The sequence below is a fragment of the Pantoea sp. GL120224-02 genome, from assembly GCF_900215395.1.
Taxonomy (GTDB): Bacteria; Pseudomonadota; Gammaproteobacteria; order Enterobacterales; family Enterobacteriaceae; genus Pantoea; species Pantoea communis.
The window spans coordinates 1-57671 of record NZ_OBEC01000013.1; the positions used below are offsets into that span (position 1 = coordinate 1).

The following is a 57671-nucleotide window of genomic DNA, read 5'->3' on the forward strand; positions in this document are numbered from 1 at the left end:
GATCGTTCAACCGATCATTTTTGTCTTAACTGATCGGCATTAGGCGTATTCGCCGGCTTTTTTATTGCGTATTTGTCGTATTCAGTAGGTCAATCGACCCTGCTTCACCAGCCACTCACGCACCAGGAACAGCGCACTGACATTTCGGGCTTCACGGAAATCTGGCTCGTCCAGCAACGCCAGTAGGTTATTGAGCGGCCAGCGGTGCACAATCAGCGGTTCAGGTTCATCCCCTTCCAGCTTCTCTTCATACAACCCCTCAGCCACCACAATGTTCATTTTGCTGGAGAAGTAAGACGGAGCCATAGTGAGTTTACCCAGCGCTTCGAGTTTTCGGGCACCAAAGCCGGCTTCTTCTTTTAACTCACGGTCTGCGGCTTCAAACACGCTTTCGCCTGGGTCAATTAACCCCTTAGGAAAACCCAACTCATAGCTTTCCAACCCTACGGCATATTCCTGAATCAGGATCACATCATCACCCAGAATCGGCACAATCATCACCGCTTCCCGGTTGGAAGGTTTCATACGCTCATAGACACGGCGTGCACCGTTACTGAAAGCGAGATCAACCGCTTCAATAGTAAACAAGCGGGAGCGGGCCACCGCTTCCACGTTGAGGATGTCAGGTTTTTTCATTGGAGTTTTCATATCAGCCTCAAACTTAGCACAGCCTTGTGAATCGCGATGACGCCAGCATACCGAAGCCCGCAGCAATGTGCGACACGCAGCGCAGGGAAAGCATCGTGACACACATTTGCTTACGCCTGCTAACAACTTATTGTTATCTATACACTTAAATTTTCACAATAAGTCAATGGGGTTTTGTTAAATTCAGAAAATACCGATATTTAATTGAGTGTCCTGTGGTTAACATCCCATTAAGGAATAATCTAATAAATTATAATTCAATGATTTTGCGCGTTATTTTATCTGAGTTTTTTCTTGTAAGAATGACTTATGCTCGCCAAAATTGACTGGTAATAATGGTTCCATCGGGAGCACATCGTAAACGTGAAGGCAGTTTTTTGGCTGGATTGAGCAAAGCATGAGCACTTTTATCATCATTCTGGCTGTCATGCTGGCCTGCTCTCTGATAGCAGGAATAGGTTATTGGTACGCTATGCGGCATCGTCCGCCGTTGGCGAAACCGCTGCCGTTTATAAGCCCCCCCTGCCGCAAACTCACTGATGAAGAACGTCATGCTGTTGAAGCGTACATTGCGTCCCTGGCGAAACAGCAAAAACAGAGTACTGCCCGCTCCTCAAAGAAGTCGCGTGAAACCGAATCCCTGACGCTCACGGCGCAGAGCAGCAATGTTTATCCTGTCACACGTTCCATCACTCGCTATGGTCTCTCAACGGATGATGCGCATCAATGGCGCTACTACCTCGATGAAGTGGAAGTGCATCTGCCACCGCTGTGGGAGCAGTACATTGCGGAAGAGAATTATGTTGAGCTGATCCGCACTCAAACGCTGCCGCTGGTGATCTCACTCAACGGTCACTCGTTAGTAAACTATGCCGTAGAACAACCCGCCTTGCCGCCGCTGGTGCGCTCAATGTCGACCAACGCCTCTATTCGTAAAGAGGAGAGCGAAAATGTCGAGTTGCTGCAAGTGCGTAAAGAGTCGCCGGAAGAGTACCGTCTATCGCGGCCGGATGGCACGCGCGAGGCCATTGTTATCTGCTTTGCCTTCCTGCTGTTCTTCCTCAGCCTGGTGCTGCCCGGAAGCCTGATGCTGTGGATTGCCCTGTCAGCCTGCGCAATGATTGCGGTTAGCTTGTGGTTCCTTTACCGCTTCCCGGGTGAAAAAGGGCTGCGCGATGTGCACTGCTTGCGCGGAGCACCGAAACGCTGGGGCCTGTTTGGTGAATCCAATCAGGAGCAGAGCAATATCTCGCTGGGCATTATCGATTTAATTTATCCCGCCCACTGGCAACCCTATGTGGCGCACGATTTGGGCCAGGTGACGGATGTCGACATCTATCTGAATCGGCAAGTGGTGCGACAGGGGCGTTTCCTCTCCCTGCACGATGAAGTTCGCAACTTCCCAGTTCAGCGCTGGCGCAAAAATCTGGTGCTGGCATGTGGTTCGCTGGTGGTGCTGGTGATGCTGTTTACCTGGATTCCGCTCAGTATGCCAATCAAGCTCAGCCTCGCATGGGTAAAAGGCACCGAAAGCATTGAAGTGAATAGCGTGGATAAACTCAACGCCCTGCCGCTGCACATCGGTGACAACCTGAAGGTGAGCGGAACCGGCATGTGTTCCGTACCGGGCAACTATCAAAGCAATCGCAGCTATGCGTATATGCCGTTCGATTGCTCAGCCATTTACTGGAATAACGCAGCACCTCTGCCGCAGCCGCAGTCGGATATCATCGATAAAGCTGCCGCTCTGCTTGATACCACCACACGTCAGCTGCATCCGGAAACCAACACCGATCCGAAACTCAACCCACAGCTCGCCTCCGCGATACAGAAATCGGGCATGATTCTGCTGGATGATTTCTCTGATTTAGTGCTGAAAACACAGGATCTGTGCAGCCAGCAGCAAGATTGCGTCCGGCTGAAAAATGCCCTGGTGAATCTGGGCAATGCTAAGGATTGGGATTCACTGATCCACCGCGCAGATTCCGGCAAGCTTAACGGCATGAACGTGCTGTTACGCCCGGTCAGTGCGGAAGCGCTGGAGAACCTGGTGAATACCGCGACCTCGACCTTCTTCTCGCGTGAAACCCGTCGTGCAGCAGAAAATCTGAATAGCCCACCACCGGGCGGCTTCCTGATAGTGAGTGATGAGGGCCGTCAGATGGTGAATCAGCCACAGCCTTCCGTGTCGCTGTTTGATCTTGATGCACCGTCGCAATGGCGCGAATTGCAACGCATGTCCGGCATGCTGTTGCACACGCCGTTTGCTGCCAACGGCATCATTACCAGCATCACCACTGACGCTAACGGCACACGCCACATTGCGTTGCACAATGAACCGGATGCGATGGCGCAATGGCGATACCTCGGTACCGCATTATTGATGCTGGTGCTGATCCTCTGCGGCATCACCAATGGGCTACTGGCCCTGCGACGTGTGCATCGTAATCGCCTGCGCATGGTGGAAATTCAGCAGTATTACGACAAGTGCTTCAATCACAATCTGAGCACTATGCAGAGCGTGCGCTCACTGTTCTGAGCCCTTCCCTTCTGTGCTACCCTGTCGCCCTATTTTTTAGGGCGAGAGAGTATGACGATGACGCTAAACTGGTCCGGGATTGATACCGTGCTGCTGGATATGGATGGCACGCTGCTCGATCTCGCCTTCGACCGCCATTTCTGGTTGGAACACGTTCCTGAAACCCTGAGCCGCGAGCGTGATATCACGCTGGCCGAGGCACATCAGCTGATTCAGCAAAAGTATCAAGCCGTAGTGCATACGCTAAACTGGTATTGTCTTGATTACTGGTCGCAAGAACTGGCCTTAGATATCCGCGCCATGACATGGGAAAAACGTCACCGTGCCGCCATGCGCGAGGATACGTTGCCGCTACTCCAGGCACTACGTGCTGCGGGTAAACGCACCATTTTGCTGACCAATGCGCATCCGTACAATCTCGAGGTAAAGCTGGAGCAAACCGGTTTGGCTCCCCACCTTGATTTATTACTTTCTACCCATACCTTTGGGTATCCGAAAGAGGATCCACGTCTCTGGCAGGCCGTTCAGCAGCAAACTGCATTCGATAGCGAGCGCACGCTGTTCATAGATGACAGCGAAGCGATCCTCGATGCGGCGGCACGCTGGGGCATTCGCTGGTGTTTAGGCGTCAGCAATCCGGATTCCGGTCGGCCCGATCAATCTTTCCAGCGTCATGCTGCAGTGCGAGACTATCGCCAGTTGTGTGAAACGCTGCGTTAAAGCAGGAGCCGCAATGAAAGAAAAAACCAGCGAAGGTATCCGCCTCGATAAATGGCTGTGGGCTGCACGTTTTTATAAAACGCGCGCGCTGGCTCGCGAAATGATCGAAGGCGGTAAAGTGCATTACAACGGCCAGCGTAGCAAGCCGAGTAAAACCGTGGAATTGCATGCCGAGTTAACGCTGCGTCAGGGCAACGATGAGCGAACGGTAGTGATCACCGCCATTGGCGATCAACGTCGCCCTGCTACTGAGGCGCAAGAGATGTATGCGGAGACCGCCGCCAGCATTGAGAAGCGTGAAAAAACGGCGCTGGCACGCAAAATGAATGCTCTGACCATGCCGCACCCCGATCGCCGCCCGGATAAAAAAGAGCGCCGCGATCTGATGAAATTTAAATTGTCGGGCGATGAATAACCGTCGCCCCAACGAGAGAAACACTATGTCTGTTCAAGATCAACTGCACCGTTACCTGTTCGAAAATGTCGCCGTTCGCGGCGAGCTGGTCAACGTATCCGAAACCTGGCGTGAGATTGTCAAAAACCACGACTACGCCGAACCGGTGAAAAACCTGCTGGGTGAATTGCTGGTCGCGACCAGCTTGTTGACCGCAACGCTGAAATTTGATGGCGACATCACCGTTCAGTTACAGGGCGATGGTCCACTGACATTGGCGGTGATCAATGGCAACAACAAGCAGGAATTGCGTGGCGTTGCACGCGTGAAGGAAGATGCCGTCATCGCGCCGGGTAGCAGCCTAAAAGAGATGGTGGGTAACGGTTATCTGGTGATTACCATTTCACCAGAAAAGGGGGAGCGTTATCAGGGTGTTGTTGGTCTGGAAGCCGATACGCTGGCTGGCTGCCTGGAAGATTACTTCATGCGTTCTGAGCAGTTGCCAACTCGCCTGTTTATTCGTACCAGCGATAAAGGCGCCGCCGGTATTCTGTTGCAGGTACTGCCTGCACAAGAGCCGAGCCAGGATGATTTTAATCATCTGGCCACTCTGACCGAAACCGTGAAGAGCGAAGAGCTGATTGAGCTGCCCGCGACGGATGTGCTGTGGCGCCTGTATCATCAGGAAGAGGCCACGGTGTTTGATCCGACCCCGGTCAGTTTCAAATGCACCTGTTCACGCGAGCGCTGTGGCGAAGTACTGAACACACTGCCGGTTGAAGAAGTGGACGAAATCCTTGCAGAGGATGGCAAGATCGATATGCACTGCGACTATTGCGGTTCGCATTATGTTTACGATGCCGTAGACATCGCCGCGATTCGCAACGCACCTACAAATAACAGCGATCAATTGCACTAATCCCCCTACGGGCGGCAGCGCCGCCCGCATTTTTGTCAGGAATTAACCCATCAACTTCCGCGTAATTTAACTAACTTACACTGACTTTAGTTTCTTAACTGGCAGAATTCACTGCTTGTCACGTTCCAGCTCGCATTTTTAACTCTCTTCACTTTTACGCCCTGCTCAGACGTGTACACTGCGCGCGATCTGCCCTGTCCGGCCATGCACGACAGGACGCAGACCCCCTCATAAAAATGCTATGAAGCATCGATTTAAGGAGCAGCCACATGCGCGTTCACGGCCTGACATCGCAAGACCTTGCCGCTTTGGGCATTAGCGGCACCACAGAAGTGGTGTACAACCCTGACTTTGATACGCTGTTTCAGGAAGAAACCCGCCCGGAACTTGAAGGTTATGCGCGAGGCACCCTGACGCAGAGCGGCGCCATTGCCGTGGATACCGGTATCTTTACCGGACGTTCGCCAAAAGATAAGTACATCGTGCGCGATGACACCACGCGTGACACCTTGTGGTGGAATGATGTCGGCAACGGTAAAAATGACAACCAGCCGCTGTCGCAGGAAACCTGGCAGGCGCTGAAAGATCGCTGCACCGCACAACTTTCTGGCAAACGTCTGTTTGTCATCGACGCCTTCTGCGGTGCGAATCCGGATACCCGCCTCAGCGTACGTTTTGTGATGGAAGTCGCCTGGCAGGCGCATTTCGTCAAAAACATGTTTATCCGCCCTAATGAAGCCGAGCTGGCCTCCTTTAAGCCGGATTTTGTGGTGATGAACGCCGCGCAATGCACTAACCCGGACTGGCAGGCTCAGGGTTTACACTCTGAGAACTTTGTCGCCTTTAACCTCACCGAACGCATGCAGCTGATTGGCGGCACCTGGTACGGCGGCGAGATGAAGAAAGGCCTGTTCGCCATCATGAACTACCTGCTGCCGCTGAAAGGCATCGCGTCAATGCACTGCTCGGCGAACGTGGGTAAAGCGGGTGACGTTGCGGTATTTTTCGGCCTGTCTGGCACCGGCAAAACCACGCTGTCCACCGATCCCGATCGCCAGTTGATTGGCGATGATGAACACGGTTGGGATGATGATGGCGTGTTTAACTTCGAAGGTGGCTGCTATGCCAAAACCATCAATCTGTCAGAGAAAGCCGAGCCGGAAATCTATCGCGCCATCCGCCGCGATGCGCTGCTGGAGAACGTCGTGGTGCGGGCGGATGGCAGCGTTGATTATGCCGATGCCAGCAAAACGGAGAACACGCGAGTTTCCTATCCCATTGAGCACATTGAAAACATCGTGCAGCCGGTATCCAAAGCGGGCCATGCGCAGCGCGTGATTTTCCTGACCGCTGATGCCTTTGGTGTACTGCCGCCGGTTTCGCGCTTAACGCCAGAACAGACCCAGTACCACTTCCTGTCGGGCTTTACCGCCAAGCTGGCCGGTACCGAGCGCGGTGTCACTCAGCCCACCCCGACGTTCTCAGCTTGCTTCGGCGCGGCCTTCCTGACGCTGCATCCAACGCAATATTCCGATGTGCTGGTGAAGCGCATGGAAGCAGCGGGAGCTAAAGCGTACCTGGTTAACACCGGCTGGAACGGCAGCGGTAAACGTATTTCACTGAAAGATACCCGCGCTATCATCAATGCGATTCTGGCGGGTGAGCTGGACGACGTAGCGATGGAAACACTACCGGTATTTAACCTGCAGATGCCTGCGACCCTGGAAAAAGTCGATGATGCGATTCTGGATCCACGTCGCAGCTGGCCGGATGAAGCCGCGTGGCATGAGGCCGCGCAGGGTCTGGCGCAGCGTTTTGTCACCAACTTTGAGAAGTATACCGATAACGATGCCGGCAAAGCGCTGGTTCAGGCTGGCCCGCAGTTGTGAAGTGAATGAGCCGCCAAATGGCGGCTCATTGATACTCAGTCTTAAGCGGCGTGATTTTTCAACTGTGGTGCTGAGGGCTACGCAGCCAGTCGCGGATGCCTGCAGGCGAAACAGTCATCGCTCCACATTTATCTGAGCGAAGCGTTAACTGTGATGCGTGCTGACTAACGCCGTACCGTTATTCTCCGGTATCGGCAACCACGCGCGAATGCGCAATCCGCCATGCTCGCTCTCACCTATCTCCAGCGAGCCTTCATGCGCGTCGATAATACGCTGCACAATCGCCAACCCTAAGCCGGTGCCACTGGTGCTGCGTGCGCTATCGCCACGTACAAAAGGCTGGAACAGATGCTGAAGCTGATCGGGCTTAATACCCGGACCATCATCTTCCACCTGGAACCAGGCGCGATTCAGTTCCTGGCCGCTGCTGACTTTGATCCAGCCGTTGCCATAACGCGCGGCATTCACCACCAGATTCGCCACGGCACGCTTAATCGACAGCGGATTGATATCCAGCATCAACTCCTCCGGCATCACCGCATTCTCAATCTCACGCTCATAGCCGCTTTCCGCCGCCACCACTTCACCCAACACACTGTTGAGATCGGCGCGCTCGGTCTGCATCTCCTGCCCGGTGCGCAGATAGTCGATGAACTGCTCGATGATGGCGTTGCACTCTTCGATATCTTTATTGATCGACTCGGCCAGATAGCCATCCTGTTCACTCATCATCTCGGTGGCGAGACGAATGCGTGTTAAAGGGGTGCGCAAATCATGACTGACACCCGCCATCAGCAGCGTACGGTCATCGGCAAGCTGTTTGACGCCCGCCGCCATCTGGTTAAAGGCTCGCGTTACGGAACGCACTTCCGATGCGCCATACTCACGCAGCGGAGGAGGAATGATGCCTTTACCGACCTGAAGCGCTGCATGCTCCAGGTCGACCAGGGGTCGGTTCTGAATGCGGATAAACAGCCAGGCACCGCCGATCGCCAGCAACATAATCGCCAGGGTGTAGCGGAACAGTGGCGAGAAATCGCCCTGATGGATTTCAGTCAACGGCACACGCACCCAGATGTCTGGCGACAACCAGGTTTTCAGCCAGACCACGGGGGAATTCTTGTTAACCTCGACACGGACATCGGTCGGGCCACCCAGCTGTTGCGCCATCTGCTCGCTAAGGAATTCGTAGTGCTGTGCCCAGCGCAGGCCACTCTCTTCTGCCGCTGCGTTGGTGTACAACGAAATACCCAGTTCACGATAAATTTCACGCCGGAAGGCAGGTGGCACTTCCAGTTGCGTGCCATCTTCCAGCTGCAGTCGATCGGTCATCAACATACGCACTTCGTAAGCGAGGACTTTATTGAACTGCTGCAAACTTGGAAGAATGGCGAAATTCAACACCACCAGATAGGTCGTTACCAGGCTGACGAACAGCAAGGTAACGATCAATAACAGGGTGCGGGCAAACGAACTGCGAGGAGAGAAGCGCAATCGCCTCATGCTTTACTGCCGTCCGGAACGAAGACGTAGCCAAGACCCCAAACGGTCTGGATGTAGCGTGGATGCGCCGGATCTTCTTCTACCATGCGGCGCAGACGGGAAATCTGCACGTCGATAGAACGTTCCATTGCACTGTATTCACGACCACGCGCCAGGTTCATCAGCTTATCGCGTGATAACGGTTCGCGCGGATGGCTCACCAGTGCTTTCAGCACTGCAAACTCACCGCTGGTCAGCGGCATTGGCTCATCTTCACGGAACATTTCACGCGTGCCGAGGTTCAATTTGAACTTACCGAAGGCGATAACCGCTTCTTCCTGTGAAGGCGCACCTGGCAATTCATTGGCCTGACGGCGCAGCACGGCACGAATACGGGCCAGCAGTTCACGTGGGTTAAACGGCTTCGGAATGTAATCATCAGCGCCGATTTCCAGCCCAACGATACGATCCACTTCTTCGCCTTTTGCCGTCACCATAATGATCGGCATCGGGTTGCTCTGGCTGCGCAAACGGCGGCAAATGGACAAGCCATCTTCGCCTGGCAACATCAGATCCAGCACCATTAAATGGAATGATTCACGAGTTAGCAGACGATCCATCTGCTCGGCGTTGGCGACACTGCGCACCTGAAAGCCCTGCTCGGTGAGATAGCGTTCGAGCAGTGCGCGCAAACGCATATCATCATCGACGACCAGAATTTTGTAGTTCTCTTGCATTGTTCAACTCCCAAAGGCGCCATTGCCTGAGTCAATATTGTGTAAAAAAGTTGCCTGCATGTGACAGTTATTAATGGTTTATATTCTAACCGAAATTGTTACAAAGCATATTAAACAGCAGCTTATATTTAATTTAAGCCCTGAAATGCGCGTTGTCTCCCGCTTTTTATCGGGGCTTTCCAGCCGCTTAGCGCTAATCCGAAAATTTACGCGGTTTTCTTTTCGAAAATGGATCACAGGGCCGAAGACCGCTCGTTATCACAGCATTTGGGGCCATTTGGCTTAAGTCGACAGGCCAGAATCATTCGATGGGCGATCATTCGCAGCATAATATCTGGCTCTTTTCGTTTTCAGTGCTCATCTGCTCTCGGAACAATACGCATCTCGCGCCAGATAATGCCAGTGTTAAATAAAGTCTGATTAATCAGACAGTAATCAGCACTTTCTTCCTGCACAACGATCTCAGAAACTGCAAGGGTTCCTGCTGATATTGCGCATCTTTGGAGAGAAAAAAATGAAAAAAACTGCGGTCTTGCTGAGTGTACTGGTGCTGGTCAGCCTTTCTCAGGCTCATGCGGCCACCAGCGCGGGTGAAGCGGCGGGAGCCGAGGCCTCCACTACCGCCAAAGGCAATTCAGACGCGATGGGTGTGGGTGCCGTGGGTGCACTGTTAGGGGTGGCACTGGCTACCATGGGCGGCGGTGACAAAGGCACCAGCAGCACATCGACCACCACCGCGACAACGCCAGGCAAATAATCCAAATCTTTCAGGCGCGGCAATGCTGCGGCGCTTCCCCTTTTACGCCAGCCCATTTCGCCACCGGAGAATAAGTTGCACCCAAGGCTTTTTTACCCAAGCCATTATTCTCCGCCTCTTTTTTACTCTGGGTTCTTCACATACTCGATGCAGTTAACAAACCAGACTTTCTGTCCTTCCGGCGTATTCACCACGACTTCGTCATCCACCTCTTTTTTGATCAGCGCACGGGCCATCGGTGAATCAATGGAGATGTAATCCTTAACCGCATCGCCATAGATTTCATCCGGCCCCACAATGCGGAATCTCTTTGCATCACCCTGTTCATTTTCCACCTCAACCCAGGCACCAAAGAACACCTTTCCTTCCTGTTGCGGCGCATAATCGACAATTTTCAGATCGGCGAGGCATTTGCGCAGATAGCGCACACGGCGGTCTATCTGCCGCAACAGGCGCTTGTTGTAGGTGTAATCGGCGTTTTCTGAACGATCACCAAGGCTGGCCGCCCAGGAGACAATTTTGGTGATTTCCGGACGCTTCTCGTTCCACAAATGGTCGTGTTCGGCACGTAATTTGTTATAGCCTTCGCGGGTAATCAGTTGGGTTTTCATGACGTCTACTCGTGATAACAAGGTATCGTTACTGCAAAGAGGCCAACAATAAGCGACTGCTTTGCTCTCAGCAAGGTGTGCACAGCGATGTGCGCGCTGCATTCAGAAAAAGACGGATTCACCTGTCCCCGGCTGGCAATTTGCCGCCCCAATCCGTATAACTGTCCCCTGTTTTCCAACCCTGTGTAAGCATTGTTAATGATGATGAAAGATTCACTGAGCCAGATTATCGCAAGTGAGCTGAAGGCTCGCGCCGACCAGGTTGACGCCGCTGTAAGCTTGCTGGATGAAGGGAACACCGTGCCGTTTATCGCACGTTATCGTAAGGAAGTGACCGGTGGGCTGGATGATACCCAGTTGCGTCAGCTGGAGAGCCGCCTTGGCTATCTGCGTGAGCTGGAAGATCGCCGCCAGTCAATTCTGAAATCCATCGACGAGCAGGGCAAACTCACCCCAGAACTCGCCACGGCCATCAATGGCACGCTGAACAAAACTGAATTGGAAGATCTGTATCTGCCTTATAAGCAGAAACGTCGCACGCGTGGGCAGATCGCCATCGAAGCGGGCCTGGAGCCACTGGCTGAAACGCTATGGAGCGATCCTTCTCAGGAACCCGAGTCATTGGCTGCAAGCTATGTGAATGCGGATAAAGGCGTCGCCGATGTGCGCGCAGCGCTGGATGGCGCACGTTATATCCTGATGGAACGTTTTGCCGAAGACGCCACGCTGCTGGCAAAAGTGCGTGATTATCTGTGGAAAAACGCACATCTGGTAGCGCGTGTGGTGGAAGGTAAAGAGGAAGAAGGCGCGAAATTCCGCGACTACTTCGATCACCACGAACCTCTCAGTACCGTTCCTTCTCACCGTGCGCTAGCGATGTTCCGTGGTCGCAATGAAGGCGTGCTGCAACTCTCTCTGAACGCCGATCCACAATTCGAAGAAGCGCCGCGCGAAAGCCACGGTGAAACGCTGATCGCCGATCACCTGCAACTGCGTCTGAACAATGCTCCGGCAGACAGCTGGCGTAAAGCGGTGGTGAGCTGGACCTGGCGCATCAAAGTGCTGCTGCATCTCGAAACCGAACTGATGGGCACCATTCGCGAACGCGCAGAAGATGAAGCGATTAACGTATTCGCCCGCAACCTGCACGATTTGTTGATGGCGGCTCCGGCAGGCATGCGCGCCACCATGGGCCTCGATCCGGGCCTGCGTACCGGCGTGAAAGTCGCCGTGGTGGATGCCACCGGCAAACTGGTGGCACATGACACCATCTATCCGCACACCGGGCAGGTGGCGAAAGCCGCATCGGTTGTGGCAGCACTGTGCATCCAACACCAGGTGGAGTTGGTGGCGATTGGTAACGGTACCGCTTCACGTGAAACCGAGCGTTTCTTCCTCGACGTGCAGAAGCAGTTCTCGCAGATCAACGCGCAGAAAGTGATTGTCAGTGAGGCTGGTGCATCGGTCTACTCCGCATCGGAACTGGCCGCGCTGGAATTCCCGGATCTGGATGTTTCCATTCGCGGCGCCGTCTCCATAGCGCGTCGCTTGCAGGATCCGCTGGCCGAGCTGGTGAAAATCGATCCGAAATCCATCGGTGTCGGCCAGTATCAGCATGATGTGAGCCAAAGCCAACTGGCGAAGAAGCTGGATGCGGTGGTGGAAGACTGCGTAAACGCCGTCGGCGTGGATCTGAATACCGCTTCAGTCGCCTTGCTGACGCGCGTGGCAGGCTTAACCCGCATGATGGCGCAGAACATTGTCACCTGGCGTGATGAGAATGGCCGCTTCCAGAATCGCCAGCAGTTGCTGAAAGTCAGCCGTCTTGGGCCAAAAGCTTACGAGCAGTGCGCCGGCTTCCTGCGCATCAATCACGGCGATAACCCGCTGGATGCCTCCACCGTGCACCCGGAAGCTTACCCGCTGGTCGAACGTATTCTGGCCGCGACTGAACAGGCGCTGAGCGAACTGATGGGCAACCCGGGTGGGTTACGAGATCTCAACGCGCGCGACTTCACCGACGAGCGTTTTGGTCTGCCAACCGTCACCGACATCATGAAAGAGCTGGAGAAACCGGGGCGCGATCCCCGTCCGGAGTTCAAAACCGCGCAGTTTGCCGAAGGCGTGGAAACGCTGAACGACCTGCTGCCGGGCATGATTCTGGAAGGCGCGGTCACCAACGTCACCAACTTTGGTGCTTTCGTGGATATCGGCGTGCATCAGGATGGTCTGGTGCACATCTCTTCACTGTCAGACAAGTTCGTCGAAGATCCCCATCAGGTGGTGAAAGCGGGCGATATCGTCAAAGTGAAGGTGATGGAAGTGGATATGCAGCGTAAGCGCATCGCCCTCACCATGCGTCTTGACGAACAGCCCGGCGAGAGCAATGCGCGCGGCGGCAATAATCGCAGTAGCGGCAAAGAGAATGCACGTCCCGCCGCTATCAGCAAAGGACGCGGTAAACCTGCCAATGCACCTGCAGGTAACAGCGCGATGGGTGATGCGCTGGCAGCAGCATTTGGCAAAAAACGCTAACGCCCAGCCCTGAATAACGCGCGGAGACAGCTTCGCTCCGCGCGTACACATTTGATAAATCCCCTCATCCGTCTACGCTGAAAAAATCCGTGTGAAAAAATGACCTTCCGCGTGGCCCAACGATCTGATGGACATAATCAACGCCCTACTTGATGAGATTTACGAAGGCCGCTTCCCCGTCGCCGCACGTGAGCGTCTGCTTTCCCACATTCGTGCAGCGCACGATACCGCTAAACTGCCGCGCAAAGCCCACTGGGACGAGAAGGATGTGGTGCTGATCAGCTACGCCGATCAGTTCCGTGAACCCGATCAGCCCACGCTCGCCAGCTTCTCGCACTTCTATCAGCAGCATCTGCAATCCACTTTCAACCTGGTGCATTTGCTGCCGTTCTTTCCCTATTCTTCCGACGATGGCTTCTCCGTGATTGATTATCACCAGGTGAATCCTCTCTGTGGCGAGTGGCAGCATATTGCGGCGCTGCACAGTGAAACCCGGTTGATGTTCGATTTTGTCTGTAATCATATGTCGGCGCACAGCCAATGGTTCCGCCACTTTTTGGCGCAGGATCCTGGCTGGGATGACTTCTTTATCAGCATGCCACCGGCCACCGATCTCAGCGCCGTGACGCGCCCTCGTACCTCGCCATTACTGACGCCGTTTGAGATGGCTGATGGTGAAACGCGCTTTATCTGGACCACCTTTAGCGCCGACCAAATCGACCTTAACTTTGCCAATCCTGACGTGCTGATTCGCATGGTGGGCGTATTGCTGGATTACCTGAACAAGGGCGCCGATTATGTTCGTCTCGATGCGGTGGGGTATATGTGGAAGACGCCGGGTACAAATTGCATTCACCTGCCGAAAACCCACCAGCTGGTGAAGCTGTTTCGCGCCATTTCCAACGAAGTGGCACCGGGCACAGTGATCGTCACCGAAACTAATGTGCCGCATAAAGACAACATCAGCTATTTTGGTAACGGGCACGATGAAGCGCAGATGGTGTATCAGTTTTCACTGCCGCCGCTGGTGCTCCATGCCATTCATTCAGGATCCGCACGCGCGCTGCGTCAATGGGCCAGCACGCTGGGCACCGGTAACGGCACCACCACGTTCTTCAACTTCCTTGCCTCGCACGATGGCATTGGCCTCAATCCTGCGCGCGGTATTTTGTCTGAAGTGGAGATCGTAGCACTGGTGCGAGATTTGGCGCTGGAAGGGGCGCTGGTGTCTTATAAAAACAATCCCGATGGCACCACCAGCCCTTACGAAATTAACGTCACCTATTTCGATGCTCTCAACCAGCAGAATGATGACGATGACACGCGTCTGCGCCGATTCCTGCTGGCACACGCCATTCTGCTCGCCTTTCCGGGCGTGCCGGCGATCTATATCCAAAGCATTCTGGGATCGCGCAACGACAATGAAGGCGTGCGCGCGGCAGGACACAACCGCGCCATCAATCGCCAGAAATACAGTTTGCGTGAAATGGAACAGTGGATCAGCGGCGATGACCCATTGCGTCAGCAGGTGTATGAACGACTCAGCGCATTGATCCAGCTGCGCACCCGCCAGAGCGCGTTCCACCCGGATAATGCGATGACGCTACTGGAGAGTGAAAATACCGTGCTGATGTTGCGACGACATGCGCCAGGCAGTGATGACGGGCTCTTGTGCGTGTTTAATCTCAGCAGCCGGGAAGTCACCACGCATCTGCCACAGACGCGACATTTCCAGGATGTGATCAGCGGCGAGAAGATCGACGGCAGCCAGCCGATGACACTGGCTGCGTGGCAATTTATGTGGCTGCGTGGATGAACTGCTGCAACTGCTGACAAAACGCATCAGGATGAGAGATAAAGGGAGCGTGGGCGGCCTTCTCCATCACAACCGATGGCGACGCCGGCCAGCGCGCATCGAGCTCCGCCGCAATGCGACGCGGCACCAGGCCGTCGAGTGATCCATAGATACGCATAAACGGCAGCGCAAGATTATCCAGCGCGGTACGCAGATCGTCCTGTCGCAAAATCTCTAACCCACCTTCCAGCACTGCGACCGAAGGCATTGGCTGCGATAGCACCACGTCTTTGAGCTGACGTGCATCCTGGCGCGCATTTTCCGTACCCATGGTTTGCAAGGCCAGGAAACGTTCTACGGTGCGCTGGAAATCATTGCTCAGCTGCTGCTGGAAGCTTTCCAGCGTCTCAGGCTTGATGCCCGGCCAATCCTCGTGCGCGGTAAAACAGGGCGACGACGCCACGCTAATCAGCGCGGTGACACGTTCAGGCTGCATCAGTGCAATCTGGCTGGCAACCAGTCCCCCCAGCGACCAACCGAGCAACACTGCACGCTCAGGAAGTTGCGGAAGCAGCTGTTGAGCCATGTCGGCTAAGGTCAGTGCACCAAATCCCTGGCTGCGGCCAAAGCCGGGCAGATCCACCAGGTGCAGACGAAAATGCGGGCTGAGTCGTGGAACAATGTTCTGCCACACTTCGGCATTCAATCCCCAGCCGTGCAGCAGCACAAGATCGCGATCGCCTGTGCCTGTGGTGTGCCAGTAAAGCGAACTCATCGGTTACACTCCCGAAAAGTGAAAAGAGGCCGCTATGCTATCAATCCCTGCCCTGTGTTGGCTATGCCGCCTGCCATTACAGATTGCCAGACACGGGCTATGCAGCCGCTGTGCGCAACAAATCCCGGCGCTGCCCGCGATCTGCCCCTGCTGTGCACTGCCGGCCAGCGGCACCCGATTGTGCGGCCGCTGTCTGCGTTGTCCACCGCCGTGGCACAGCCTGACTTGCGTGAGTGATTACCTGCCGCCGCTGAGCGATTGGGTCATCCAGCTGAAATTTTCTCGGGCAACCGCACTCAGAGTGATGCTGGCACGACTCCTTTTGTTAAAATTGTTAAATAGTCGCCGCGATAACCTTACGCCGCGCATTGATTTGGTGTTGAGTGTGCCGTTACATCGGCGTCGTGCCTGGCAGCGTGGCTATAATCAGGCTGAGCTGCTGGCAAAACCGCTGGCACACTGGCTAGGTTGTGAATATCGTGCGGGGGTGCGCCGCAGACGGCGGGGCTTGGTCCAGCATGCGTTGCGCGCTTCGGCGCGGAAAAAGAATCTGCGCGGGGCCTTTTCCCTTGAAATGCCGGTGCGCGGACGCCATATCCTGCTCATCGACGATGTGGTTACCACCGGAAGCACGGTGGCAGAAATCAGCCGCATTTTGCTGGCGCAAGGCGCGGCCAGCGTGCATATTGGCTGCCTGTGCCGTACCTTGTAGAGCGTCGGCGTTGGGCGTATTATAACCAAGTAATTTAGTCAACTATTGAGCAATCGCCATGATCGTTATTACTGATGCTGCGCAAGAGCACTTCTCAAAATTGCTGTCAAAACAAGAAGATGGCACACAAATTCGCGTATTCGTCATTAATCCGGGTACGCCAACCGCGGAATGCGGTGTTTCTTACTGCCCACCCGATGCAGTAGAAGCCACTGATACTGAAATGAAGTTCGAAAAGCTGTCAGCCTATGTTGATGAGTTGAGCGCGCCTTATCTGGAAGATGCTGAGATCGATTTTGTCACCGATAACCTCGGTTCCCAGCTGACGCTGAAAGCGCCAAACGCCAAGATGCGTAAAGTGTCTGATGATGCGCCAATGGTTGAGCGCGTGGAGTATCTGCTGCAAGCGCAGATCAACCCACAGCTGGCGGGTCACGGTGGTCGTGTATCCCTGATGGAAATCACCGATGACGGTTACGCGATTCTGCAGTTTGGCGGCGGCTGTAACGGCTGTTCAATGATCGACGTCACGCTGAAAGATGGCATCGAGAAAGAGTTGCTGGCAGCGTTCCCTGAGCTGAAAGGTGTGCGTGACCTCACTGAACACCAGCGCGGCGAGCACTCTTACTATTGATTTTCTTGCGGCAGCGCACCCGCGCTGCCGCAGATTTCTACCTCGCTTTGCGTCCGTCATTCACCACTTTCAGAACTTGCTTCACGGCTTTGTCGGCAAACATCTCTTCCAGCGTGACACATAACTTGCGCTGCCAGTTGGGATACTCATCCACTGTGCCAGGCACGTTGACCGGCATTGTCATGCCGAGCCAATCTTCCGGCTGCAATCCCAGTAATGCGCTCTCCGTGCGGGCCAGGTAACGGTGCATCGCCACATTGATCGCCGGCGTCAGCGGTTGCTTCAACGCAGGTTGACGACTGCGAGCTGGCATGGCCCCCGCCTGCTGTAAGGCGTCCAGCAAAGCCTGCTTTTGTGCTGTGCGCTGTTGTTGCAGGGAGTGCAGCACGCTATCGCGATACATGCCAAGCTTTTCACCCAATGCCAAATCTTCCGCCTGCCAGAATCCGCTCAACGTGGGCAAATCATGAGTACTGGCACTGGCAATCGACTGTCGAGGATAAGCCGCAGGCTGGCGGTAGCGGCCATCGCGCTCCTGTTCGAAGAACAGCACTTTCCACGAGAAAATGCCGTGGCTGCGCATCATGCGAACGATGATCGGCGGCACAATGCCCAGATCCTCGCCGATCACCATGCAGCAATGGCGCTGACTTTCCAGCGCCAGAATCGCCATCAAATCGTCCACCGGATATGACACATAGGCGCCTTTGTCTGCTGTCTCGCCATACGGAATCCACCACAGCCGCAATAACGCCATCACGTGATCGATACGCAACGCGCCACAATCACGCATATTGGCGCGCAATAAATCGATAAAAGGCTGATAGCCGCGCGCGCGCATCTCATGCGGATCAAGCGGCGGCAACGCCCAGTTTTGCCCCAATGGCCCCAGGCGATCCGGCGGTGCCCCCACCGAAGCACCCAGCTTATACAACTGCGGGTCCTGCCAGGTTTCTGCGCTGTGCTGCGCCACACCGACCGCCAAATCCCGGTACAATCCCACCGTCATGCCGAGCTGCTGGCTACGCTGCCAGCAGGCGGCAAATTGCTGCTGCGCCAGCCACTGCAACCAACACCAGAATTGAATCTCGTCCTCATGTGCAGCACACCACTGCTGAACTTCTGGCTGATGGGCATTGCGCCAGGTTTCCGGCCACGATGCCCACCCCCACTCCTTCTCCTGCTGAGCGCTGCGTTCTGCCAGAATGCCGTCAAACGCCGCCTGATAGCGCAGATGATCGCCACCCTCGGCGACAAATTGCAGGAATTCCTGCTCAGGCTGATAATGCTGCCAGGACAGGCGTAGCGCGGTGATTTTCAACTCAGCCACCGCTCGATAATCGATAAAGTCAGTGGCGCGAGCGGCTTGCACAGCCTTGCGCGTTTTGGCGAGTTTCCACCAGCGCTGTGCTTCAGCGCTTTGAGCGAATGCCGCCACCTGATTAACGTCGATATACAGCATATTCAGCCAGCGACGCGAGGTGGGGCTATAAGGGCTGGCGTGGTCAGGCTGCGCAGGATAAAGCGCGTGTAGCGGGTTGAGGCCAACAAAATCGCCTCCGTGAGCGGCGATCTGCTCCAGCATTTGCGCAAGATCGCCAAAATCACCGATCCCCCAATTGCGGTCGGATCGCAGCGTATAAAGCTGTACCAGCGCTCCCCAGCGTTTGTCGCCTTGCGCTAGCGGTTCGGATAAATAGCAGCGACGTGGCGCGATAATAATGCGCGAGTGCCACTGCTGACGTCCTTGCTGTAAGGTCAAACGGTGATACCCCTGCGCCAGACGCGGCGGCAATGTGAAGGTCTCGCCTGCCTGAAGCGTGCCGCTGTAAGTTTTGCCCCGTTCGGTCTCAAGCTGCCAGCTAAATTCGCCTTTGCCCTGCGGGCAACACTGACGCGGACGGCGCGGAGTGAAAACCAGCACCGGTGGCAGTGGTGGCGTTTTACCTTCCGGCGTATTCATCACCGCCAGCAGTGCACGTTTGGTGTCGTCGCTAATGCGCACCCGCTCACCGTTCGCATTGGTAAAATCTACCGCAATACCCGCTTCCTGCGCGGCCCGATCCAGTTTGCTGAACGTCATCACGTCTCCTTAGGTGCAGTGCGTATCAATACGTATCCGACGAAAACCTTATCGAAACCATGTCGAGCGGCCATCAATAGCGAGCTGGAAATCAGCGCGCGGCCTGCCAGATGCGTTGCTGGTAATCGCGAATCGAACGATCGGAACTGAATCGCCCGGTGCGCGCGGTGTTGAGAATCGCCGCTTTAGTCCAGGCTTCCGGGTTCTTCCACAAGGCTTCAACCTGTTGCTGCGCGTCGAGATACGCCTCGAAATCGGCCAGCACCAGCCAGGGATCGCCACCTTTGGTCAGGCTGGTGAGCAGCATATCGAATGCCTGCTTATCACCTTCGCTGAACTTGCCCTTCTCCAGATCTTTCAACAATCCATCCAGATACTTATTTTGCTTGCGCAGTTTTTTCGGGCTGTAACCGTTGGCTTTGAGCGCCTTAACCTCATCCACGGTATTGCCGAAGATAAAGATGTTCTTCTCGCCCACCGCTTCGGCGATTTCAACGTTCGCACCATCCAGCGTGCCAATGGTCAGCGCGCCGTTCAGCGCCAGCTTCATATTCCCGGTGCCGGACGCTTCATAACCGGCAGTCGAGATTTGCTCCGAGAGATCGGCTGCCGGAATCATCAACTCGGCGGCGGTAATGCGATAGTCAGGGATAAACACGACTTTTAACCGATCGCCGACTTTCGGGTCGTTATTGATCACCTCGGCCACTTTGTTAATGGCGTAGATGATGTTCTTGGCAAGGTAGTAGCCCGGCGCGGCCTTGGCACCGAACAGGAATACGCGCGGCACAAAGTCGGGGTTATCAGGATTGTCCCGCAGCTGACGATAGCAGTGCAGCATATGCAGCAGGCTGAGGTGCTGACGTTTGTACTCGTGTAGCCGCTTAATCTGCACATCGAACAGCGCATCAGGATTCACATCAATGCCGGTCACGCGTTTGATGTATACGGTCAGGCGCAGCTTGTTCTGCTGCTTGATGGTGCGGAACTGCTGACGGAAAGCTTTTTTACGCGCATAGGGCGCCAGCCACTCCAGCGCATCCAGATCGTTGGCCCACTCCACCTGCAACGTTTCATCAATCAGGTTCGACAGCAGCGGATTGCACTGCTTCAACCAGCGGCGCGGCGTGATGCCATTGGTCACATTATGGAATTTGTTTGGCCACAGAAGGTGGTATTCCGGGAACAGATCCTTGACCACCAGCTCAGAGTGCAGCGCAGCCACGCCATTCACGGCGAAACAGCTCACCACACACAGGTTCGCCATACGCACCTGTCCATCAGCTACCACCGCCAGCTTTTGCCATGTCGCGCTATCGCCGGGCCACTGCTTCTTGACGATTTTTTTCAGACGCTGGTTAATTTCGCGGATGATCAGCATATGGCGCGGCAGCAGATCGCCCACCAGCGACTCATCCCAACGCTCCAGCGCTTCCGGCATCAAGGTGTGATTGGTATAGGCGAAAACGCGGCTGGTGATGTGCCAGGCTTCATCCCAACTCAACTGATGCTCATCCAGCAGGATACGCAGCATCTCCGGGATGGCGATAGTGGGATGCGTGTCGTTGAGCTGGATGACTTCAAAATCGGGCAAGGTGTGGATCGAGCGCCCGGCAAGATGGTGGCGGCGCAGAATATCGCCCACCGCACACGCGCACTGGAAATATTGCTGAATCAGGCGCAGGCGTTTACCTTCTGCGTGATTATCGTTGGGATACAGCACCTTGGTGAGTTTGTCAGCATCAATGCCGGGCTGTTCGGCCTGCAGGAACTTGCCATCATTGAACAGGGTGAGATCGAACGGATGCACGCTGCTGGCTTGCCACAAACGTAACGGCAGCGTCACACCATTACGGTAGCCGACAACCGGCAAATCCCAGGCTTCACCTTTAACCTGAAATTTAGGTCGCCACTGTAGCGAGCCATCGCTGTTTTTCTTCACTTTGCCGCCGATGCCAACCTGCACATCCTGTGCGGCGTTATGGCGAAACCACGGATAACTGTTGCGCTGCCAGTCGTCTGGCGCCTCTTTTTGCTGGCCATCGTCAAAGGTCTGGCGGAACAAACCGTACTGATAATTAAGGCCATGTCCCATCGCGGCCTGCCCGACAGTGGCCATCGAGTCCATGTAACACGCGGCCAGGCGCCCCAATCCACCGTTGCCAAGCGCCGGATCCACCTCTTCCTCCAGCAACTCACTGAGTTCTACCTGATGCGCGGCCAGCGCTTCCTTCACCTCGTCGTACCAACCCAGATTCAGCAAGTTGTTGCCGGTCAGGCGGCCGATAAGAAACTCCATCGACAGATAGTTCACATGGCGTTGGCCTGCGCGCGGTGTGGCGGGCGGCTGCGTGGCGAGCATCTCGGTCAGCACACGGCTTAATGCCTGCCACCACTGATGCGGTGTCATTTGCTGGGCGGAGGTGAGTCCAAGGTGCTGCCATTGGCGGGTAAGTGCGGCGTCGAAACGTGTTTTATTAAATTTTTGCTGCGACATATCAATCCCTTCGAGTCCGTTAACGGTAAAGACGGGCGAGCGCATAACCAGAAAGGATAAGTAAAGCCGGGGGCGAAGAAAAAAGCGACAGGGAAATGCGGATGGAGGGAAAAAAAGTGGATTTACGCGTGGCGCGCAACCTGATGCCATTCTGCGGGCGGCATAGCAACCGCCCCGACAGGATGGATTAGCAGAGTTCGAGATGGACTTCGTGTTGCTCAATCACCTTCAGCACGCTGGCAGGCGGCGTCTGATCGGTATACATGTAGTCAATCAGGCTCATATTCCCCAGGTTCACCATCGCATTACGGCCAAATTTCGAATGGTCCACCACCAACATCACGCAGCGTGAGTTTTCGATTATCGCGCGTTTGGTGCGGACTTCGTGGTAATCGAACTCCAGCAGTGAGCCATCCATATCGATGCCGCTGATGCCGAGAATGCCGTAATCGAGGCGAAACTGGGAGATGAAATCCAGCGTCGCTTCACCCATGATGCCGCCATCCCGCGTACGCACTTCGCCGCCAGCGATGATGACGCGGAAATCCGGCTTCGCCATCAGCAAAATCGCCACATTGAGGTTGTTGGTCACCACGCGCAGATTGTTGTGATTCAGCAACGCATGCGCCACCGCTTCCGGCGTAGTGCCGATATCGATAAACAACGTGGCACCATCCGGGATCTGGCTCGCCACACGCTCGGCGATGCGCGCTTTTTCCGCTGACCACATCATTTTGCGGTCCTGCCATGCGGTGTTTTCAGAGCTGGAAGGCAGCGCCGCGCCGCCGTGATGACGCTGAATTTTATTCTGATCGGCCAGATCGTTCAGGTCACGCCGAATGGTTTGCGGGCTCACCTCAAAGTGATCCACCAGCTCTTCCGTACTGACATATCCCTGGCGTCGCACCAAATCGATAATGGCGTCATGACGTTGCGTCTGCTTCACATCTCTCTCCTCGGCTCAGAGCCGTTTTCTTTTTATACCTGCTACCGACGAGCCACATTGCGCGTATCGACAAACGCCATGGCCAGGCCGACCAGCAAGCCGGTGACATGTGCAGCGTTAGCAATCGACAGCCCAAAAGCGCCGTACCAGCCAATAATCAGCCATACAATAGCGAAGCCCATCAGACCACGCTCCAGATAAATGCCACTTTCGGGATCGCGCTCGCCACGCAGCCAGCAATAACCCATCAGCGCATACACCACGCCCGATAGTCCGCCGAACAGCACACCGCTGAATTTGGCCTGCATCCAGCCGCTCAACAGCGCGGAAATGAGCATAATCACAAACAGCTTACCGCTGCCAATACGCTTTTCCACTGCGCCACCGAGATACCACCACCACATCAGATTGAACAGGATGTGCAGCAGTGAGAAGTGCAACAACGCATGGCTAAACCAGCGCCACACCTGGAAATACTGTGAGGAGTCAGCAGGCCACGCCAGCCAATCCAGCGCCACATCATCGCCAACAATCTGCATCATGATAAACACCGCCACGCAGGCGATCATGATCGTCATGGTGAGCGGACCTGCGCGTTCACGAATATTCGCCCAGATGTTGCTGCGTTCATAGCGCAAGCCACTTTCGGTACTGCCTGTGTGCCAGCTGGCGGCCTGATAGCGCGGATGATTAGGGTCGCGTACGAACTGGGCAAGTTCGTTTTCAACCATCTCCAGTCTGCCTTCATCATCCAGCATAATGACATAGTGGCTTTCGCGCTCAATTCGCAGCGTGACGCCGCGCGTTGCCATGTAATCCACAAACGCCTGCGCCATACGTGGGTTGTTGAACTGTGTGATGCGCATCGTGCGGGTTCTCCTTCCTTTGTGTGATCGTCTCAGACGCTGCCAGTATCTACCTGCGAGGGGAACACGGCGCGCCAGGCGTCAAAACCGCCATCGATGCTATACGCGGCATTGAATCCCTGCCCTAACAGGAACTGTGCTGCACCTTTGCTGCTGTTGCCGTGATAGCACATCACCAGCACCGGCAGCTCATGATTCGCCTGCGCGATAAAGTCCGCCAGATTGTCGTTCGACAGATGTAACGAGCCTATCGCGTGGCCCATGGCATAGCTTTGTGGGTCGCGAATGTCCACCAGCTGCGCGCCTTGTGCCAGGTGCTCGTTAGCCTGCTGAACCGAAATACATTCGAAGTTTTCCATGGTGTCTCTCATAAGGTCGTCACAATTAGCGCCTAGTTTAACCTGAGAATCCGTCGCGATAACCTGACAAAAGTTATGGCTATGGATTTTTTTTCCTGCAGGAATGTTAGCTATATCACGCAAAAATGTTTTTATTGAGTTAAGCGCTGGCATCAATGTTGGTTTCCGATTATTATTACGCTCGAAAACGAACATTTTAGAACTATTCCGAACATCGGAGGAGATGACGTGGAAACCAAAGACCTGATCGTGATCGGCGGCGGCATTAACGGAGCCGGCATTGCAGTGGACGCTGCAGGACGCGGACTGTCAGTGCTGATGCTGGAGGCGCGGGATTTGGCCTGTGCAACCTCCTCCAACAGCTCTAAATTAATCCACGGTGGCCTGCGCTACCTGGAACATTACGAATTCCGTCTGGTGGGCGAAGCGCTGGCTGAACGTGAAGTGCTGCTGAAAATGGCACCGCACATTGCCTTCCCAATGCGCTTCCGCTTGCCACATCGCCCGCATCTGCGTCCGGCGTGGATGATTCGCCTTGGCCTGTTTATGTACGACCGTCTGGGTAAACGCACCACTTTACCGGGCAGTAAAGGCCTGCGTTTTGGCGCGGAATCGGCCCTTAAGCCTGAGATCACGCGCGGATTCGAATATTCTGACTGCTGGGTGGATGATGCGCGTATGGTCGTGCTCAACGCGCAGGAAGTGGTGAAACAGGGCGGCGAAGTGCGCACCCGCACCCGCGTGACCCGTGCATGGCGTGAGAGTGGCCTGTGGATGGTGGAAGCGGAAGATATTGATACCGGCAAAACCTTCACGTGGCGTGCCAAAGGCCTGGTCAATGCCGCTGGACCTTGGGTAAAAGAATTCTTTGATGATGGCCTGAAGCTGAAATCGCCGTACGGTATTCGCCTGATCAAAGGCAGCCACATTGTGGTGCCGCGCGTACACCGTGAAAAGCAGGCTTATATCCTGCAGAACGAAGATAACCGTATCGTGTTTGTGATTCCGTGGATGGACGAGTTCTCTATCATCGGTACGACGGATGTGGAGTACAAAGGCGATCCGAAAGACGTGAAGATCGATGACAACGAAATCAGCTATCTGCTGAAAGTGTTTAACGGACACTTCAAACAGCAGCTGAGCAAAGATGACATCGTCTGGACTTATTCTGGTGTGCGTCCGCTGTGTGATGACGAATCGGATTCACCGCAGGCCATCACCCGTGATTACACGCTGGATGTGCATGACGACAATGGCCAGGCGCCGCTGCTGTCGGTGTTTGGCGGTAAGCTCACCACCTATCGTAAGCTGGCAGAGCACGCGCTGGAAAAACTGGCGAAGTACTATCCCAACGCCGGCCCAGCCTGGACTAAATCAGCAGTACTGCCAGGCGGTGATTTCTCTGGCACCCGTGAAGATTACGCCGCAGGTCTGCGTCGTCGTTATCCGTTTATCAGCGAAGGCATGGCGCGCCACTTTGCCCGTACCTACGGTAGCCGCACCGAAGAACTGCTGGCAGGCGCAAGCAGTCTGGCGGATCTGGGCGAGAACTTCGGTCACGAGTTTTATGAAGCTGAATTGCGCTACCTGGTGAAAAATGAATGGGTGCGCGAACTGGATGACGCAATCTGGCGTCGTACCAAACAAGGTATGTGGCTGACAGAAGCCGAGCAGGCACGCATTCGTGAGTGGCTGGCGGTCAACGGTCAGAAACCGGCGCTGTCGCTGGCTTCATAATCCAGGCCAAATAGAAAGGCCGTTATCCTGTAAGGGATAACGGCCTTTTTTATTGTGTCTGATGGTCAAAAGAGCGCGATAAATCGCGCATCATTGAACTTATAAGCCGGTATTCTCGCGAATATATTTACGCGCTTTCACCGCATATTCGAACGGATTGGCCAGCGCCGGATCCTGCTCCGCTTCCACCACCATCCAGCCTTTGTAACCGTAATCGTCGAGGATTTTGAACACCGGTTTGAAATCAATCACGCCGTCGCCCGGCACGGTGAAGGTGCCTTTCTTCACGCCATCGAGGAACGACAGTGATTTTTCACGCACTTCAGCCACCACGCTGTCACGCACATCTTTCAGGTGCACGTGGAAAATACGTGGCAGATATTTGGTCAGCACATCCAGCATCGCCTGCTGTGAGCCTTCGGAGTAGTAGATGTGGCCAGTGTCATACAGCAGGCCGACATTCTGATTGGTTGATTCCATAAAGCGATCGATTTCCGCTGGGGTCTGAATGCCGGTCCCCATGTGATGGTGCAGCGTTACGCGCATGCCCTTCTTCGCCGCGATCTCAGCCAACTCGTTGTAGCCTTCCGCTGTCAGACGCCACTCTTCATCGGTGAAGATCGGCTTCTGCTCCAGCACTGCCAGTGTGGTGCCCTGAATGCTTTTACTCTGCTCAGAGCAACCAATCACGCGCGCGCCCATGGCGTGCAGGAAGTTCATGTGCTGGGTGAACTCGTCGATGGTTTTCGCCTTGTCGCCGTTGGCGAAGAAGGTGCTGAACCAGGCATTGCAGATCTGAATACCGCGAATTTCCAGCATCGGTTTCAGCACTGCCGGATCTTTCGGATATTTGCTGCCGACTTCACTGCCGGTAAAGCCTGCCAGCGCCATTTCACTGACGGTCTGCTGGAAGGTGTTTTCGCTGCCCAGTTCTGGCATGTCATCGTTGGTCCAGCCGATTGGCGCAATCGCCAGTTTTACATTGTCTTTGTTCATTTCAATTCCCTGATTCTGAGAGAGAAGTGTTAGCGCACAGGCTCAGTTATTTGGCGTAAAAGTCTGGACGCGCTGGCATGGTCACCGGCTCGATAGCGCCGCTGTTCTGGGCTTTATGGCAGGCATCCGCCGCAACGGAGGCAGCAAAACCATCCCAGGCGGAAGGCCCGGTCAACTTGCCCGCTGTGGCGTCATTGATGAAAGCTTGCAGCTCAACGTCGTAAGCCTCGATAAAACGGTCTTTCCAGTCAGTGAGCAACGCATTGCCGAGACGCGCGTTTTTACGCATCTGAATAGATGAAGGCTCAGGCAGTTTGGCAATGCCCTCTTCGCCCACCACTTCACACTGAATGTCGTAGCCGTATGCGCAGTTCACGAAGATCTCGACATCAATACGAATGCCCTTCTGGGTTTCGAACAGCACGATTTGCGGATCTTTCAATTTGGCATGGCTCTTCGAGGTGGAACGCGGGAACACCACCTGCACCGATTTATAATCGTCTTCGGTCAACCAGCGCAGCACGTCCAGCTCGTGAATCAGGGTGTTGGTGATTGCCATATCGGTGGTGTAATTTTCCCCCACGCTCTGGTTGCGGTGCGCACAGTGCAGCATCAGCGGCTCGCCGATTTCACCGTCAGTGATCACTTTCTTCAACGCGCGATAGCCTGAATCGTACGGACGCATAAAGCCCACCTGCACCAGGCGTTTACCGTGTTTGATTTCGGCATCAACGATGCGACGGCAGCCTTCGGCGCTCATCGCCAGCGGCTTCTCGCAGAACACGGGCTTGCCAGCAGCAATGGCGGCAAGGGTGAATTCTTCGTGGGTCGGATCCCATGATGTCACCAGAATGGCATCCACCTCCGGCGAGTTAATCACCTGATGACCATCCTGATACACCTCAGCTTCGATATTCAAACGCTGCAGCGCCGCGCGGGCCCCTTCCACGTTGATATCTGAAACCGCCACCACTTTCGCGCCCTGCAACACATTGTTGCAGCGACGAATGTGATCCTGACCAATTGCACCGGTACCAATTACACCGAGTTTGAGCGTCATAATTACACCTGTAGAGTCGGATAAGTATGCCCTTCATATTTCAAGATGCAGGTGCGTTGGCTGCTCTCGTTGGCCGCCTTCCTGATTCTCGAATTATTTGGGGGACATAGGGTTAAACAAGGCCGGCGAACGCCGGCCTAAAAAGGGTGTTAGTACTTACGTGCTTGTTCGATATGCACGTTAAGTTTGTCGGCCACTTCCTGCGTGCGTTCAGACGTTGAAGTCTGAGCCACACCAACGTGCCACCAGCTGAAATATTTGTGAATCATGGTTTTTGGCAGCACTTTGATGTCGAACAGCACTGAAACGGTCTGTTTCTGCGCGTCAATCAGTGCAGCTTCCAACTGTTCCAGCGTGGTAATGCGATAGGTTTTGCAACCGTAACCGCCCGCAATCGCCGCGAAATCGACCGGAATAAAGCCGCCATCCAGCTTGCCGCCTTCCGGGTTGCGGAAACGGAACTCGGTGGTGAAGCTGTCCATGCCGTGTTCCATCTGTAGGTTGTTAATACAGCCGTTGGTCATGTTATCCAGCAGCACCACGTTGATTTTCGCGCCTTCCTGAATCGAGGTGACCAGCTCGGAGTGCAACATCATGAACGAGCCATCACCCACCATCACATAGACTTCACGCTGCGGCTGGGCCAGCTTCACGCCCAACGCGGCATTGACTTCGTAGCCCATACAGGAATAGCCGTATTCAACGTGGTACGAGTTGTAATCTTTGGTGCGCCACATGCGTTGCAGGTCGCCCGGCAGACTGCCCGCTGCCGCGACAATCACTGCATCCTTTGGGAGCTGCTCGTTTAAGGTTCCCAGCACGCTGCTCTGCGTCAGCACTGACTGCGTCAGGCGCTCAAACTCAGTAAACAGCGCTTCACGGTCAATGTGATCGGCGATTTCGGGAATAAAATCGTCGGTGTTATAAGTGGCGGCATACACACGCTGCGTCTCTTTCAGTAGCTTGCTTTGTGCCTGCTCAACCTGACCGCCCCAGTGGTTCTCAAAGCCTTTCAGTCCGCTTTCCAGTGCGGTCAAACCTTCGCGAGCATCCGCTAACAGCTGCACTGCATCGAGCTTGTAGCTGTCGAAATTGCTGACGTTGATGTTGAGGTAGCTCACTTCAGGATTCTGGAAAATCCATTTCGAAGCGGTGGTGAAATCGGTGTAGCGCGTGCCGATCCCGATCACCAGGTCGGCTTCTTTCGCCAACAGGTTAGCTGCCAGGCAGCCCGTTTCGCCGACGCCACCCACATTCAGCGGATGATCAGAAACAATGGTGCCTTTACCGGCCTGTGTTTCCGCAAACGGAATGTTAAAGCGTTCCGCGAATTTCAGCAGCGCGGCACCGGCATCGGAATATTTCAGACCGCCACCCACGATAATCAGCGGCTTGTGTTTACGCGCAATCAGCGACAGCGCATCTTCCAACTGAGCAGCTGTCGGCAGACGGCGATCCAGACGGTGCACACGTTTCTGGAAGAAATATTCCGGGAAGTCCCAGGCCTCACCCTGCACGTCTTGCGGCAGCGCGATGGTCACGGCACCGGTTTCCGCCGGATCGGTCAGCACACGCAAGGCATTAATACAGGCAGTCATCAGCTGTTCAGGACGGCTAACGCGGTCCCAGTATTTGCTCACCGCGCGGAAGGCATCATTGGTACTGATGCTGAGATCGTGGCTCTGCTCGATCTGCTGCAAAACGGGATCGGGCTGACGCGTGGCGAACACATCGCCCGGCAGCAGCAGTAAAGGAATGCGGTTCGCGGTCGCCGTAGCAGCTGCGGTGATCATGTTCGCCGCGCCCGGTCCCACTGAAGAGGTACAGGCAATAATCTGACGACGCAGCGACTGCTTGGCGAAACCAATCGCCGCATGCGCCATGCCCTGTTCATTACGACCCTGATGCACCACCAGATCGCCGCTGTCCTGCTCCAGCGCTTGCCCCAGTCCCAGCACGTTACCGTGGCCAAAAATGGCAAAAATGCCTTTCACAAATTTGGTTTCAACGCCGTCAACGTTCAGATACTGGTTATCAAGAAATTTCACCAGCGCCTGTGCCGTGGTAAGTCTGATTGTGCCCATATGCTTCTTCCTTTACATGCTGGTACCTGACGTGAGGTACAACGCGGTTCGGGTTTTCGCTGCCGTGACGGCACCCGCGGATAAGTGAAACGTGTGGCGATTATAAACAAATATTTTTTTCATTAAACGTAATTACAGAAGAAACATTTCATTTTGCGATGGAGATCAAATTCAGCGATGAAACGTTGCCAGCGAAGGCCGTTGCAGGGGAAAAAGTGAAATGACAAAATAGCATTTTAACAAGATAGCGAAATTTCATTTCACTTCAGTAGCTTCCTTTATTCACAGCCATTTTCCTGCGACCTGGCTCACAAGCCATAGCATCAGTGAAACCGATGCTAAACAGCATGCCGTGATAGCGCATTGTGCAGAGTTTTACCTCGGTCACAAAATCGCGACGGATGTTTCATTTCATATTGTATTTGGAATTTTTATTCCTCATACTGCCACCATAGCCAATCAGGCACCTTGAGAACCCGGAAGCATAGCGCTTGATGTTGGGCGTTTTCGCCCCAGTGTCTGCTTATCACAGAAGGAAACCACAGGTATGAGTACACAACAGAAGCGGCTTGATGTGATTTGTATCGGACGCATCGCCGTCGACCTCTACGGTCAGCAAATCGGATCACGTCTGGAAGATATGACCAGCTTTAATAAATATCTGGGCGGTTCTTCCGGTAACGTGGCCTATGGAACAGCCATTCAGGGCCTGAAATCAGCCATGCTGGCGCGCGTAGGGGATGAACATAACGGCCGCTTTCTGCGAGAAGAATTGCAGCGCGTGGGTTGTAACACCGATGGGCTGATCACCGATAAAAACCGCCTGACCGGCCTGGTGATCCTCGGTATTAAAGATGAGGATACCTTCCCACTGATCTTCTACCGCGACAACTGTGCCGATATGGGCCTGGTGCCGGATGACATTAAAGAGGAATTCATCACCTCTTCTCGCGCTGTCGCGGTCACCGGGACGCATCTTTCACATCCGCAAACCCGCGCGGCAGTACTGAAAGCGTTGGATATCGCCAAGCGAAATGGTCTGCGCACCGCACTGGATATCGATTATCGTCCGGTGCTGTGGGGGCTGACGTCACTGGGCGATGGCGAAACGCGTTTCGTTGAATCCGGTGAAGTCACGAAACAACTGCAGGAAGTGCTGCACTATTTCGATTTGGTGGTAGGAACGGAAGAAGAGTTCCATATTGCCGGCGGCAGTACGGATACGCTGACAGCACTGAAAAATGTGCGCCAGGCAAGTAAAGCCACGCTGGTCTGTAAACGTGGACCGCTGGGGTGCGTGGTGTTTGAAGGTGATATCCCGGACAGCTGGGAGCAGACAAAATTGCAAACCGGCGTTCGCGTTGAAGTCCTGAACGTGCTGGGTGCAGGCGATGCCTTTATGTCTGGCCTGCTGCGCGGCTGGCTGAATGATGAAAGCTGGGAACAGGCTTGCCGCTACGCCAACGCCTGTGGTGCGCTGGTGGTTTCACGCCATGGTTGCGCGCCGGCGATGCCAACCAAAGAAGAGCTGGACGATTTCCTCGGTCGCGACAAAGACGTAAAACGCCCGGATCTGGATGCGCGTCTCAACCATCTGCACCGCGTCACCACGCGTAAACAACAGTGGCCAGAACTCAATGTGTTCGCGTTCGACCATCGCAAACAGCTGGCCGATATGGCCCGTGAAGCAGGCGTCAGTGAAGATAAGATCCCACAGTTGAAACTGCTGCTGTTGCAGGCGGCGCAGGAAGCGGCCAATGAAGCAGGCTTAAATGAGAAGAGTGGGATTCTGGCGGATACCACCTACGGCCAGAAAGCACTGAACGCGATTACCGGTAAAAACTGGTGGATTGGCCGTCCGATCGAACTGCCAAGCTCGCGTCCCCTGCGTCTGGAGCACGGTAACATCGGCTCGCAACTGGTCGACTGGCCAGCAGAGCACGTGGTGAAATGCCTGGTGTTCTACCATCCGCACGACAGCGCCGAGCTGCGTAAAGAGCAGGATGAACTAGTACTTGATGTGTGGAACGGCTGTAACAAGAGCGGGCATGAGCTGCTGCTGGAACTGATTCTGCCGGAGAGCAATCCGGACCGTAATGAATCGTACTATTACGACATGCTGAGCCACTTCTATAGCCTGGGCATTCAGCCGGACTGGTGGAAACTGCCACCGCTGTCGGCAGAGAGCTGGCAGGCTATCAGCGGGTTGATCGAACAGAACGATCCCCACTGCCGCGGCATTCTGCTGCTCGGCCTTGATGCGCCGGAAGAGACGCTGAAAGCCGGTTTCGCCGCTGCAGCGCAGGCACCGTGGGTCAAAGGCTTCGCCGTCGGCCGTACCATCTTCGGTCAACCGTCACGTCAGTGGCTCAACGGCGAGCTGGATGACAAAGCGCTGATTGAAACGGTGAAAGGCAACTATCTGCGACTGATTGGTTACTGGCGCGCCGCGCGTGGCTGATTGGCGTTAAAGCAGTACCAAAGCGGCTCATTAGGGCCGCTTTTTTTATGGGCATCAGCACTGCCGCTAATCACTTCTTTTTGTGAGGCATTTCATAAACCGATGAAATAAGCGTCACGATAGCGTCAAACAAATGAAATTTTCCATCCATCTGGTACTATAGCGCTCATTATCCAGCCATATTTTCATTTTTTGACGGGCCGAAGTCATGACCAACAATCCAACCCAATTAACCTTGTTACAGGACGATATCCGTCGTCGCTATGAGACGCTGAGTAAACGCCTGAAGCAGGTGGCTCGTTATATCCTTGATAACAGCAACAGCATTGCATTCGATACCGTGGCTTCCATCGCGCAACAGGCCGATGTGCCGCCCTCCACGCTGATCCGCTTTGCCAACGCCTTTGGTTTTAGCGGTTTCAACGAAATGAAACAGGTTTTCCGTCAGCACCTGATGGAAGAAACCGTGAACTACACCGAGCGCGCCCGTCTGTTCCGCCAGACTGCCACTGATGACAGCGCCAGCTCGCCTGAAAGCCCGGTAGAAATCCTCAACGTCTTTACTATGGTGAACAGCCAGGCATTGCAGCAGTTAGCGATGCAGGTCAATCCGGACCAGCTGAACAAAGCGGTGAAGATGCTGGATGAAGCGGAGAATATCTACATCATTGGCCTGCGTCGTTCATTCAGCGTTGCGTCCTATCTGGTGTATGCGCTGCGCCATCTGGAGCGTCGTGCATTCCTGATCGACGGCCTCGGCGGCATGTTCACCGAGCAGTTGAGCATGGTGAATCCAAAAGACGTGGTAATTGCCATTAGCTACTCGCCATATGCGCGTGAAGCGGTTGAGCTGGTTGAGTTGGGTGCCAAGCGCGGCGCACATCTGATTGCTATTACCGACAGCCAGGTGAGCCCACTAGCCGCCTTCAGCGATGTGTGCTTTGTGGTGCGCGAAGCGCAGGTGGATGGCTTCCGTTCGCAGGTTGCCTCCCTCTGCCTGGCACAGACGCTGGCGGTTTCATTAGCGCTCAATAATACCGGCACCGGCGAATAACTTCGCCAGATGTTGTACATCAAAAAGGGCAGCCATTTGGCTGCCCTTTTTACATTTGTCATTCATATCTTGCGGTGTGCTGCCAGGTGCACATCACTGTGCACCCAACGACAAGCGTATCGCTAGTCGGTAGCGTCGCCATTATGGCGACCTGCGACTTTATTTGCTGCGCGGGTACTTATCGCTGTTCACCCAGGCGTGATCTTTCTCCCAGGTAAACTTCCACAAACGCACCGGACCTGCCATCACGTTCAGATAGTAGTTATCGTAACCCGCGATGGTCGCCACCGGATGATAGCCACGCGGAACAGTCACCACATCGCGGTTATACGGCGCCATGCACTCGTCGAGTGAACGGTCGTCGGTATATACGCGCTGCATGGCGAAGCCTGGTTCTGGATCGAAACGGTGATAGTAGGTCTCTTCCAGATAGGTTTCGTCCGGACTGGTTTTCTGGTCGTGCTTATGGCTCGGGTACGAACTGGTCGCACCCTCGTCGGTATACACTTCCACCACCAGCAGGCTGTCGGCTTCTTCATTGTCCGGCAGAATGTTGTGCACCAGACGCTGGTTGCGTCCTTTACCACGCTGCTCCACACCCACATCTTCCGGCGCAATCAGGCGCGCAGGCAAGTTGCCACTGCTGGGTGCATTACACACCGCCAGCTCCAGATCGCTATCGGCGTAGACTTCTACTTCATCATCGTGCGGCACATACACCGAGTACGGTGGAATACGCTCGAACGGTGACAGGCGCTTACCCAGGTTCGGGAACTCCGCGTTGCGGGTTTTTACCGAGGCAAACCCCGCCACCAGCACCAGACACAGTTCTTTATCGCCGCTGCTGAGCTTCAGGCTCTGGCCCTTCTTCAGCAGGTAGGCATCAAAGCCGACGTACTCCCAGCCCGCACTTTCTGGCGTGACGTGCTGGATACGACCATTACTGTCTGGCTGCTGCGCTTTCGAAATCAAAGACATCATCGATCTCCTAAGTTAAGCGAGATTAGCCCAGCGTTGGCATGCTGAACTCTGAAACAGTCTGCTGACCGCTCGGCCAGCGCACGGTGGCGGTTTTCATGCGGGTGTAGAAACGCACACCGTCTGGACCGTGCACGTTCAGCGCACCAAACACCGAACGCTTCCAGCCACCGAAGCTGTGGAACGCCATTGGCACTGGCACCGGCACGTTAACACCCACCATGCCCGCTTCCACGTTCTGCACAAACTCACGCGCGGTGTGGCCGTTGCTGGTGAAGATGGCACTGCCGTTACCGAATTCATGGCTGTTGACCAGCTTCAGTGCACTGTCAAAATCAGTAGAACGCATGATGCTCAATACCGGTCCGAAGATCTCTTCACGCCAGATCACCATGTCCGGGGTCACGTTATCAAACAGGGTGCCGCCCACGTAATAACCCTCTTCATGGCCTGCGACTTTTACGCCACGACCATCTACCACCAGTTTTGCGCCCTCGGCTTCACCTTTGTCGATGTAGCCCAGCACTTTCTTCTGATGCGCGGCAGAAACCACCGGGCCCATTTCGTTCTCTTCAGCACCTTTTTGGATACCGGGGCCGATGCGCAGCGCTTTGATCAGCGGCGTCAGACGCGCAATCAGTTTGTCAGCAGTATCATTGCCCACTGCAACAACCACAGGCAGCGCCATGCAACGCTCACCGGCAGAACCAAACGCGCCGCCCATGATGGCATTCACGGTGGCATCCAGATCGGCATCTGGCATTACGATGGCGTGGTTTTTCGCCGCACCAAACGCCTGTACACGTTTGCCGTGGGCGCTGGCGGTTTTGTAGATATGCTCGGCCACGCCGGAAGAACCGACGAAGCTCACTGCCGCAATACGCGGATCTTTGTACAGCTGCTCAGCATCTTCGTTAGAGGAGTGCACCACGTTGAACACGCCATCCGGCAGTCCCGCTTCTTTCAGCAGTTCAGCCATACGCACAGAGGCTGATGGATCCAGCGCCGGTGGCTTCAGGATAAAGGTGTTACCGCACGCCAGGGCGATAGGGAACATCCACAGTGGCACCATCGCCGGGAAGTTGAATGGCGTGATACCCGCCACCACGCCAACCGGCTGCATCAGCGAGTAGCTATCCACGCCGGTGCCGACGCTTGGTGAGTTTTCACCTTTGATCAGATGCGGGATTCCGCAGGCAAACTCGATCACTTCGATACCGCGCGTCAGCTCACCCAACGCATCCGACCACACTTTACCGTGCTCAGACACGATCAGCGCAGCCAGTTCGTCACGGTGTTTTTCCATCAGTGCTTTGAAGTTGAACATCACACGGGCACGACGCAGCGGCGCTGTTTTCGACCATTCAGGGAACGCGGCATGGGCGATTTCGATCGCTTTTTCCACTTCAGCAGCGGTGCTCTGCGTGAGTTCACGCGCGACCTTGCCGGTGGCTGGATCGTATACCGGGATGGTTTCATTGCTGGCGCTGTGGGTAATCTTGCCGCCGATAAAGTTTCCTACGATAGTCATGTCGTTGCCTCTTTGATGTGAAGTTCCCTGCAGGCAGTCGGTTATCACTGCAACGCCACCTGACCAGGCAATACGAAAAGCGTGCTATGAAGCTATTACAATGAAATAAATTTTTCAAATACTTCTTTTTGGAAAATTTCCTTTTAGCGGCATGGATCGCATTTTTCCCGCCTTCCCTGCAGCAAGGCCGCAAACCTCGCTCGATCGGCGCCCTGCCTCTCTTGCCGACACGCAATCATAACCCTCTGTGACCACACAATTTCCACTGAGATCACGCCAGCATGATGTTACGCGAAACGAAATATGAAATTTTTGCGAGGAAGATCCAATATCTGATATTTCATAATTCACTAACAATGAAATAAATGTTTTCTTTGCAGCATCTGAACCGTATCCTATTACAGGAGCCACACATGGCCATCGATCCAACCCGTTTCTGTATCAACCGTAAAATTGCGCCCGCGCTCTCTCTTGAAGCTTTTTTCCAGTTAGTTCAGCGACTGGGTTTGAGTAAAGTGGAACTGCGTAACGATATGCCGGGCGGCAAGGTCACCGATGGTCTGAGCGCATCGCAGCTGCGATCGCTGGCGGATAAGTATCACATCGAGATCGAGACCATTAACGCGCTCTATCCGTTTAACCGCCCTGATGACGCGCTGTTGAGCAAAGCCGAAGCGATGTTGCAAGAAGCGAAAGCCATTGGAGCCAAAGCGCTGGTGATGTGCCCATTGAACGAGGGTATTGCCATCGCACCAGAGAAAACGCTGGAGGCGTTGCAGATCCTGGCATCGCGCTTCGCTGAATACGGTATTCAGGGGCTGGTTGAGCCACTGGGCTTCCCGGTGAGTTCACTGCGCTCTGCGGTGCAGACGCAAAAGCTGATTAAGCAGGCGGGCGTGCCGTTTAAATTGCTGTTGGATACCTTCCATCATCACCTTTACGAGAACGCCGAGCAGGAGTTCCCGCAGGAGATTGAGGTGAACCAGATTGGCTTAGTGCATCTCTCAGGCGTGGAAGATACCCGCCCAACGGCGGCACTGACGGATGAAGAGCGCATTATGCTGAGCGACCGCGATGTGCTGAACAGCGTGGCGCAAGTGAAGCGTCTGGAGATGCTGGGCTATAAGGGCATTTACGCCTTTGAGCCATTCTCCTCGGAGCTGGAGAAGTGGGGCGCGAAAGAGATTGAGCGCGAGATTCGCCAGAGTATTGAGTTGCTGCAAGCCTGATTTATAACGGCGACCGAGGGTGTGTGCCGCCGTTTCCCCTACCCTTATCTGTGTCCATAACAAGACACACTTTGTTAGTGTTGGCCTCGGTCGGAGGCCCTTTTTTCCATCCTCGTCATATTTTACGTCATAGCTGCGTTGGCCGCGTTTGTGCGCCCCAGTCACTTACGGACGTAAGCTCCTGAGGACTTACAAACTTGCCGCCTTGCTCTGACGTAAACTATTTAGAGGATGCCTGAGCGGTTTAACAACGTTTGCTCTCACCCTAATTACTGACGGACGTAAGCTTCTGGGGACTTACAAACTTGCCGCCTTGCTCTGACGTAAACTATTTAGAGGATGCCTGAGCGATTGAAGACCCTGTTTAGATGCGCCTGAGCGATTGGGATGAATGATGTGAGGGTGCTTTATTCATAGAAGTCAGGCATTTTCTTTGATTTCCACAGCCGCTTCTTGTGGCTGCCGCTTCATCATGCGTAGCGTGCAGAACAGCGCCAGACATACCAGCAGCGCGGTGAGCAGATAGACCAGCGACACCCCGGCGTAACTCATGATAAAACCCGCAATCGGTCCGGTGATACCTAGCGACAAATCCATAAACGCCGTGTAGGTCGCCAGCGCGCTGCCCTGATTCTGCTGGGGCACCACTTTCACCGCCACCACACCAATCGCCGGGAACACCAGCGAGAAACCTGCACCGGTCAGAAACGCCCCCATTTTCGCCATCCACGGATCGAACGATCCCGCCACCAGAAACAATCCGACCGCTTCAACGGCAAAACAGATGCTGGCGACGCGCAAGCCACCGAGCTTATTAATCGCGTTGGGGAACAGCAGACGCGTACCGACAAAGGCGGCGCTGAACATCGTTAAGGCAAAGGCGGCACCATCCCAGCCCTTATCCTGATAGAACAGGGTGATAAAGGTAGCGATCACGCCAAAACCTGCCGATCCCATCGCCAGAATCAGGCCGAAGCCGTAGATTTTGCCCAGCACATCGCGGAACGGCAGCGGTTTGGCTTTGCTGCCTTTCACTGGCGCACGCGGCAGTGCCAGCGCAATCGCCAGCACGCAGATGGCAATGATGATGCCCGAAAGCAGCAGTAAACCGCCGCTGCGGAAAATCACCACACCGAGCGGCGCACCGATCGCCATCGCGCCGTAGGTGACAATACCGTTCCAGGAAATCACCCGGCCAATATGCAGCGACCCAACGCGCGCCACACCCCACAGTGACGTGCCGGTGCCCGAGAAACTTTGCCCCACGCCCAGTATCACGCGCCCCAGACACAGCAAAATCAGACTGAGCACGCCCTGCCCTTCAGTCAGTGCCGAGAGCAAAATACAGATGCCGCTGATCAGGCAACCCACCAGCCCCAGCACCACCACTTTCTTTGGCCCCCACATGTCTGCATAGCGACCCGCATGCGGACGGCTTAATAGCGTGGCGATGTACTGCAGGCTGATCACGACCCCAGCCCAAAAGGCGCTGTAGCCCAATCCGTCATGGACAAAGCCCGGCAGCACCGCCAACGGCAGGCCAATCGTGAGATAGCTGGCGAAGTTGAACTTCACAATGGAGAGGATCAGAAGATTCAGGCGAAGTCGGCCGTGTTCAGGGGCCGCGGCAGGCTGGTCAGGCATGAGTGATTGCGCTCGTGGGTGACTAAATATTTGTATAGAAGGCTAACTATACGCCTTTTCCTGCGTACTGCATCCGGTGATCGCCCTAATTTGTGGTCATCATTTCGTCATATCGCCCACTTACACTCGCGCCCATCAAATCCCAAAGAGGATACACAATCTGATGCTGCTCCTGATTTGCTGTCAGGCGCGCGTGCCACAGTGCCACTCCTTTGCCGGAGGTGGCCAGTGACGCATGCCGTGCCTATCGAACTGAAAAATCTCAGATGGTCAGTGAACAATCTGACGATTCTGCACGATCTGTCCCTGACGATTCCCGCAGGCGAAATCCTTGCGCTACTCGGCCCGAGCGGCTGTGGCAAAAGCACGCTGCTGAAACTACTGGCGGGCCTGCTGCAACCCACGGCAGGCGAGTTGTGGATTGGCGATCGCTGCGCTGCCTCCGCGCGTCATTGCGATGCGCCGGAGATGCGCAACCTCGGCATGGTTTTCCAGGATTACGCTCTATGGCCGCACATGACCGTTGCACAAAACGTGGCGTTTCCGCTGCGCATGCGCGGTGTGAAAAAAGCGGCTGCACGTGAACAGGCCGATGCGGCGCTGGCGCAGGTCGGCCTGGCTGATTTTGGCGATCGCAAACCGGCGTTGCTCTCTGGCGGACAGCAGCAGCGCGTCGCCCTCGCCCGCGCTTTGGTCGCTAAACCGGCTATTTTGTTGTTCGACGAACCGCTCTCCAATCTTGACCGCGACCTGCGTGAAACCCTGGTGCACACCATGGCGGATTTACTGCGCAGCGCGGGCATTACCGCTGTTTATGTCACGCATGACCGCGAGGAAGCCAACACGCTCGCCGACCGCATTATTCACCTGGCACAGGGCCAGATTGTTTCCGTTACTCACCTCTCAGGGGACCGCAATGCCATCTCTCAAGTCAGTTAAAACAGGAGCCATCAGCGCGATGATTTTGACCTCCGCTATGATGATCAACGATGCCCAGGCACTGACGGTGTACACCGCCGGTCCGGGTTCGCTATCAAAAAGTCTGGCCACCGGATTCGAAAAGCAAACCGGTATTAAAGTGAATATCTTCCAGGCCACCACCGGCAAAGTGATGGCGCGTCTGGAAGCCGAACAGGCTAATCCGCAAGCCGATGTGCTGATCTCTGCCTCATGGGATACCGCTGAAGATCTGCAACATCGTGGCTGGCTGTTGCCGTACGAAAGCGCCAATGCCGCTAAAGTGCCGGATCAGTTCAAAACGGCCAACTACGTGGCACAGGGCATTTCCGCGCTCGGCATCGTGTGGAACACCAAGAGCGGCACGCCAGAGCCAAAAACCTGGCAGGATCTGACTGCACCCGCGTTTAAAGACAAAGTCACCACCCCCGATCCGGTACTCTCTGGTGCTTCACTCGATCTGCTGATTGGCCTGCAAAACAGCGAGGGTGAAAAAGCCTGGCAGCTGTTTGACCAGTTAAAAGCCAACGGCATGGTGATGAGCGGCCCGAATGCCCAGGCGGTGACGCCAGTATTGCAGGGTGCGAAAGCGGCGGTGTTTGGTGCAGTGGATTACGTCACCTATAACAACATTGCGCAGGGTGAAAGCGTCAAAGTGATCTTCCCGGAAAACGGCACCGTGGTGGCCCCGCGCCCGATGATGATTCTGAAAAGCAGCCAACATGCCGATGATGCGAAGAAGTTCGTCGATTATGTGCTGTCGGATGAAGGCCAGGAGCAGGTCGCGAAGGCCTGGTTGATGCCGGCGCGTACCGATATCAAAGCCCAGCGTCCGCTGTTCACCGAGATCAAACTGCTGCCCGCCAATAGCGATGGCAGCAGCGAGCGCTCGGCGGTGCTGAAGCGCTTTGGCGCCCTGTTCGGGCAGTAAATGATGTCGCGTGCCCTGAATGGATTGATTCTGCTGGCGCTGATGCTGCTGGTGGCACTGCCGCTGCTGTTTATCGTGCTACAGGCACTGTTTCCACAGCTTGGCGAGGGGAACTGGAGTGGGGCTTTCAGCGCGTTACCGGCGCTGTTTGAAGATCCCCAGCTGGTTCCGATGTGGCTGGGCACGCTGAAAATCGGCGGCGGCGTGGCGCTGTGCAGTTTGCTGCTGGGCTTACCGCTCGGCGCACTGCGCGGCCTGTTCCGTCTGCCGGGGGCGGCAATGTGGGATCTGCTGTTTCTGATCCCCTTCCTCACCCCGCCCTATATCGTGGCGCTGTCATGGACGCTGGCACTGCAACGCAACGGCTATCTGCAACAACTCACTGGCTTCAACCTTGATAGCCTGCTGTTTAGCAGCACCGGCATGACGCTGGTGATGACGCTGAATATCTTCCCGGTGGTCTACTTTGCGGTATCGCGTTCATTGATGGCGAGCGGTCAACGCCTCGCCTGGGTGGCGCGCGTGCACGGCGCATCAGCCTGGCGCGCTTTTGCCCAGATCACATTGCCGCTGACACTGCCAGCGTTAGCCGGTGGCGTGCTGCTGGCATTCACGCTGGCGATTGAAGAGTACGGCGTGCCTGCGGCGCTCGGCACTCAGGCGCATCTGACGTTGATGACGGTCGGTATCGAAACCAAACTGGCGGACTGGCCAATCGATTTACCGGGCGCGGCATCGCTCTCGTTGATGCTGAGCCTGGTGGCGCTCACCGCCTGGTTCCTGCAACGCAAACTGACCGGCAGCAGCGATGTCACGGCCGTTAACGGCAAACCGGTGGTGCAGGAGCTTGCCGAGGGCGGGCGCTGGCTGCCGCTGATGTTGCTGCCGTTTATCCTCACCGTTTTACTCGCCGTGGTACTGCCGCTGGGCGCAATGACGCTGAGTGGATTACTGAATACCCTTTCCGGCGGCCTGCATCTGGATAACCTGACGCTGCGCCACTTCGGCGCGCTGTTCAGTCAGCAAGGGGATGCGTTAGCGGCCTTCTCCACCAGCATTGGGCTGGCGCTGGGCGCAGCACTGCTTACTGGGCTGCTCGGTTTCCTGATTGCCTGGCGCGTGTCAGAAGGAAAAACGCGCCTGCTGGCGATGATGGATGGCCTGGCGTTGCTGCCTGCCGCCATGCCCGGCGTGGTGGTCGGCGTCGGTTTGATTCTGCTGTGGAACCGCGGCTTCTGGCCGGTTTCCCCTTACAACACAATGTTTATTCTGCTGCTTTCCTACAGCTGCCTGCTGCTGCCGTGGCCGGTACGCTATGTCAGCAGTGCGCTGCGCCAACTGGCCCCCACGCTGGAACCGGCGGCGCGCGTGCACGGCGCGTCACGCTTACAGGCGCTGCGCCTGATCGTCCTGCCGCTGGTCGCACCGAGTCTGCTGGCCGCGATGATGATGGTGTTTGCCGTGGCATCGCGCGAACTGGTGACCTCGCTGCTGCTGGCACCCGCCGGGACGCAAACCGTGGCGATTTTTATCTGGCGTCAGTTCGAGCAAGGTTCCGTGGGGCAAGGGATGGCGATGGCCACCGTGACACTGCTTGCCAGCCTCACCCTGATGCTGGGCGCCACAGCGCTAATGCAACGTCAGGGGAAATAAAACACTGACGTTTCGCTTATTCCTAAATAAACAATCACTTACTTTCATTCAACTACACTCTCCTGAGCCATTGATGACTCAGGAGAGTAAATGAACAACCTGCCCCAGGAAAAAATTGGCCAGAACATGCTGGTCAAAATGGCGATGCTGGTGATTATTCTGGCGGGCATCCGTGCTGCGTCAGAAATTCTGGTGCCCTTCCTGCTCGCCAGCTTTCTGGCGATTGTGCTTAATCCACTGGTCACCCTGCTGATGCGTCGAGGCGTGCCACGTGGTCTGGCCATCACTGCGGTGATCAGCGTGATATTTATCGTCATCCTGTTGTTGGTTGGCGTGATGGCCAGTTCGGCCAGTGACTTCAGCGACACCTATCCGCAAATCCGCAGCATGCTGGAACAAAAGCTCGGCGTGGTGCAGCACTTTGCCGCTCGCTTTCATATCAATGTCTCAACGGAAGCCTTAGCTGCCCGGCTCGACCCGAATGTGATGATGGATCTGGCCACCACGCTGCTGAAACAGTTTTCCGGTGCCATGACCAACGTGCTGCTGCTGATCCTCACCGTGGTGTTTATGCTGTTCGAAGTGCGCCATCTGCCCTACAAAATGCGCAACGCGATGATCAATCCGCAAATCCGCATTGCGGGGTTACACCGCGCATTCAAAGGCGTGACCCACTACCTGGCGCTAAAGACCCTGGTCAGCGTCATCACCGGGCTCGCGGTATGGCTGGTGCTGGAATTGATCGGCGTGAAATTCGCGCTGTTCTGGGGCGTGGTGGCGTTTATCCTCAACTTCGTGCCCAATATCGGCCCCATCATCGCCGGCATCCCGCCGTTTATTCAGGCTCTGGTGTTAAATGGCGTCTACGATGCGCTGTTCGTGGTCGCGCTGTTCAGTGCGATTCATATGGTGTTTGGCAATATGCTGGAGCCAAAGCTGATGGGGCGCGGATTGGGGCTCTCGACGCTGGTGGTGTTTCTGTCGCTGATATTCTGGGGCTGGCTGTTGGGGCCGGTGGGCATGCTGCTGTCAGTACCACTGACCAGCGTCACTAAGATATTGATGGAGACCACGCCGGGTGGCAGCCGACTGGCGATAATGTTAGGCAATGGGCGGCCGGGATCGCGTCCGCGTTAATAGCCAGGGGTTTGCGCCGCTACAGCATGTGCACATCAGCGTCGCGGCGAGAGGCTTCGCGCAGGTTGATGTGCACATAAGTGTAACGGCGCGATTATTGCGCAGGATTGGCGATTATTGCGTAAAGACGCTGTTATCCGTAATCGCCTGCACATCGACTTTGTTCGGCAAAATCTTCAGCTCGCTAAACAGATTTGACACCTTCTGCACTTTCGCCACATCTTCTGCCGTTACACCCCGAACGCCGTGTGAAATGCGCGGCGTAATCTTCTGCGCATCTTCCGGCGAGAGACGTGTTAACTGGGCATAGACTGCGTTGTACTGCTGCGGGTGCTCCAGTGCCCATTCGCGGGCTTTGGCTAAACGATGGGTGAAATCGACAATCGCCGCCCGCTTAGCGGGATCGTCCAGCGAACTCTGCGTGGCAGTGACAAACGACAGTGCCGTGGTTAACCCTTTGCCATCGCGCAGCAGGCGTGCACCGTGCTGTTCAGCAATCCCCAGATAGGGATCAAACGTGGCCCAGGCGGCAATCTGCCCGGAATTAAACGCTGCACTGGCATCGGTTGGCAAAACAAACCGCACCGGCACCGTATCGCGTTTGACCTGCGCTTCTTCCAGCGCTTCATACAACAGATGCTGCGAAATGCTGCCGCGCGCCGATGACACCACCACTTCTTTTCCGGCCAGATCTTTTACGCTGTGGATTGGCGAATCCGCCGGAACGATCAATCCGTTCGAACCGGCATCGCCGACGTTGGTGGCGATGATCTTCAACGGTACGCCACCGGACGCCGCCATCAATACCGGCAAATCTCCGGCGTAGGAGGTATCGACCGCCCCCGCACGCTGTGCTTCAAACAGCGGTGCCGCCCCCTGGAAATTCGCCCAGCGATATTGATAGGGCGCATCTTTCATGACATCGGCGGCCTCAATCAGCGAACGCAAATTGCGCGCCTGATCGCCCAGCACCAGAGTGACTTTGCTCAAATCAGGTGCCGCCTGACTACTAAACGCCGCGCACAGCAACAGCGTCGAAACTACCGGTTTCAGCCATTTCATAAGGGATTCTCAGAGTGCGTTGCGGTTGAGCTGGCGGATGTAGGCATCCCAGTGCAGCTGATATTTGTGGTTACGGATGCTGTTGTCGAAGGCTTGCGCCGCTTTCTCGGATACCTCATCAGGCAGGATGATCAAATCGGCACCGCCCGACTGAGCCGCTAGTTGCGCCTGGCAAGCACGCTCCAGGTAGTAAAGGTTATAGAACGCTTCTTCAATACTGCCGCCGCAGGTCAGCAGGCCGTGATTGCGCAGGATTAGCGCATTAAGATCGCCGAGATCGGCCACAATGCGTTGCTGCTCATCAAGATCCAGCGCAATGCCTTCGTAATCGTGATAGCCAAGACGATGGTGGAAGCGCGTGCTGTGCTGCGAAATCATCAGCAACCCGTTGCGCTGCGCAGAGACACCAATGCCCGCCGCCGTATGCGTATGCAGCACGGCATGCGCATCCGGACGTGCACGGTGAATTGCGCTGTGAATCACAAATCCCGCGTGGTTAATCCCCAGCCCCGTCGGGTCATCAATGATGTTTCCGTCGATATCAATTTTCACCAGCGTCTCCGCCGAGATTTCATCGAAGGTTTGACCGAAAGCGTTAATCAGAAAATGGGGCTGATCGCCCGGCACACGCAGAGAAAAGTGGGTGTAGATATGGTCGGTCCAGCGCAGCCTGGCCGCCAGGTGATAGGCCTGCGCCAGCTTCACACGCGCCTGCCATTCGCCTTCGCTGATGCGTTGGCGCAGGGAAGCCACATCCAGGGTTTCAGTGCTCATTTTCGCTCCTCATTTCAGGTCAATATGCTTTCCCATCATCGTGGCACAGCGCTTTTCCCGCTGGGAAATGCCAATAACGGCAAAACATTGTCAATTAACGCAAAGCGACGCCGATATTTGACCTGAGTCAGCCCAGAGCAAAATCAAAACGCTAATATGCACGGCCCCTGGAAGTGTTATGCTGCTGACGCCGCAGCTTAGCCCTCATCTGCTGCTTAAAATGACCGAGGAAAGTCAGGTGCCACCGCAAAGAAAAAATCGCGATTTTGGCTGGCTGTTAATTGTCTGTGCCGGGTTATTACCACTGGTACTGGGCATCCTTTGTACGGCCATTGAAGCGCGGCACACGGTGAGCCAGCAGCAGATCTCCACCGCTGACTCCTTACTCACTCAAGCCGAAAAAATGAGTGATAACGCCTGGGATATGATCACCCAGCTGCGTCAGTACCATTATCAGCCTTGTGCGAAGATCGAGGATCAACTGCAGCGCGCTGGCACCCTCAACGCCTATTTCCGTTCCGTCGGTCTGCTGAGTGGCGAGAACATCAGCTGCTCATCAGCGTTTGGTTTGGTGCATGGCACCCTGACCCAGATGATGATGCAACCACCGCCGATCACGGGTAAAGCCTGGTGGAGCCTCTCCATTCGTGGCACTTACGGCGTGCCCAATCGGCCCGCCGTGGTGTTTGTGCGTCAACTGCCAGATAGCACCGGCTTCTGGGCGGTGATTGATGGTCAGTATCTGATGGACTTTATGCACGCGATTGGCGAATCGCGTGGCTATCAGATGAGCATGCGCTTTAGCGGCGGTGCACCCATTACCAGCGGCCCGGCCGATATCGAACCCGAACTGTATCTGAAAAGTGAGCCTTATCAGGCCGAATCCGGCCGCTACCCCATTAGCGTGAATGTCACCGTGCCTGCCTCCGAGTTGCTGAAAGCCTGGCGTCAGGCGCTGTTTATCTTCCTGCCGATGGCGGCGATTTTTTCTATCCTGCTGATGGTATTGACCGCCAACTGGCTGCGCCGCCGCATTTCGTGGGCCGATGAAATCCGCCGCGCGATGCGAAGCCGTCAATTCTCGGTCCATTACCAGCCGGTTTACAGCACGGAAATCGAGCGCTGCAAAGGCGCGGAAGCCCTGTTGCGCTGGCAATTGCCGAATGGTGAGATGATTCGTCCGGATATCTTTATCAGCCACGCCGAATCTGAAGGGATCATTGTGCAGCTGACCCAGCATTTGCTGGATCTGATGGCGGAAGATATTCAGGGCTGGCAGGTTGAGCCCGGTTTCCATATTGGCCTGAACGTGGCAGCAGAACACTTGCAACATGCCGATTTCGTGCAGGACATTCAGCGCTTTGCCCGCCGCATTAAAGACAAGCAGATGGTGGTGACGCTGGAGCTCACTGAGCGCAGCCTGATTGATGACGGCGAACTGGTGGCGCGTAAACTCCGCTACCTGCAGTCACACGGCATGAAAGTGGCGATTGATGACTTTGGTACCGGCCACTGCTCACTCTCTTATCTGCTGACCTTCCCGCTGGATTACCTGAAAATCGATCGCGGCTTTATTAACGCCATTGAAGGTCTGGAGGTAGAAACGCCGGTGCTGGATGCCATCATAAATCTGTGCCACAAACTCAAGCTGGATGTGCTCGGTGAAGGTGTGGAGACCTCGTTGCAGTTCGACTACCTGAAGCAACGTGGCGTTGTCTACATTCAGGGCTACTATTATGCCCGTCCGATGGATAATGACCGGTTTCGCGCCTGGCTCAATGAGCAAGGGCGTCAGCCACTTCTCGTTGAGGAATCCCATGAGCCTGAATTGCGTCATTCTTGATGATTACCAAAACGTTGCCCTGTCGCTGGCCGATTGGGCATCGCTGCAACCAACCGTACACACCACCGCACTAACCCAGCATTTTGACAATGAAGATGAGCGGGTGCGCCATATCGAACACGCCGATATCCTCGTTGTTATGCGCGAGCGCACACCACTCACGGCCGAACTGATTGGTCGCTTGCCTAACCTGAAACTGGTGGTCACCTCCGGCATGCGTAATGCCTCGATTGATCTGCACGCCTGTGCCGAGCGCTATATCGCCGTGTGCGGCACCGCCAGCAGCAGCGCTGCACCGATGGAGCTCACCTGGGGTTTGCTGATTGGGCTGGCACGCCACATCAGGTTAGAAAATCAGGCAATGCGCAATAACGGGCCGTGGCAGCAAACGCTGGGGCTCGGTTTGCAGGGCAAAACGTTGGGCTTAGTGGGGCTGGGTAAAATCGGTGGCGAGATGGCCAAAGTGGCGCAGGCCTTTGGGATGCGCGTTTGCGCATGGAGTCAAAATCTCACCGACTCACGCGCGACCGAATGTGGCGCAGAACGGATGCCTTCGCTGCACGCCTTGATGCAAGCGAGCGATTTTGTCTCGGTGCACCTGGTGCTCAGCGAGCGCTCGCGCCACGTGATTGACCACGCTGCACTGGCGCAGATGAAGCCAGGCGCGCTGTTGATCAACACCTCACGCGCCGCACTTGTCGACCAGCAAGCGATGATTGCCGCGCTGCAATCCGGTCAATTGGCTGGCGCCGGAATCGATGTGTTCGAACAGGAACCGCTATCTGCTGACCACCCGTTGCGCCATCTGCCCAATGTGCTGGCCACGCCGCACCTTGGCTATGTCGCCGACAGCAATTACCGCACCTACTTCACGCAGGCAGTGGAAGATATTCAGGGATGGATAAGCGGCGCACCACTGCGATCGCTACTCTGAGCGACGGCGTTTTTCGGCGATACGCAGCGCCACTTCCAGTGTGTCATCCGCCAGCGTGACTGGCGGGCGCTGGCCATTCAGGCGCTGGTTAATACGTTCTAAGGTCGGCGTCAGCTGTCCCACCAACTGCTGATACTCATCAAGCTGGGTAATGGGTTGATTACGCGCGATGCTGGTTTGCGTCAGGCGTTGCAGCTGCCGCAAACTCTCGGCCGCCTGGCTGGTGAGCAATCCCGCCTGCCGCCAGGTTTTCAGGCGTTTCAGCAGTTCATCAGGTTGTTGGGCCAGTAATGCCAATTGGGCATCGGCACGTTCACCGCAGTCAATCCAGCCAATCGGTGCCACAGGATCGGTGAACGTTCGCCGTGCATCAGGCGCATAATTGATAAGATTCCTTTCTACACTGTCAATTTGCGACAGCCAGGGATTCTCAAACAATCGGGCGTTTTTTCTCGACATGAACACTCCACCTGAGCCAGGCGGCAGAGTATTACCGAATGATGACAGGCTGGCAAGCAAAGCTTACCGCTTCGCTTAATGATAAGAATTTCTTATTTATTTGCGCAACAATCAGGTATAGCAATCAAGCCGCCACTTGTCAGAACAATGGATTAATCAATCAGCGATGCGCAGTTGATATCGCTGATAATCATCAAAATTTTCTCCGCGTTTTTTTCAGAAAAAAAATAAATGACACCCTTTGCCACCTTTTTGATGCATTCCTGGCTGAAACGCACGCATTACGCGGCCTGACGCGCGATAACCAGGATTTTATAAGCTGCGTTTCCCCCCTCATTCAGCCAGAGTTTTAGCCAAAAAATAGCCAGTTGCTGGCTGAAACATGACAAATATCACACAAAATCGGTATACTCTGTCGCGGGACGTAATCATTTCGCCCCTAATTATTACCGTTGCTACGCCGGATAAATCCCTCTTTCACGGCTATGCTTAAATCTTCTCAACGCCGTGGACTGGCCACAAAATGTAGTCTGCAGCGTTGAGGATTTTTCGAATTCCAATACAGGGTTACAACATGAAACTACGTAGGAAGCGTGTAAAACCTATCGGGCTGGATGACGTCACGATTATCGATGACGCCCGTTTACGTAAAGCCATTACCGCTGCGTCTCTGGGCAACGCGATGGAGTGGTTTGATTTCGGTGTTTATGGCTTTGTGGCGTATGCGCTGGGTAAGGTGTTCTTCCCGGATGCGTCGCCAAGCGTGCAGATGATTGCTGCACTGGGTACCTTCTCGGTTCCCTTCCTGATTCGTCCATTAGGCGGTCTGTTCTTTGGTATGCTCGGCGACAAATACGGTCGTCAGAAAATCCTCTCTATCACCATTGTCATCATGTCGATCAGTACCTTCTGTATCGGCCTGATCCCCTCTTATGCCACCATCGGCATCTGGGCACCGATTCTGCTGCTGCTGGCGAAAATGGCGCAGGGCTTCTCGGTGGGCGGTGAATATACCGGTGCCTCGATCTTTGTCGCGGAATATTCGCCGGACCGTAAGCGTGGCTTTATGGGCAGCTGGCTCGACTTCGGCTCCATAGCCGGCTTCGTGCTGGGTGCGGGCGTCGTGGTGCTGATTTCCACCGTCATCGGTGAAGCGAAATTCCTGGAGTGGGGCTGGCGTCTGCCGTTCTTCCTCGCGCTACCGTTAGGGATCATCGGTCTGTATCTGCGTCACGCGCTGGAAGAGACACCGGCGTTCCAGCAGCACGTTGATAAGCTGGAACAAGGCGATCGTGAAGGTCTGCGTGACGGCCCGAAAGTATCCTTCAAAGAGATCGCCACCAAGCACTGGAAAAGTCTGCTGGCCTGTATCGGTCTGGTGATTGCCACCAACGTGACCTACTACATGTTGCTGACCTACATGCCGAGCTACCTGTCGCATAACCTGCACTACTCGGAAGATCACGGCGTGCTGATCATTATCGCCATCATGATGGGTATGCTGTTTGTGCAGCCGGTGATGGGCATGCTAAGTGACCGCTTTGGCCGTCGCCCGTTTATCATCATTGGCAGTATCGCGCTGTTCGCCTTCTCGATTCCGGCCTTTATGTTGATTAACAGCGGCGTGCTGGGGCTGATTTTTGCGGGTCTGCTGCTGCTGGCGGTGATCCTTAACGCCTTTACCGGCGTGATGGCTTCGTCGCTGCCGGCGATGTTCCCAACGCACATTCGTTACAGTGCGCTGGCCAGTGCCTTCAATATCTCGGTACTGATTGCCGGTTTAACCCCGACCTTCGCCGCGTGGTTGGTTGAAACAACCAACAATCTGTATATGCCGGCTTATTATCTGATGGTGGTCGCGGTGATTGGTTTGATCACGGGTATCTATATGAAAGAGACCGCCAACAAGCCGCTGCGCGGTGCCACACCGGCGGCGTCGGATATTGAAGAAGCGCGTGAAATCCTGCAGGAGCATCACGACAACATTGAGCAGAAAATCGAAGATATTGATGAAGAGATCGCTAAGCTCGAGGCGAAACGTAAAAACCTGGTGCAGCAGCACCCGGACATCAACGAGTAATCTTCCCCACTCCCGCCGCGCGGCGGGAGTTTTCGTTTCCGCACACAATCCTTCATCCCCGCTGGCGAAAAGGGGTAAACTGTTGTCACTTTTTTCACCAGCAAAAGTTGTACGAACATGTCTGAATTCAATCTTCTCCAACGTCCAAGAAGACTGCGCAAAAGCGCATCAATGCGTGAAATGTTCCAGGAATCCCACCTTCGTCTGAGCGATCTGGCCCTGCCAATCTTCGTTGAAGAAGGCGTGGACGATTACGTGCCGATTAACGCCATGCCGGGTGTGATGCGTATTCCTGAGAAACGTCTCGCCTATGAGATTGAGCGTATCGCCAAAGCCGGTATTCGCTCTGTGATGACCTTCGGTATCTCGCATCACACGGACGCAACCGGCAGCGATGCATGGAATGAGAATGGCCTGGTGGCGCGTATGTCGCGTATCTGCAAAGACACCGTGCCAGAAATGATCGTGATGTCCGATACCTGCTTCTGTGAATACACCAGCCACGGCCACTGTGGCGTGCTGTGCGATCACGGCGTGGATAACGACCAGACATTGATTAACCTCGGCAAACAAGCCGTGGTCGCCGCGCAAGCCGGTGCGGATTTTATCGCCCCTTCAGCGGCAATGGATGGCCAGGTGAAAGCCATTCGTCAGGCGCTGGATGCCGCAGGCTTCATCGATACGGCCATCATGTCTTACTCCACCAAGTTCGCTTCTTCATTCTACGGTCCGTTCCGGGAAGCAGCAGGAACGGCATTAAAAGGCGATCGTAAAACTTATCAGATGAATCCGATGAACCGCCGTGAAGCGATTCGCGAGTCCCTGATTGATGAAGCCGAAGGGGCTGATTCACTGATGGTAAAACCGGCGGGTGCTTACCTCGATATTCTGCGTGATATCCGCGAACGCACTACTCTGCCGCTGGCTGCGTACCAGGTGAGTGGTGAATACGCGATGATCAAATTCGCCGCGCAGGCGGGTGCCATCGACGAACGTAATGTGGTTCTGGAAAGCCTTGGTGCGATTAAACGTGCCGGTGCTGACCTGATTTTCAGCTATTTTGCCCTTGATCTTGCCGAGCAAAAAGTGCTCTGAAAATCGTTACGCTTAGCAATGGATATCGCAACCGTTGCTAAGCGCTTTATGCCGTTATGGCAGCAAAGCACCAGTCAAGTTGTACCCGAATAATTTAAAAGAAAGAGTAACGCGATGAAAGCACCTGCACTGCCTGCGGACGAGTCACGTCGTCTGGCCCAGTTACGTGCGCTCAACATTCTGCACACGCCTGCAGAAGAGCGTTTTGATCGTTTAACCCGCCTTGCTCGTCGTTTGTTCGGCGTGCCGGTTGCGCTGGTTAGCCTGCTGGAGGAGGACCACCAGTGGTTCAAATCTATCGCTGGCCAAAGCGCGGCGACCGCACCCCGTAATACGTCGTTCTGTGGCCACGCGGTCCTGCAAGACGATGTGATGGTGGTCGAAAACGCCCTTGAAGATGAGCGTTTCCACGATAATCCGTTAGTGAAAACCTCAGAGAATCCCGTGCGCTTTTACGCGGGTTGTCCGCTGCGTACGCCAGCGGGTGCCAAAGTGGGCACGCTCTGTATCGTCGACCACCATGCGCGCGAATTTAATGCGGATGACATGAATACGCTGCGCGATTTGGCCGCGATGGCCGAAGCAGAGTTGGTGGCGTTCCAGACAGCGACCTCGGATGAACTGACACAAATCACCAACCGTCGCGGATTTATGACGCTGGGACAGCTCGCGCTGAATGAGTGCGAAGTCAGGCAACTCCCGGCCAGTTTGACCTTCCTCGACCTCGACCGTTTCAAAGCTATCAATGATACGCTCGGCCACCGCGAGGGGGATCGTGCATTGATGGATTTTGCGGATGCGATGAAAGTGAGTTTCCGCCACGCTGATATCTTTGCCCGCCTGGGCGGTGATGAGTTTGTGGTGCTGTTTAACGGCTTACAGCAGGCCGATGCCGAGGGCGTTTTGGCGCGCTTTGATCGTTTCCTGCAAAAGCAAACTCAGGATCTCGACCGCCGCTACGCACTGCACTTCTCATCAGGCATTGTGGAGTTTGATCCCGACCATCCGCTGTCGCTGGAACAGCTGCTGGAAGGCAGCGATGCGCGTATGTACGAAGCCAAAAACGGCAAAAAAAAGCAGGCACAGTAATGCCAGGGCGTGCATAAGCACGCCCATTTGCCACCGCATCTTACAATGGACGCGCCAGATCGCTAATCAGCGTCTGATTAAACTTCTGCGGCTCTTCCATCTGCGGCGCATGTCCCATACCTGGGAACTCAATTAAATGTGCCTCCGGAATCATCTTTGTCACCTGTTTGCCCAACACATTGTAATGACCTAACTGCGCGTTGATCGCAGCGGGAGCAATATCGCTGCCAATCGCGGTGGTATCGGCGGTTCCGATCATTAGCGTTGTCGGCACTTTCAGGTCTTTGAATTCGTAATAGACCGGCTGGGTGAAAATCATGTCGTAAATGAGCGCAGAGTTCCACGCCACCTTCTTGTGGCCTGGCCCGCTGTTGAGACCTGCCAGCATATCCACCCACTTGTCGTACTCCGGCTTCCACTGACCGCTGTAGTAAGTCGTCTGCTCATACTTTTTGATACCCGCCGCACTGAGCTTCAGTTCGCGCTGATACCACTGATCCACCGAGCGCCACGGTGCGCCTTTGGCTTTCCAATCCTCCAGTCCAATCGGGTTCACCAGCACCAGCTTCTGTGTCTGCTGTGGATACATCAGCGCATAGCGCGTCGCCAGCATGCCACCGGTTGAATGCCCGATAATCACCGCCTTAGCAACGCCAAGATGCGCTAACAGTTGATGGGTATTCAGCGCCAGTTGCTGGAAGCTGTATTGGTAATTGGCGGGTTTCGTCGAGCTGCAAAAGCCAATCTGGTCCGGCGCAATCACCCGATATCCCTGCTGGCTAAGCGCTTTGATGGTGTCTTCCCAGGTTGCACCACAAAAATTCTTACCGTGCAGTAATACCACCGTTTGACCATTAGCCTGCTGCGCGGGTTTGACATCCATGTACCCCATGCTCAGCGGTTGCTGCTGTGAGGAGAAATTAAAGTGTTCAAGTGGATAGGGATACTGAAAACCTTCCAACTGCTCGCCATACACATTGGCCGCTAACGCGGAGGTGGTGGGTAGCGCAGCCATCGCCGTCAAAATCACGGCAAGTGACTGTTTTAGCGGGAAACGAAAAGCCATGCGCACTGCTCCTGAGCTATGAAAAAACCATCAGTCTGGCACGTTAATCGCCAGTGCGTATTGATGAGGTGTGCCAGCGCCACGTTTTCTCATACTGTTAAGCTCGGCAAAGTGATGGAAAATTTGAGTTAAAAATAACGGGCGTGATTACGCTAAATATTCAACATCGATTCAACAAAAGCGGCCTTAATTTCACTAAAAGCAAGACCAGCCTTGATGACAAATAATAAAACAGCCAATTCCTTATAAAACTTTACGTTAATCGGATGTATGGAAAGATTAATTATTTTACACTATGTCCAGTTAATGGAGGATCAAAAAGATGCCGCAAAAATACAACGAAGGGGTTATTGATTCGGTGACCAAATGGATTATGGACAATCTGGATCAGCGCTTAAGCATTGATGATATCGCCGTGAAATCGGGTTATTCTAAATGGTATTTGCAGAAATTATTTGCCCGCTATCATAATGAAACGCTGGCACGGTATATCCGTAAAAAGAAACTGGCATGCTGTGTCAGCGAGCTGAAATACAGCAACGCACCGATCATCAGTCTGGCCGTAAAATACCATTTTGAAAGCCAGCAATCGTTCACTCGCTCCTTTAAGCAAGTGATGGGTTGCACCCCACTCTACTGCCGTAAGCGTCAGCTGGGGAGCGAAGCCGAGCAGCAATCGAAAGAGAGCACTGATCCATGCGTGATTTGCCGTAAGCATGGATTTAACAGCAGTGAGAAAATGAAAGAAGTGAGAACGCCAGCGCTGCGCTCAGGTCAATTTCCCTCACGTATTGATTGTGTGATGCGTTAATAATTCGCGTCACTATTTTTCTTTGCAGGATTTGCATAACAACGGATGGTTCGCCATCCGTTGTTAAGAATAGCCCTCATTGGCCACGCTGAAATATTCTTCTCATCAGATAGCCTGTCAAAATGATCCGGGAATAATTTTACCCGTCCTATTTTCAATGCATTCTTATCAATAGGTTGATTTACAAACCATTAATTCACACCCGACCACGAAATGTTTTCCGGTATTGTAACGGAGACGTATTCAAATTCTTTTTAAAATGTCGCCTTAACATTAATGGCGAAGAGAATCCGGCTTTTTCTGCGATCAGCTCAATCGGCTGGTCGGTTTTTTCCAAAAATCGCTGCGCCAATGCCAGACGCTGATTCACTAACCAATCACTGAAACAGCTGCCGGTGGTTTGGTTAAAACGGCGCGTAAAACTGCGACGACTCATCAACGCTCTCTCCGCCAACTGATCCAGCGTGAGGGCCTGCTGCAAATTTTCGGTGGCCCAACTGAGCGCCGACATAAATCAATCGTTGCCCGCCGAGTGATAGACCGGCTGCTCAATATATTGTGCCTGGCCGCCCTGCCGATGCGGCGGTACCACCAGCATGCGCGCCACACTGTTGGCCACATCCACTCCACACTGTTCACGCACCAGATGCAGGCAGCAATCGATACTCGCTGCAGTGCCCGCCGAGGTCACAATCTGCCCTTCGTCGATATACAACACGTCACGGTCAATCGTCACATCGGGGTAAAGCCGTTCAAAATCACTCATCCAACGCCAGTGTGTCGTGGCGCGCTGCTGATGCAGCAAGCCAGCGGCTCCAAGCACAAAGGCGCCAAGACACAAGCCAACAATCTGAGCCCCACGCTGGGCAGCCTGCTGTAACGCCTGCAACAACGCGGGCGGTGGCGCAACGGCAGGATCGCTCCAGCTGGGCACCACCACCATATCCGCTTCGGCCAGCATAGCCAGTTCATGCTCCGCGACAATCGAAAAACCGCTGTTGGTGCGAAGCGGACCGGCGTGGGTGGCACAGATCATTAATTGGTAGCAAGCTCGGCCATCTTCGCGTTCCGCCTTCTCAAACACCGCACAGGGAACGGAAAGATGAAACGGGATGATGTCGTCAAACACCACAATACCGACCTTAATGGGCGCATCCAGGTGCGCCATTTTTGGCGCAAAGTGAACGTTATTTGTCATGCGCAGTACTCCTTCACTTTCGGCACAATCGCCATACTGCTGTGCATCGGAAGTCACCCTGACTTCTCAATCAAAGAGATGATTAGTGATGAAAAACCTTTTTGCTTCAGGCACCTTAGCATTAGCGATGGCAATTTCAGGCAGCGCTATTGCCGAAGAACACAAAGCTGAAAATGCACCGACCATTCGTACCATGAGCGGTGCCACCGCCACCCCCCAGCTGACGGCCAATCAAACCGCGGTCATCGTGATTGATATTCAGAACGAATACTTCGCTGGCGGCAAAATGCCCATTCCAGACGGTATGAAAGCACTGCAAAACAGCAAGCGCCTGGTTGAATTTGCACACAAGCATGGCATGCCGGTGTTCTTCGTCCGCCATGAAGGCGCGGCAGATGGCCCGCTGTTCGCCAAAGGCAGCCGCTTCGCTGAATTCCACAAGGATTTGCAGCCGGGCAAAAATGATCGTGTCATTACCAAAGCCACACCGAGTTCTTTCGTGGGAACCGATTTGAAACAACAACTCGACAGTCTGGGCATCAAGCAGTTAATTGTCACCGGTCTAATGACCCATATGTGCGTGTCGTCCACCGCACGTGATGCCGTACCGCTTGGCTACTCGGTCATTATCCCGGAAGATGCCACCGCCACGCGCGATCTGGCGACCTGGGATAACAAGGTAGTCGATCACAAGGTGCTGCAGCAGAGCGCATTGACAGGCGTTGCTGATGTGTTTGCCGAGATCAAAACCACCGACGCGGTATTAGCGCTGCCCGTGCATTAATCACTGCACTGCTTTACCCGGTAATAACTTTTCAGACATCACCTTGCGGCAGGACAGACTCTCCTGCCGCGCCTGCTGTTGCTGCTCCGCTGACAAATCCTGCCACACGCTTTGCAGATGTTCTGCCAGACCTGACTGGAAATGAATTTTCTGCAGCGCATAGTCCGAGTTGCTGCCTTCAATAATCTGTTGCATCGCCAGGGGTGAGTTGTCGCGCCCATCATGGGTCAAGGTGCAGAACATGGCGATGTAATAGCCTTTATCTTCATCGCTATAGTGCGGCATCAGCCACCAGACAGCCGCGCTGATGACGATAAGCACGGGCAGAAGGAATTTAAGTTTGAACATGGAATCATGGGCCTGTTGGAAAAAACGCGGCGATCTTAACAGATTCATCGGTTAACAGCCCTTAAACACCCACGGCAACGGTACGGCAAGTGAATGCGCCTGCGTATTCTCTGAAAGTAACGTTTTCAGAGTTTATTTATTGAGCAGCTCGGCGCTGTTTGTTAATTTTGAGCCACTTTTCGCGCCATTGCGCTTCATCGTGCCCGCTGTCACAGGGCCAGTTTTTCGCCCTAAAGCGGCAGAAGCTGGGATAGCGGCCGACAGGGTTACAGGAATGATCATGTCCAACCATAAACTTAAAATGCATTTGATTTCGCTGGCGTTGCTGGCGGAAAAAAAGCTGACCACACGCAAACGCCTTCCCGCCTATCACGCCGCAGCCGAACAGGATATTAACCTGCAGGGTCGTGCTAATCCGCCTGCGCCCATTCCGCGTCAGGTTTGGATGTACTGGGAAAGTGAAAAGCTCCCGGCTGAAGTCCAGATTTTTGTCGATAAGATTGCCCGTGAAAACCCTGGCTATGCGTTGACGGTAATCAACAATCTCAATCTGCATGACTATTTACCAGGCCTGAAGTTTGTCCACGCGGGGATGCGGGCTTCGCACAAAAGCGATGTGATTCGCCTGGAGCTGCTGCATCGTTATGGCGGAATCTGGATGGATGCCACCATTATCCTCAATCGCAGCCTCGATGAGCTGTTAGCGGTGAATGCGGATGAGCGTTATGACCTGGTGGCTTTTTATCGCGAGGAATCCACCCGCGATCGCGCTTATCCG

At 54.8% G+C, this 57671-nt stretch carries 48 protein-coding genes and 1 pseudogene (1 of these 49 running past the window's edge); 27 read left to right on the top strand and 22 right to left on the bottom strand.

What is annotated here, in order from left to right; translation table 11 throughout:
• Positions 1-81 precede the first annotated feature (81 nt).
• Positions 82-648 (bottom strand): ADP compounds hydrolase NudE, encoded by a 567-nt coding sequence (gene nudE, locus CRO33_RS20355; RefSeq protein WP_097119374.1) that lies wholly within the window; start codon positions 646-648, stop codon positions 82-84.
• A gap of 397 nt (positions 649-1045) precedes the next feature.
• Here nudE and CRO33_RS20360 point away from each other — a divergent pair, with 397 nt between their 5' ends.
• The 5 genes from CRO33_RS20360 to pckA all read left to right on the top strand — a co-directional run bounded on the left by CRO33_RS20360 (position 1046) and on the right by pckA (position 7109).
• Positions 1046-3187, top strand: coding sequence for an intracellular growth attenuator family protein (locus CRO33_RS20360; protein ID WP_097119375.1), 2142 nt, complete (start codon positions 1046-1048; stop codon positions 3185-3187).
• Between the two features lie 51 nt (positions 3188-3238).
• On the top strand, positions 3239-3907 hold the full coding sequence (gene yrfG, locus CRO33_RS20365; protein ID WP_038644273.1) for a GMP/IMP nucleotidase: 669 nt from the start codon (positions 3239-3241) through the stop codon (positions 3905-3907).
• 13 nt (positions 3908-3920) lie between these two features.
• Positions 3921-4322 (top strand): ribosome-associated heat shock protein Hsp15, encoded by a 402-nt coding sequence (gene hslR / locus CRO33_RS20370; protein ID WP_097119376.1) that lies wholly within the window; start codon positions 3921-3923, stop codon positions 4320-4322.
• Positions 4323-4347: 25 nt separating this feature from the next.
• Positions 4348-5220, top strand: a complete 873-nt coding sequence (gene hslO, locus CRO33_RS20375) for an Hsp33 family molecular chaperone HslO (RefSeq protein WP_097119377.1) — start codon at positions 4348-4350, stop codon at positions 5218-5220.
• A gap of 269 nt (positions 5221-5489) precedes the next feature.
• Positions 5490-7109 carry a phosphoenolpyruvate carboxykinase (ATP) gene (gene pckA, locus CRO33_RS20380; protein WP_097119378.1) on the top strand — a complete coding sequence of 540 codons (1620 nt, stop codon included), beginning with the start codon at positions 5490-5492 and terminating at the stop codon, positions 7107-7109.
• 144 nt (positions 7110-7253) lie between these two features.
• On the opposite strand, the gene envZ is transcribed toward pckA, so the two are convergent.
• Positions 7254-8612, bottom strand: a complete 1359-nt coding sequence (envZ, locus tag CRO33_RS20385) for a two-component system sensor histidine kinase EnvZ (RefSeq protein ID WP_058960579.1) — start codon at positions 8610-8612, stop codon at positions 7254-7256.
• Positions 8609-9328, bottom strand: coding sequence for an osmolarity response regulator transcription factor OmpR (ompR, locus tag CRO33_RS20390; protein ID WP_001157751.1), 720 nt, complete (start codon positions 9326-9328; stop codon positions 8609-8611). Before ompR ends, envZ begins: the two co-directional genes overlap by 4 nt.
• A 514-nt stretch (positions 9329-9842) precedes the next feature.
• Between ompR and yjbE the strand changes: the two genes are divergently transcribed.
• Positions 9843-10085, top strand: coding sequence for an exopolysaccharide production protein YjbE (yjbE, locus tag CRO33_RS20395; protein WP_097119379.1), 243 nt, complete (start codon positions 9843-9845; stop codon positions 10083-10085).
• Positions 10086-10207: 122 nt separating this feature from the next.
• Here yjbE and greB read toward each other — a convergent pair whose 3' ends face one another.
• The gene (gene greB, locus CRO33_RS20400; RefSeq protein WP_097119380.1) at positions 10208-10696 is read right to left on the bottom strand and encodes a transcription elongation factor GreB; all 489 of its coding nucleotides are present in this window, start codon (positions 10694-10696) and stop codon (positions 10208-10210) included.
• A gap of 204 nt (positions 10697-10900) precedes the next feature.
• On the opposite strand from greB, the gene CRO33_RS20405 reads away from it, so the two are divergent.
• Positions 10901-13231, top strand: a complete 2331-nt coding sequence (locus tag CRO33_RS20405) for a Tex family protein (RefSeq protein ID WP_097119465.1) — start codon at positions 10901-10903, stop codon at positions 13229-13231.
• A 127-nt stretch (positions 13232-13358) separates the two neighbouring features.
• On the top strand, positions 13359-15047 hold the full coding sequence (locus CRO33_RS20410) for an alpha-amylase family glycosyl hydrolase (protein WP_097119381.1): 1689 nt from the start codon (positions 13359-13361) through the stop codon (positions 15045-15047).
• Here the strand turns inward: CRO33_RS20410 and bioH are convergent.
• Positions 15028-15801 (bottom strand): pimeloyl-ACP methyl ester esterase BioH, encoded by a 774-nt coding sequence (gene bioH / locus CRO33_RS20415; RefSeq protein ID WP_097119382.1) that lies wholly within the window; start codon positions 15799-15801, stop codon positions 15028-15030. The genes CRO33_RS20410 and bioH overlap by 20 nt on opposite strands.
• A gap of 34 nt (positions 15802-15835) precedes the next feature.
• Between bioH and gntX the strand changes: the two genes are divergently transcribed.
• Both gntX and nfuA read left to right on the top strand, forming a co-directional pair.
• A complete protein-coding gene (gntX, locus tag CRO33_RS20420; RefSeq protein WP_097119383.1) occupies positions 15836-16513 on the top strand; it encodes a DNA utilization protein GntX in 678 nt (225 codons plus the stop codon).
• 58 nt (positions 16514-16571) lie between these two features.
• The gene (nfuA, locus tag CRO33_RS20425; RefSeq protein WP_034819678.1) at positions 16572-17147 is read left to right on the top strand and encodes a Fe-S biogenesis protein NfuA; all 576 of its coding nucleotides are present in this window, start codon (positions 16572-16574) and stop codon (positions 17145-17147) included.
• A gap of 37 nt (positions 17148-17184) precedes the next feature.
• Here the strand turns inward: nfuA and malQ are convergent, their stop codons facing one another.
• From malQ to glpE, 5 genes are all read right to left on the bottom strand, one after another.
• Positions 17185-19230 carry a 4-alpha-glucanotransferase gene (gene malQ / locus CRO33_RS20430; RefSeq protein WP_097119384.1) on the bottom strand — a complete coding sequence of 682 codons (2046 nt, stop codon included), beginning with the start codon at positions 19228-19230 and terminating at the stop codon, positions 17185-17187.
• A 91-nt stretch (positions 19231-19321) separates the two neighbouring features.
• Positions 19322-21727: a maltodextrin phosphorylase gene (gene malP, locus CRO33_RS20435; RefSeq protein WP_097119385.1), complete on the bottom strand. Its 2406-nt coding sequence runs from the start codon at positions 21725-21727 to the stop codon at positions 19322-19324.
• 187 nt (positions 21728-21914) lie between these two features.
• A complete protein-coding gene (locus CRO33_RS20440; protein WP_034819687.1) occupies positions 21915-22673 on the bottom strand; it encodes a DeoR/GlpR family transcriptional regulator in 759 nt (252 codons plus the stop codon).
• A 41-nt stretch (positions 22674-22714) separates the two neighbouring features.
• Positions 22715-23539 carry a rhomboid family intramembrane serine protease GlpG gene (glpG, locus tag CRO33_RS20445; RefSeq protein ID WP_034819691.1) on the bottom strand — a complete coding sequence of 275 codons (825 nt, stop codon included), beginning with the start codon at positions 23537-23539 and terminating at the stop codon, positions 22715-22717.
• Positions 23540-23571: 32 nt separating this feature from the next.
• Positions 23572-23898 carry a thiosulfate sulfurtransferase GlpE gene (gene glpE / locus CRO33_RS20450; RefSeq protein WP_097119386.1) on the bottom strand — a complete coding sequence of 109 codons (327 nt, stop codon included), beginning with the start codon at positions 23896-23898 and terminating at the stop codon, positions 23572-23574.
• Between the two features lie 228 nt (positions 23899-24126).
• Here glpE and glpD point away from each other — a divergent pair, with 228 nt between their 5' ends.
• Positions 24127-25635 (top strand): glycerol-3-phosphate dehydrogenase, encoded by a 1509-nt coding sequence (gene glpD, locus CRO33_RS20455; RefSeq protein ID WP_058960571.1) that lies wholly within the window; start codon positions 24127-24129, stop codon positions 25633-25635.
• A 99-nt stretch (positions 25636-25734) separates the two neighbouring features.
• Here the strand turns inward: glpD and iolE are convergent, their stop codons facing one another.
• From iolE to iolD, 3 genes are all read right to left on the bottom strand, one after another.
• Positions 25735-26631 (bottom strand): myo-inosose-2 dehydratase, encoded by an 897-nt coding sequence (gene iolE, locus CRO33_RS20460; RefSeq protein WP_034819699.1) that lies wholly within the window; start codon positions 26629-26631, stop codon positions 25735-25737.
• A 46-nt stretch (positions 26632-26677) separates the two neighbouring features.
• Positions 26678-27691, bottom strand: coding sequence for a Gfo/Idh/MocA family protein (locus tag CRO33_RS20465; RefSeq protein WP_038644253.1), 1014 nt, complete (start codon positions 27689-27691; stop codon positions 26678-26680).
• 149 nt (positions 27692-27840) lie between these two features.
• Positions 27841-29775: a 3D-(3,5/4)-trihydroxycyclohexane-1,2-dione acylhydrolase (decyclizing) gene (gene iolD / locus CRO33_RS20470; protein WP_034819705.1), complete on the bottom strand. Its 1935-nt coding sequence runs from the start codon at positions 29773-29775 to the stop codon at positions 27841-27843.
• A 547-nt stretch (positions 29776-30322) separates the two neighbouring features.
• Between iolD and CRO33_RS20475 the strand changes: the two genes are divergently transcribed.
• Both CRO33_RS20475 and CRO33_RS20480 read left to right on the top strand, forming a co-directional pair.
• Positions 30323-32236 (top strand): bifunctional 5-dehydro-2-deoxygluconokinase/5-dehydro-2-deoxyphosphogluconate aldolase, encoded by a 1914-nt coding sequence (locus tag CRO33_RS20475; protein ID WP_034819708.1) that lies wholly within the window; start codon positions 30323-30325, stop codon positions 32234-32236.
• Between the two features lie 208 nt (positions 32237-32444).
• Entirely contained in the window at positions 32445-33290 is an 846-nt protein-coding gene (locus CRO33_RS20480) for a MurR/RpiR family transcriptional regulator (protein WP_034819711.1), read from the top strand.
• Positions 33291-33449: 159 nt separating this feature from the next.
• Here CRO33_RS20480 and iolB read toward each other — a convergent pair whose 3' ends face one another.
• On the bottom strand, positions 33450-34268 hold the full coding sequence (gene iolB / locus CRO33_RS20485; protein ID WP_097119387.1) for a 5-deoxy-glucuronate isomerase: 819 nt from the start codon (positions 34266-34268) through the stop codon (positions 33450-33452).
• A 25-nt stretch (positions 34269-34293) separates the two neighbouring features.
• Positions 34294-35799 carry a CoA-acylating methylmalonate-semialdehyde dehydrogenase gene (locus CRO33_RS20490; protein ID WP_038644250.1) on the bottom strand — a complete coding sequence of 502 codons (1506 nt, stop codon included), beginning with the start codon at positions 35797-35799 and terminating at the stop codon, positions 34294-34296.
• A 413-nt stretch (positions 35800-36212) separates the two neighbouring features.
• On the opposite strand from CRO33_RS20490, the gene CRO33_RS20495 reads away from it, so the two are divergent.
• A complete protein-coding gene (locus CRO33_RS20495) occupies positions 36213-37028 on the top strand; it encodes a TIM barrel protein (RefSeq protein WP_097119388.1) in 816 nt (271 codons plus the stop codon).
• 420 nt (positions 37029-37448) lie between these two features.
• On the opposite strand, the gene CRO33_RS20500 is transcribed toward CRO33_RS20495, so the two are convergent.
• The gene (locus CRO33_RS20500; protein WP_097119389.1) at positions 37449-38672 is read right to left on the bottom strand and encodes an MFS transporter; all 1224 of its coding nucleotides are present in this window, start codon (positions 38670-38672) and stop codon (positions 37449-37451) included.
• 228 nt (positions 38673-38900) lie between these two features.
• Between CRO33_RS20500 and CRO33_RS20505 the strand changes: the two genes are divergently transcribed.
• The 4 genes from CRO33_RS20505 to CRO33_RS20520 all read left to right on the top strand — a co-directional run bounded on the left by CRO33_RS20505 (position 38901) and on the right by CRO33_RS20520 (position 43350).
• Positions 38901-39611, top strand: coding sequence for an ABC transporter ATP-binding protein (locus tag CRO33_RS20505; RefSeq protein WP_045814084.1), 711 nt, complete (start codon positions 38901-38903; stop codon positions 39609-39611).
• The gene (locus CRO33_RS20510) at positions 39589-40560 is read left to right on the top strand and encodes an ABC transporter substrate-binding protein (RefSeq protein WP_176505805.1); all 972 of its coding nucleotides are present in this window, start codon (positions 39589-39591) and stop codon (positions 40558-40560) included. The genes CRO33_RS20505 and CRO33_RS20510 overlap by 23 nt, the downstream gene beginning before the upstream one ends.
• Positions 40561-42213 carry an ABC transporter permease gene (locus CRO33_RS20515; protein ID WP_176505806.1) on the top strand — a complete coding sequence of 551 codons (1653 nt, stop codon included), beginning with the start codon at positions 40561-40563 and terminating at the stop codon, positions 42211-42213. It begins immediately after the preceding gene.
• 90 nt (positions 42214-42303) lie between these two features.
• Positions 42304-43350: an AI-2E family transporter gene (locus tag CRO33_RS20520; protein ID WP_097119391.1), complete on the top strand. Its 1047-nt coding sequence runs from the start codon at positions 42304-42306 to the stop codon at positions 43348-43350.
• 114 nt (positions 43351-43464) lie between these two features.
• On the opposite strand, the gene CRO33_RS20525 is transcribed toward CRO33_RS20520, so the two are convergent.
• Both CRO33_RS20525 and CRO33_RS20530 read right to left on the bottom strand, forming a co-directional pair.
• A complete protein-coding gene (locus tag CRO33_RS20525) occupies positions 43465-44412 on the bottom strand; it encodes an ABC transporter substrate-binding protein (protein WP_097119392.1) in 948 nt (315 codons plus the stop codon).
• Positions 44413-44421: 9 nt separating this feature from the next.
• Positions 44422-45186 (bottom strand): class II aldolase/adducin family protein, encoded by a 765-nt coding sequence (locus CRO33_RS20530; protein ID WP_097119393.1) that lies wholly within the window; start codon positions 45184-45186, stop codon positions 44422-44424.
• A 238-nt stretch (positions 45187-45424) separates the two neighbouring features.
• On the opposite strand from CRO33_RS20530, the gene CRO33_RS20535 reads away from it, so the two are divergent.
• Positions 45425-47029 carry an EAL domain-containing protein gene (locus tag CRO33_RS20535; protein ID WP_097119467.1) on the top strand — a complete coding sequence of 535 codons (1605 nt, stop codon included), beginning with the start codon at positions 45425-45427 and terminating at the stop codon, positions 47027-47029.
• Positions 47004-47963: a D-2-hydroxyacid dehydrogenase family protein gene (locus CRO33_RS20540; RefSeq protein WP_097119394.1), complete on the top strand. Its 960-nt coding sequence runs from the start codon at positions 47004-47006 to the stop codon at positions 47961-47963. Before CRO33_RS20535 ends, CRO33_RS20540 begins: the two co-directional genes overlap by 26 nt.
• Here CRO33_RS20540 and CRO33_RS20545 read toward each other — a convergent pair.
• Positions 47955-48422 carry a hypothetical protein gene (locus CRO33_RS20545; protein ID WP_034819738.1) on the bottom strand — a complete coding sequence of 156 codons (468 nt, stop codon included), beginning with the start codon at positions 48420-48422 and terminating at the stop codon, positions 47955-47957. The two genes, CRO33_RS20540 and CRO33_RS20545, sit on opposite strands and share 9 nt — an antisense overlap.
• A gap of 38 nt (positions 48423-48460) precedes the next feature.
• Here CRO33_RS20545 and CRO33_RS24465 point away from each other — a divergent pair, with 38 nt between their 5' ends.
• From CRO33_RS24465 to CRO33_RS20560, 4 genes are all read left to right on the top strand, one after another.
• Entirely contained in the window at positions 48461-48775 is a 315-nt protein-coding gene (locus tag CRO33_RS24465; protein ID WP_141399041.1) for a hypothetical protein, read from the top strand.
• Positions 48776-48996: 221 nt separating this feature from the next.
• Complete coding sequence (proP, locus tag CRO33_RS20550; RefSeq protein WP_034819744.1) at positions 48997-50502, top strand: glycine betaine/L-proline transporter ProP; 1506 nt, start codon at positions 48997-48999, stop codon at positions 50500-50502.
• A 117-nt stretch (positions 50503-50619) separates the two neighbouring features.
• Positions 50620-51597, top strand: coding sequence for a porphobilinogen synthase (hemB, locus tag CRO33_RS20555; protein WP_097119395.1), 978 nt, complete (start codon positions 50620-50622; stop codon positions 51595-51597).
• Positions 51598-51711: 114 nt separating this feature from the next.
• Positions 51712-52686, top strand: a complete 975-nt coding sequence (locus tag CRO33_RS20560; protein ID WP_034819748.1) for a GGDEF domain-containing protein — start codon at positions 51712-51714, stop codon at positions 52684-52686.
• 40 nt (positions 52687-52726) lie between these two features.
• Here CRO33_RS20560 and CRO33_RS20565 read toward each other — a convergent pair whose 3' ends face one another.
• Positions 52727-53752 carry an alpha/beta fold hydrolase gene (locus tag CRO33_RS20565; RefSeq protein WP_097119396.1) on the bottom strand — a complete coding sequence of 342 codons (1026 nt, stop codon included), beginning with the start codon at positions 53750-53752 and terminating at the stop codon, positions 52727-52729.
• A gap of 322 nt (positions 53753-54074) precedes the next feature.
• Here CRO33_RS20565 and CRO33_RS20570 point away from each other — a divergent pair, with 322 nt between their 5' ends.
• A complete protein-coding gene (locus CRO33_RS20570; protein ID WP_097119397.1) occupies positions 54075-54563 on the top strand; it encodes a helix-turn-helix domain-containing protein in 489 nt (162 codons plus the stop codon).
• 196 nt (positions 54564-54759) lie between these two features.
• On the opposite strand, the pseudogene CRO33_RS20575 reads toward CRO33_RS20570, so the two are convergent.
• A pseudogene (locus CRO33_RS20575) lies at positions 54760-55761 on the bottom strand (GlxA family transcriptional regulator).
• Positions 55762-55849: 88 nt separating this feature from the next.
• Here CRO33_RS20575 and CRO33_RS20580 point away from each other — a divergent pair.
• A complete protein-coding gene (locus CRO33_RS20580; RefSeq protein ID WP_097119398.1) occupies positions 55850-56545 on the top strand; it encodes a cysteine hydrolase family protein in 696 nt (231 codons plus the stop codon).
• Here CRO33_RS20580 and CRO33_RS20585 read toward each other — a convergent pair whose 3' ends face one another.
• Positions 56546-56893: a hypothetical protein gene (locus tag CRO33_RS20585; RefSeq protein ID WP_034820073.1), complete on the bottom strand. Its 348-nt coding sequence runs from the start codon at positions 56891-56893 to the stop codon at positions 56546-56548. It abuts the gene before it with no gap.
• 280 nt (positions 56894-57173) lie between these two features.
• On the opposite strand from CRO33_RS20585, the gene CRO33_RS20590 reads away from it, so the two are divergent.
• On the top strand, positions 57174-57671 hold the 5' portion of the coding sequence (locus CRO33_RS20590; RefSeq protein ID WP_097119399.1) for a glycosyltransferase family 32 protein. The gene runs 495 nt beyond the window's last position; 498 of the gene's 993 nt are visible here — the first part of the coding sequence; it begins with the start codon at positions 57174-57176; the stop codon falls past the right edge of the window.

Excerpts from the sequence above, each read along its gene's own strand:
- gntX (WP_097119383.1), top strand. The coding sequence starts at position 15,836 with ATGCTATCAATCCCTGCCCTGTGTTGGCTATGCCGCCTGCCATTACAG.
- glpG (WP_034819691.1), bottom strand. The coding sequence starts at position 23,539 with ATGCGCATCACACAGTTCAACAACCCACGTATGGCGCAGGCGTTTGTG.
- CRO33_RS20480 (WP_034819711.1), top strand. The coding sequence starts at position 32,445 with ATGACCAACAATCCAACCCAATTAACCTTGTTACAGGACGATATCCGT.
- CRO33_RS20570 (WP_097119397.1), top strand. The coding sequence starts at position 54,075 with ATGCCGCAAAAATACAACGAAGGGGTTATTGATTCGGTGACCAAATGG.
- CRO33_RS20495 (WP_097119388.1), top strand. The coding sequence starts at position 36,213 with ATGGCCATCGATCCAACCCGTTTCTGTATCAACCGTAAAATTGCGCCC.
- pckA (WP_097119378.1), top strand. The coding sequence starts at position 5,490 with ATGCGCGTTCACGGCCTGACATCGCAAGACCTTGCCGCTTTGGGCATT.
- envZ (WP_058960579.1), bottom strand. The coding sequence starts at position 8,612 with ATGAGGCGATTGCGCTTCTCTCCTCGCAGTTCGTTTGCCCGCACCCTG.
- CRO33_RS20405 (WP_097119465.1), top strand. The coding sequence starts at position 10,901 with ATGAAAGATTCACTGAGCCAGATTATCGCAAGTGAGCTGAAGGCTCGC.
- nfuA (WP_034819678.1), top strand. The coding sequence starts at position 16,572 with ATGATCGTTATTACTGATGCTGCGCAAGAGCACTTCTCAAAATTGCTG.
- CRO33_RS20410 (WP_097119381.1), top strand. The coding sequence starts at position 13,359 with ATGGACATAATCAACGCCCTACTTGATGAGATTTACGAAGGCCGCTTC.
- malP (WP_097119385.1), bottom strand. The coding sequence starts at position 21,727 with ATGTCGCAGCAAAAATTTAATAAAACACGTTTCGACGCCGCACTTACC.
- iolB (WP_097119387.1), bottom strand. The coding sequence starts at position 34,268 with ATGTCTTTGATTTCGAAAGCGCAGCAGCCAGACAGTAATGGTCGTATC.
- CRO33_RS20560 (WP_034819748.1), top strand. The coding sequence starts at position 51,712 with ATGAAAGCACCTGCACTGCCTGCGGACGAGTCACGTCGTCTGGCCCAG.
- CRO33_RS20360 (WP_097119375.1), top strand. The coding sequence starts at position 1,046 with ATGAGCACTTTTATCATCATTCTGGCTGTCATGCTGGCCTGCTCTCTG.
- glpE (WP_097119386.1), bottom strand. The coding sequence starts at position 23,898 with ATGGAAAACTTCGAATGTATTTCGGTTCAGCAGGCTAACGAGCACCTG.
- CRO33_RS20490 (WP_038644250.1), bottom strand. The coding sequence starts at position 35,799 with ATGACTATCGTAGGAAACTTTATCGGCGGCAAGATTACCCACAGCGCC.
- CRO33_RS20500 (WP_097119389.1), bottom strand. The coding sequence starts at position 38,672 with ATGCCTGACCAGCCTGCCGCGGCCCCTGAACACGGCCGACTTCGCCTG.
- ompR (WP_001157751.1), bottom strand. The coding sequence starts at position 9,328 with ATGCAAGAGAACTACAAAATTCTGGTCGTCGATGATGATATGCGTTTG.
- CRO33_RS20510 (WP_176505805.1), top strand. The coding sequence starts at position 39,589 with ATGCCATCTCTCAAGTCAGTTAAAACAGGAGCCATCAGCGCGATGATT.
- bioH (WP_097119382.1), bottom strand. The coding sequence starts at position 15,801 with ATGAGTTCGCTTTACTGGCACACCACAGGCACAGGCGATCGCGATCTT.
- malQ (WP_097119384.1), bottom strand. The coding sequence starts at position 19,230 with ATGACGTTCAGCAAACTGGATCGGGCCGCGCAGGAAGCGGGTATTGCG.
- CRO33_RS20475 (WP_034819708.1), top strand. The coding sequence starts at position 30,323 with ATGAGTACACAACAGAAGCGGCTTGATGTGATTTGTATCGGACGCATC.
- hslO (WP_097119377.1), top strand. The coding sequence starts at position 4,348 with ATGTCTGTTCAAGATCAACTGCACCGTTACCTGTTCGAAAATGTCGCC.
- CRO33_RS20540 (WP_097119394.1), top strand. The coding sequence starts at position 47,004 with ATGAGCCTGAATTGCGTCATTCTTGATGATTACCAAAACGTTGCCCTG.
- greB (WP_097119380.1), bottom strand. The coding sequence starts at position 10,696 with ATGAAAACCCAACTGATTACCCGCGAAGGCTATAACAAATTACGTGCC.
- yjbE (WP_097119379.1), top strand. The coding sequence starts at position 9,843 with ATGAAAAAAACTGCGGTCTTGCTGAGTGTACTGGTGCTGGTCAGCCTT.
- nudE (WP_097119374.1), bottom strand. The coding sequence starts at position 648 with ATGAAAACTCCAATGAAAAAACCTGACATCCTCAACGTGGAAGCGGTG.
- CRO33_RS20530 (WP_097119393.1), bottom strand. The coding sequence starts at position 45,186 with ATGAGCACTGAAACCCTGGATGTGGCTTCCCTGCGCCAACGCATCAGC.
- iolE (WP_034819699.1), bottom strand. The coding sequence starts at position 26,631 with ATGAACAAAGACAATGTAAAACTGGCGATTGCGCCAATCGGCTGGACC.
- iolD (WP_034819705.1), bottom strand. The coding sequence starts at position 29,775 with ATGGGCACAATCAGACTTACCACGGCACAGGCGCTGGTGAAATTTCTT.
- hemB (WP_097119395.1), top strand. The coding sequence starts at position 50,620 with ATGTCTGAATTCAATCTTCTCCAACGTCCAAGAAGACTGCGCAAAAGC.
- CRO33_RS20525 (WP_097119392.1), bottom strand. The coding sequence starts at position 44,412 with ATGAAATGGCTGAAACCGGTAGTTTCGACGCTGTTGCTGTGCGCGGCG.
- proP (WP_034819744.1), top strand. The coding sequence starts at position 48,997 with ATGAAACTACGTAGGAAGCGTGTAAAACCTATCGGGCTGGATGACGTC.
- yrfG (WP_038644273.1), top strand. The coding sequence starts at position 3,239 with ATGACGATGACGCTAAACTGGTCCGGGATTGATACCGTGCTGCTGGAT.
- CRO33_RS20565 (WP_097119396.1), bottom strand. The coding sequence starts at position 53,752 with ATGGCTTTTCGTTTCCCGCTAAAACAGTCACTTGCCGTGATTTTGACG.
- CRO33_RS24465 (WP_141399041.1), top strand. The coding sequence starts at position 48,461 with ATGATGACAGGCTGGCAAGCAAAGCTTACCGCTTCGCTTAATGATAAG.
- CRO33_RS20520 (WP_097119391.1), top strand. The coding sequence starts at position 42,304 with ATGAACAACCTGCCCCAGGAAAAAATTGGCCAGAACATGCTGGTCAAA.
- CRO33_RS20545 (WP_034819738.1), bottom strand. The coding sequence starts at position 48,422 with ATGTCGAGAAAAAACGCCCGATTGTTTGAGAATCCCTGGCTGTCGCAA.
- hslR (WP_097119376.1), top strand. The coding sequence starts at position 3,921 with ATGAAAGAAAAAACCAGCGAAGGTATCCGCCTCGATAAATGGCTGTGG.
- CRO33_RS20515 (WP_176505806.1), top strand. The coding sequence starts at position 40,561 with ATGATGTCGCGTGCCCTGAATGGATTGATTCTGCTGGCGCTGATGCTG.
- CRO33_RS20580 (WP_097119398.1), top strand. The coding sequence starts at position 55,850 with ATGAAAAACCTTTTTGCTTCAGGCACCTTAGCATTAGCGATGGCAATT.
- CRO33_RS20465 (WP_038644253.1), bottom strand. The coding sequence starts at position 27,691 with ATGACGCTCAAACTCGGTGTAATTGGTACCGGTGCAATTGGTCAGGAT.
- CRO33_RS20585 (WP_034820073.1), bottom strand. The coding sequence starts at position 56,893 with ATGTTCAAACTTAAATTCCTTCTGCCCGTGCTTATCGTCATCAGCGCG.